Annotated in this window: 51 protein-coding genes and 2 pseudogenes; 29 read left to right on the top strand and 24 right to left on the bottom strand. The window is 62.0% G+C overall.

Annotated elements, in window-relative coordinates; translation table 11 throughout:
- Positions 1-123 precede the first annotated feature (123 nt).
- From P3T22_RS14410 to P3T22_RS14400, 3 genes are all read left to right on the top strand, one after another.
- Positions 124-618, top strand: coding sequence for a hypothetical protein (locus tag P3T22_RS14410; protein WP_063497229.1), 495 nt, complete (start codon positions 124-126; stop codon positions 616-618).
- Between the two features lie 163 nt (positions 619-781).
- Positions 782-1,174: a DUF427 domain-containing protein gene (locus tag P3T22_RS14405; RefSeq protein ID WP_063497228.1), complete on the top strand. Its 393-nt coding sequence runs from the start codon at positions 782-784 to the stop codon at positions 1,172-1,174.
- Positions 1,175-1,206: 32 nt separating this feature from the next.
- Complete coding sequence (locus P3T22_RS14400) at positions 1,207-1,968, top strand: CoxG family protein (protein ID WP_063497227.1); 762 nt, start codon at positions 1,207-1,209, stop codon at positions 1,966-1,968.
- Positions 1,969-2,145: 177 nt separating this feature from the next.
- Here P3T22_RS14400 and P3T22_RS14395 read toward each other — a convergent pair whose 3' ends face one another.
- Positions 2,146-2,793, bottom strand: coding sequence for a TetR family transcriptional regulator (locus tag P3T22_RS14395; protein WP_063497226.1), 648 nt, complete (start codon positions 2,791-2,793; stop codon positions 2,146-2,148).
- A gap of 414 nt (positions 2,794-3,207) precedes the next feature.
- Here P3T22_RS14395 and P3T22_RS14390 point away from each other — a divergent pair, with 414 nt between their 5' ends.
- The 3 genes from P3T22_RS14390 to P3T22_RS14380 are packed head-to-tail and all read left to right on the top strand — an operon-like array spanning position 3,208 to position 9,187.
- Positions 3,208-4,440, top strand: coding sequence for an efflux RND transporter periplasmic adaptor subunit (locus P3T22_RS14390; RefSeq protein ID WP_063497225.1), 1,233 nt, complete (start codon positions 3,208-3,210; stop codon positions 4,438-4,440).
- A gap of 18 nt (positions 4,441-4,458) precedes the next feature.
- A complete protein-coding gene (locus tag P3T22_RS14385; protein ID WP_063497224.1) occupies positions 4,459-7,668 on the top strand; it encodes an efflux RND transporter permease subunit in 3,210 nt (1,069 codons plus the stop codon).
- A 1-nt stretch (position 7,669) separates the two neighbouring features.
- Complete coding sequence (locus tag P3T22_RS14380; RefSeq protein ID WP_063497223.1) at positions 7,670-9,187, top strand: efflux transporter outer membrane subunit; 1,518 nt, start codon at positions 7,670-7,672, stop codon at positions 9,185-9,187.
- A 229-nt stretch (positions 9,188-9,416) separates the two neighbouring features.
- On the opposite strand, the gene P3T22_RS14375 is transcribed toward P3T22_RS14380, so the two are convergent.
- On the bottom strand, positions 9,417-10,829 hold the full coding sequence (locus P3T22_RS14375; RefSeq protein WP_063497222.1) for a nucleobase:cation symporter-2 family protein: 1,413 nt from the start codon (positions 10,827-10,829) through the stop codon (positions 9,417-9,419).
- Between the two features lie 436 nt (positions 10,830-11,265).
- On the opposite strand from P3T22_RS14375, the gene P3T22_RS14370 reads away from it, so the two are divergent.
- From P3T22_RS14370 to fghA, 3 genes and pseudogenes are all read left to right on the top strand, one after another.
- Positions 11,266-12,909, top strand: coding sequence for a xylulokinase (locus P3T22_RS14370; protein WP_429325296.1), 1,644 nt, complete (start codon positions 11,266-11,268; stop codon positions 12,907-12,909).
- 249 nt (positions 12,910-13,158) lie between these two features.
- Entirely contained in the window at positions 13,159-14,265 is a 1,107-nt protein-coding gene (locus P3T22_RS14365; protein WP_063497220.1) for an S-(hydroxymethyl)glutathione dehydrogenase/class III alcohol dehydrogenase, read from the top strand.
- A 37-nt stretch (positions 14,266-14,302) separates the two neighbouring features.
- Positions 14,303-15,164 (top strand): annotated as a pseudogene (fghA, locus tag P3T22_RS14360) (S-formylglutathione hydrolase).
- Between the two features lie 130 nt (positions 15,165-15,294).
- Here the strand turns inward: fghA and P3T22_RS14355 are convergent.
- The 3 genes from P3T22_RS14355 to P3T22_RS14345 are packed head-to-tail and all read right to left on the bottom strand — an operon-like array spanning position 15,295 to position 18,018.
- The gene (locus tag P3T22_RS14355) at positions 15,295-16,077 is read right to left on the bottom strand and encodes a metal ABC transporter permease (protein ID WP_063497218.1); all 783 of its coding nucleotides are present in this window, start codon (positions 16,075-16,077) and stop codon (positions 15,295-15,297) included.
- Entirely contained in the window at positions 16,070-17,047 is a 978-nt protein-coding gene (locus P3T22_RS14350) for an ABC transporter ATP-binding protein (RefSeq protein ID WP_063497217.1), read from the bottom strand. The genes P3T22_RS14355 and P3T22_RS14350 overlap by 8 nt, the downstream gene beginning before the upstream one ends.
- Entirely contained in the window at positions 17,044-18,018 is a 975-nt protein-coding gene (locus P3T22_RS14345) for a metal ABC transporter solute-binding protein (protein WP_429325295.1), read from the bottom strand. The genes P3T22_RS14350 and P3T22_RS14345 overlap by 4 nt, the downstream gene beginning before the upstream one ends.
- Positions 18,019-18,429: 411 nt before the next feature.
- On the opposite strand from P3T22_RS14345, the gene P3T22_RS14340 reads away from it, so the two are divergent.
- The 6 genes from P3T22_RS14340 (at position 18,430) to P3T22_RS14315 (ending at position 24,666) form a co-directional block, all read left to right on the top strand.
- Positions 18,430-19,212: an L-iditol 2-dehydrogenase gene (locus P3T22_RS14340; protein ID WP_429325294.1), complete on the top strand. Its 783-nt coding sequence runs from the start codon at positions 18,430-18,432 to the stop codon at positions 19,210-19,212.
- A gap of 110 nt (positions 19,213-19,322) precedes the next feature.
- Positions 19,323-20,645 carry an ABC transporter substrate-binding protein gene (locus tag P3T22_RS14335; RefSeq protein WP_063497214.1) on the top strand — a complete coding sequence of 441 codons (1,323 nt, stop codon included), beginning with the start codon at positions 19,323-19,325 and terminating at the stop codon, positions 20,643-20,645.
- 221 nt (positions 20,646-20,866) lie between these two features.
- Positions 20,867-21,802: a carbohydrate ABC transporter permease gene (locus P3T22_RS14330; RefSeq protein ID WP_063497213.1), complete on the top strand. Its 936-nt coding sequence runs from the start codon at positions 20,867-20,869 to the stop codon at positions 21,800-21,802.
- Between the two features lie 38 nt (positions 21,803-21,840).
- Positions 21,841-22,674: a carbohydrate ABC transporter permease gene (locus P3T22_RS14325; protein ID WP_172161794.1), complete on the top strand. Its 834-nt coding sequence runs from the start codon at positions 21,841-21,843 to the stop codon at positions 22,672-22,674.
- Positions 22,671-23,372 carry an HAD family hydrolase gene (locus tag P3T22_RS14320; RefSeq protein ID WP_063497211.1) on the top strand — a complete coding sequence of 234 codons (702 nt, stop codon included), beginning with the start codon at positions 22,671-22,673 and terminating at the stop codon, positions 23,370-23,372. Before P3T22_RS14325 ends, P3T22_RS14320 begins: the two co-directional genes overlap by 4 nt.
- A 184-nt stretch (positions 23,373-23,556) precedes the next feature.
- A complete protein-coding gene (locus tag P3T22_RS14315; protein WP_063497210.1) occupies positions 23,557-24,666 on the top strand; it encodes an ABC transporter ATP-binding protein in 1,110 nt (369 codons plus the stop codon).
- 154 nt (positions 24,667-24,820) lie between these two features.
- On the opposite strand, the gene P3T22_RS14310 is transcribed toward P3T22_RS14315, so the two are convergent.
- From P3T22_RS14310 to P3T22_RS14295, 4 genes are all read right to left on the bottom strand, one after another.
- Complete coding sequence (locus P3T22_RS14310) at positions 24,821-25,768, bottom strand: sugar-binding transcriptional regulator (protein ID WP_063497209.1); 948 nt, start codon at positions 25,766-25,768, stop codon at positions 24,821-24,823.
- A 78-nt stretch (positions 25,769-25,846) separates the two neighbouring features.
- Positions 25,847-27,328 (bottom strand): xylulokinase, encoded by a 1,482-nt coding sequence (gene xylB, locus P3T22_RS14305; protein WP_063497208.1) that lies wholly within the window; start codon positions 27,326-27,328, stop codon positions 25,847-25,849.
- Between the two features lie 196 nt (positions 27,329-27,524).
- On the bottom strand, positions 27,525-28,937 hold the full coding sequence (gene dalD, locus P3T22_RS14300) for a D-arabinitol 4-dehydrogenase (protein ID WP_429325293.1): 1,413 nt from the start codon (positions 28,935-28,937) through the stop codon (positions 27,525-27,527).
- A 322-nt stretch (positions 28,938-29,259) separates the two neighbouring features.
- On the bottom strand, positions 29,260-29,925 hold the full coding sequence (locus tag P3T22_RS14295; RefSeq protein WP_429325292.1) for a response regulator: 666 nt from the start codon (positions 29,923-29,925) through the stop codon (positions 29,260-29,262).
- Positions 29,926-30,497: 572 nt separating this feature from the next.
- On the opposite strand from P3T22_RS14295, the gene P3T22_RS14290 reads away from it, so the two are divergent.
- Positions 30,498-31,202 carry a lytic polysaccharide monooxygenase gene (locus tag P3T22_RS14290; protein WP_429325291.1) on the top strand — a complete coding sequence of 235 codons (705 nt, stop codon included), beginning with the start codon at positions 30,498-30,500 and terminating at the stop codon, positions 31,200-31,202.
- 119 nt (positions 31,203-31,321) lie between these two features.
- Here the strand turns inward: P3T22_RS14290 and P3T22_RS14285 are convergent.
- Positions 31,322-31,433: pseudogene (locus tag P3T22_RS14285) on the bottom strand (IS481 family transposase); the annotation flags it as partial.
- Positions 31,434-31,906: 473 nt separating this feature from the next.
- On the opposite strand from P3T22_RS14285, the gene P3T22_RS14280 reads away from it, so the two are divergent.
- From P3T22_RS14280 to P3T22_RS14260, 5 genes are all read left to right on the top strand, one after another.
- Entirely contained in the window at positions 31,907-34,063 is a 2,157-nt protein-coding gene (locus P3T22_RS14280) for a DUF6531 domain-containing protein (protein WP_429325290.1), read from the top strand.
- Positions 34,064-34,072: 9 nt separating this feature from the next.
- Positions 34,073-34,318 carry a hypothetical protein gene (locus tag P3T22_RS14275; RefSeq protein WP_429325289.1) on the top strand — a complete coding sequence of 82 codons (246 nt, stop codon included), beginning with the start codon at positions 34,073-34,075 and terminating at the stop codon, positions 34,316-34,318.
- Between the two features lie 347 nt (positions 34,319-34,665).
- Entirely contained in the window at positions 34,666-34,914 is a 249-nt protein-coding gene (locus P3T22_RS14270; protein ID WP_063497204.1) for a hypothetical protein, read from the top strand.
- Between the two features lie 770 nt (positions 34,915-35,684).
- Positions 35,685-35,939, top strand: coding sequence for a hypothetical protein (locus P3T22_RS14265; RefSeq protein ID WP_148662192.1), 255 nt, complete (start codon positions 35,685-35,687; stop codon positions 35,937-35,939).
- 104 nt (positions 35,940-36,043) lie between these two features.
- Positions 36,044-36,298 carry a hypothetical protein gene (locus P3T22_RS14260; protein WP_063497201.1) on the top strand — a complete coding sequence of 85 codons (255 nt, stop codon included), beginning with the start codon at positions 36,044-36,046 and terminating at the stop codon, positions 36,296-36,298.
- Between the two features lie 122 nt (positions 36,299-36,420).
- Here P3T22_RS14260 and P3T22_RS14255 read toward each other — a convergent pair whose 3' ends face one another.
- The 4 genes from P3T22_RS14255 to kynB form a co-directional block, all read right to left on the bottom strand.
- The gene (locus tag P3T22_RS14255; RefSeq protein WP_063497200.1) at positions 36,421-36,900 is read right to left on the bottom strand and encodes a hypothetical protein; all 480 of its coding nucleotides are present in this window, start codon (positions 36,898-36,900) and stop codon (positions 36,421-36,423) included.
- 397 nt (positions 36,901-37,297) lie between these two features.
- Positions 37,298-38,254 carry a tryptophan 2,3-dioxygenase gene (kynA, locus tag P3T22_RS14250; RefSeq protein ID WP_063497199.1) on the bottom strand — a complete coding sequence of 319 codons (957 nt, stop codon included), beginning with the start codon at positions 38,252-38,254 and terminating at the stop codon, positions 37,298-37,300.
- 10 nt (positions 38,255-38,264) lie between these two features.
- Complete coding sequence (kynU, locus tag P3T22_RS14245) at positions 38,265-39,515, bottom strand: kynureninase (protein WP_429325288.1); 1,251 nt, start codon at positions 39,513-39,515, stop codon at positions 38,265-38,267.
- A 68-nt stretch (positions 39,516-39,583) separates the two neighbouring features.
- Positions 39,584-40,222 carry an arylformamidase gene (gene kynB / locus P3T22_RS14240; protein ID WP_429325287.1) on the bottom strand — a complete coding sequence of 213 codons (639 nt, stop codon included), beginning with the start codon at positions 40,220-40,222 and terminating at the stop codon, positions 39,584-39,586.
- 130 nt (positions 40,223-40,352) lie between these two features.
- On the opposite strand from kynB, the gene P3T22_RS14235 reads away from it, so the two are divergent.
- Positions 40,353-40,862: an Lrp/AsnC family transcriptional regulator gene (locus P3T22_RS14235; RefSeq protein ID WP_429325286.1), complete on the top strand. Its 510-nt coding sequence runs from the start codon at positions 40,353-40,355 to the stop codon at positions 40,860-40,862.
- Positions 40,863-40,936: 74 nt separating this feature from the next.
- Here the strand turns inward: P3T22_RS14235 and P3T22_RS14230 are convergent, their stop codons facing one another.
- The gene (locus tag P3T22_RS14230; RefSeq protein WP_063497195.1) at positions 40,937-41,446 is read right to left on the bottom strand and encodes a flavin reductase family protein; all 510 of its coding nucleotides are present in this window, start codon (positions 41,444-41,446) and stop codon (positions 40,937-40,939) included.
- Between the two features lie 256 nt (positions 41,447-41,702).
- Between P3T22_RS14230 and msrA the strand changes: the two genes are divergently transcribed.
- Positions 41,703-42,251 carry a peptide-methionine (S)-S-oxide reductase MsrA gene (msrA, locus tag P3T22_RS14225; protein WP_429325285.1) on the top strand — a complete coding sequence of 183 codons (549 nt, stop codon included), beginning with the start codon at positions 41,703-41,705 and terminating at the stop codon, positions 42,249-42,251.
- A gap of 50 nt (positions 42,252-42,301) precedes the next feature.
- Here msrA and P3T22_RS14220 read toward each other — a convergent pair whose 3' ends face one another.
- The 3 genes from P3T22_RS14220 to pdxH form a co-directional block, all read right to left on the bottom strand.
- A complete protein-coding gene (locus P3T22_RS14220) occupies positions 42,302-43,744 on the bottom strand; it encodes a DUF72 domain-containing protein (RefSeq protein WP_429325284.1) in 1,443 nt (480 codons plus the stop codon).
- 102 nt (positions 43,745-43,846) lie between these two features.
- Positions 43,847-45,061 (bottom strand): SAM-dependent methyltransferase, encoded by a 1,215-nt coding sequence (locus tag P3T22_RS14215; protein ID WP_063497192.1) that lies wholly within the window; start codon positions 45,059-45,061, stop codon positions 43,847-43,849.
- A gap of 141 nt (positions 45,062-45,202) precedes the next feature.
- A complete protein-coding gene (pdxH, locus tag P3T22_RS14210) occupies positions 45,203-45,844 on the bottom strand; it encodes a pyridoxamine 5'-phosphate oxidase (protein WP_429325283.1) in 642 nt (213 codons plus the stop codon).
- A 244-nt stretch (positions 45,845-46,088) separates the two neighbouring features.
- Between pdxH and tcdA the strand changes: the two genes are divergently transcribed.
- Positions 46,089-46,946 (top strand): tRNA cyclic N6-threonylcarbamoyladenosine(37) synthase TcdA, encoded by an 858-nt coding sequence (tcdA, locus tag P3T22_RS14205; protein ID WP_063497190.1) that lies wholly within the window; start codon positions 46,089-46,091, stop codon positions 46,944-46,946.
- Between the two features lie 181 nt (positions 46,947-47,127).
- On the opposite strand, the gene trxA is transcribed toward tcdA, so the two are convergent.
- Together trxA and P3T22_RS14195 are read right to left on the bottom strand one after the other, a co-directional pair.
- The gene (gene trxA, locus P3T22_RS14200) at positions 47,128-47,976 is read right to left on the bottom strand and encodes a thioredoxin (RefSeq protein WP_429325282.1); all 849 of its coding nucleotides are present in this window, start codon (positions 47,974-47,976) and stop codon (positions 47,128-47,130) included.
- A gap of 193 nt (positions 47,977-48,169) precedes the next feature.
- Complete coding sequence (locus P3T22_RS14195; RefSeq protein WP_429325281.1) at positions 48,170-49,045, bottom strand: pirin family protein; 876 nt, start codon at positions 49,043-49,045, stop codon at positions 48,170-48,172.
- A gap of 173 nt (positions 49,046-49,218) precedes the next feature.
- Here P3T22_RS14195 and vapB point away from each other — a divergent pair, with 173 nt between their 5' ends.
- Positions 49,219-49,452, top strand: coding sequence for a type II toxin-antitoxin system VapB family antitoxin (gene vapB, locus P3T22_RS14190; protein WP_172309389.1), 234 nt, complete (start codon positions 49,219-49,221; stop codon positions 49,450-49,452).
- Entirely contained in the window at positions 49,452-49,853 is a 402-nt protein-coding gene (locus tag P3T22_RS14185; protein ID WP_429325280.1) for a type II toxin-antitoxin system VapC family toxin, read from the top strand. Before vapB ends, P3T22_RS14185 begins: the two co-directional genes overlap by 1 nt.
- 95 nt (positions 49,854-49,948) lie before the next feature.
- On the opposite strand, the gene P3T22_RS14180 is transcribed toward P3T22_RS14185, so the two are convergent.
- Positions 49,949-51,541, bottom strand: a complete 1,593-nt coding sequence (locus P3T22_RS14180) for an N-acetylmuramoyl-L-alanine amidase (protein ID WP_429325279.1) — start codon at positions 51,539-51,541, stop codon at positions 49,949-49,951.
- Positions 51,523-52,131, bottom strand: a complete 609-nt coding sequence (tsaE, locus tag P3T22_RS14175; RefSeq protein ID WP_429325278.1) for a tRNA (adenosine(37)-N6)-threonylcarbamoyltransferase complex ATPase subunit type 1 TsaE — start codon at positions 52,129-52,131, stop codon at positions 51,523-51,525. Before tsaE ends, P3T22_RS14180 begins: the two co-directional genes overlap by 19 nt.
- 17 nt (positions 52,132-52,148) lie before the next feature.
- Here tsaE and queG point away from each other — a divergent pair, with 17 nt between their 5' ends.
- The 3 genes from queG to xerD all read left to right on the top strand — a co-directional run bounded on the left by queG (position 52,149) and on the right by xerD (position 54,943).
- Positions 52,149-53,390 (top strand): tRNA epoxyqueuosine(34) reductase QueG, encoded by a 1,242-nt coding sequence (gene queG / locus P3T22_RS14170; RefSeq protein ID WP_063497183.1) that lies wholly within the window; start codon positions 52,149-52,151, stop codon positions 53,388-53,390.
- Between the two features lie 150 nt (positions 53,391-53,540).
- The gene (locus P3T22_RS14165; protein ID WP_063498078.1) at positions 53,541-54,011 is read left to right on the top strand and encodes a methylated-DNA--[protein]-cysteine S-methyltransferase; all 471 of its coding nucleotides are present in this window, start codon (positions 53,541-53,543) and stop codon (positions 54,009-54,011) included.
- The gene (xerD, locus tag P3T22_RS14160; protein WP_063497182.1) at positions 54,008-54,943 is read left to right on the top strand and encodes a site-specific tyrosine recombinase XerD; all 936 of its coding nucleotides are present in this window, start codon (positions 54,008-54,010) and stop codon (positions 54,941-54,943) included. The genes P3T22_RS14165 and xerD overlap by 4 nt, the downstream gene beginning before the upstream one ends.
- A 6-nt stretch (positions 54,944-54,949) precedes the next feature.
- Here the strand turns inward: xerD and P3T22_RS14155 are convergent, their stop codons facing one another.
- Positions 54,950-55,192 (bottom strand): hypothetical protein, encoded by a 243-nt coding sequence (locus P3T22_RS14155; protein WP_429325277.1) that lies wholly within the window; start codon positions 55,190-55,192, stop codon positions 54,950-54,952.
- Between the two features lie 4 nt (positions 55,193-55,196).
- Positions 55,197-56,759, bottom strand: a complete 1,563-nt coding sequence (locus P3T22_RS14150; protein WP_063497180.1) for a class I adenylate-forming enzyme family protein — start codon at positions 56,757-56,759, stop codon at positions 55,197-55,199.
- Between the last annotated feature and the right edge of the window lie 158 nt (positions 56,760-56,917).

Raw genomic sequence — 56,917 nt, 5'->3', positions numbered from 1 at the left:
GCGTGGCGCAGCAGCGGTTTCCAGACGACGCAAACTGATGCTTGGCACGCGGGTTGCGTCAACCTTGGTCCGGGACCCATCAAGGGCTTCCGGACGGCAAGGACCTTGAGAAGGAGCGAACCGATGAAATCCCAACGCAATCAGCGAAGGATCGTAGCCGCCGCGGTATGCGCAGCGCTCACGCTCGGTCTGGCGGGCGGCGCGTATGCACAGGCGAGTGATGTTACGGGCGGCACGACCACGGACAGCAGCAGCGCAGGCAACGCCAATGGCGGCGGTCTGCCGCAAATCCAGCAGAAGGGCGACGTCTCGTTCGTGTCGGGTGGCGTCGGTGTCGATGAGTCCACGGCGCTGCAGCACGCGCAAAGCGAGTGGCCGCTGTCGCTGCGCTTCACGGGCCCCGGCTCCGATTTTCTCGCCGACGTCCACGTGCGCGTGGTCGACGCGCACGACGACGAGGTGCTGAGCGCCACGTCGCGTGGGCCGTATATGCTGGTCAAGCTGCGCCCCGGCCGCTACACCGTGCATGCGCAATACAAGGATCGCGACCAGGCCAGGTCGGTGACGGTCCCGGCCAAAGGCACTGCCAAGGCGGCGTTCTACTGGAATACGCAATAAGCGTCTTGCCTTTCCGAGCGGCGCTGGGCGAGACACCCAGGCGGCACTCAGGAAGGCCGCGCATTCGGCTCGCGTTTGGCCGATAATGAAGCCACGGGCGCCCCCCGTGGCTTTACTGTTTGCACGACCGCACACGAATTGCTCAACACAACGGAGCCGAGACATGAGCGATGCCTTGACACCCCACGGAAACCCTGGCGCGAGCACGGGCGGGCACACCATCGCGATCAGCGGCAACCACCACCGGGTGCGGGTGATTCATGGCGGCGTGACCATGGCCGACACCCAGTCGGGCCTGACGCTCAAGGAGACCGGTCTGGCGGATGTATTCTATTTCCCGCGTGGCGACGTGAACATGGCGCGCCTTGAACGCTCCACACATACTTCGCACTGCCCGTTCAAGGGCGAGGCTTCCTATTTCCATCTGCGCACCGAAGACGGTCTGATCGAAAACGCCGTGTGGAGCTATGAGACGCCGCTCGAGCCGGCTGCAAAAATAAAAGGGTATCTCGCGTTTTACGCATCGCGCGTCGACCGCATCGATCAGACATCCTGACCGGCGGTCGCGCGTTCATCGGGGAGGCTGCCATGGAACTGAACGACGCGTTACGGATTCCGCTTGCGCCGTCCGACGTTTGGGACGCGTTGCAGGACCTCGCCTTGTTGCGTGCCAGTCTCGACAATTGCGAGTCGTTCACGCGGCTTGGCCACGGCGAATTTGCGCTCGTCATGACCGTGCCGCTCGGGCCGTTGCGCGCGCGTTACGAAGCGCGGGCCCACGTCGCCGGTCAGGATTCCGGACCGGCGGACGCGCAGCGCCGCACCATTAATTTCAAGGCGCGAGCCGAGGGCATCGGCTCATTGCGCGGACAGATCGAAGTGAGGTTGCGCGCTGAGGATGGCTCGCATGGCATCGGCAGGGAGCGGGGCACGCGAATCGATTACACGATCTGGGCGACTTCGTCCGGGCCACTCGCCGAACTGCCCACGCGCCAGCTCGAAAACGCGCTGCATCAGCTGGCCGACGATTTTTTCGACGAATTCGGCGCGGTCGTTCGCGCCAAGCATGGGCAAGGGCCGAACCGTGCGCGTGGTTCGGCGACGCGGCGGCAGCACGTGTTTCTGCGGCCGATCGCGCTCAGCGGCATCGCGCGGCGGACCCGCACAGATCATGGAAATGCGCTGACCGGGCGGGCGGCGAGCGCGTCGCATGGGGCGTCCCATGGTGTGTCGCATGGGGTCTCGCATCGCGAGCCCGGTCCGCATGTGGTTCCGCATTGGGCATGGGCGGCGATGATTTTTCTGGTGGCGCTGCTGTTGTATGTGGCGCGTTGGATTAGCGAACACTGACGGCTTGGCTTGGCTTGGCTTGGCTTGGCTTGGCTTGGCTCGGCTCGGCGCTGTCGTGCCGGCGCGACTACGAAATCCTGGTGGGTTACTACGAAACGCCGTCGGCCACGCGGCGTTTGCGGCCACTGAACGTTCTATGCGCTCTTGCCGGTCTCACGCACGCTCACACGCAGACTGTCAGCCTGCCGTCTTTTCCTTGCGCAACGCCGGACTCAGCCGCAGCGCATCGAACATCCCTGCGACCATCCGCTCCGCATGCGTGCCGAAATCGGTCGCCTCCGGCAGAAACAGCATGTCGCGCAGCGAGCCGCTGACGAACGCATGCACCATCGCCGCCGCGATCCTGGTGTCGAGATCGGCTGGCAGTTGCCCTTTGGAGATCGCATTGCGCAGACCGCCTTCGATCTTCTTCAGCCCTTCGCGCATATTGGTCTGATAACGGACCATCACCGGCCCCATCTCTTCGACCAGCTCGCACTTCAGAAAGAGGATGTCGAACACCCGCCGGCGACGCGGTTCGTTGGCGGTGTCGCGCAGGCAGACCGTGCAGATTTCCCGCAGGCGCCCGAGCGGGTCGGGCTCATTGGGGTCTAGCGAGGCGGCCTTGAGTTCGTCCAGCGGCAGCAGCACGCGGTCGAACATTTCGGTAAACAGATCGCTTTTGTGCGCGAAATGCCAATAGATTGCGCCGCGCGTGACGCCGGCGGCCTGTGCGATGTCGGCGAGCGACGTGCGCGATACGCCCTTCTCGAAGAAAACCCTTTCGGCCGCGTCGAGAATGCTGTTGCGCGTCTCCTGCGCCTCTTCTTTGGTTCTTCGGACCATATAGGTGTGACCTGCCCTGATTGTGGGGTTTTCCCGGGCCTTGTTAAGCACGCCCGATGACAATCTGTCTGCCGTTAAGCCATTTGCGAAGCGATCTTGCAGGTCCCCTGCCCGCCAAGGCGTAAACGCACTTTTACATGCATTCGTGGATGTATATATAATAGCATCCCACGATCGGATAGCCCAAGCCGTGACGACCGGTTAATATCCGTCACTGTTGCCTTTCAAAATGCTCTTGCGCCGCGCCGTGTGGCATTTCCCCGGTATGGCGCATTTCGCTCAGGATGCCCCTGCAGGTGCGGTTTGCATCCCCGGGCTTCCGGTCACGCGTCGCAAGACGCATGTGTGCGCTGTCGTCCCCGGGGTAGGGATGCGCGCACTTTTTCATTCTCAGTCTTTGACAGAGGTCGCTCCATGCGCGTCGAACGGGTTCCATTCCGCTTAATCAGTGCCGCGACGGCTGCCGTATTGCTGGCAGCGTGCGGACCAAAACAATCTGCCCCGCCGCAACAAACGCCCGAAGTGGGCGTCGTCACCGTCCAGCCCACGGCTGTGCCCGTCGTCACCGAATTGCCCGGCCGCACCAGTGCCTTCCTCGTCGCGCAAGTGCGTGCACGGGTCGACGGCATCGTGCTCCGCCGCGAATTCACGGAAGGCGGTGAGGTCAAGGCCGGCCAGCGTCTGTACAAGATCGACCCGGCGCCCTACATCGCCGCGCTGAACAACGCAAAGGCAACCCTGGCGAAGGCCCAGGCCAATCTCGCGACAACCACCGCGCAAGCCAACCGCTACAAGGTGCTGGTTGCCGCCAACGCAGTCAGCAAGCAGGACTACGACAACGCGGTGGCCGCGGAAGGCCAGGCCGCGGCTGATGTGGCCGCCGGCAAGGCAGCGATCGACACGGCGCAGATCAACCTCGGCTACACCGACGTGACCTCGCCGGTGACCGGCCAGATCGGCGTATCGCAAGTCACGCCCGGCGCGTATGTGCAGGCGAGCGCCGCCACGCTGATGGCCACGGTCCAGCAACTCGATCCGGTCTACGTGGACTTGACGCAATCCAGCCTCGACGGTCTGAAGCTGCGCCGCGAAGTGCAGGAAGGGCGTCTGAAGACGAGCGGCCCGGACGCCGCCAAGGTCTCGCTGATTCTCGAAGACGGCCGCACCTATTCGGAAAAGGGCAAGCTGCAGTTCACCGACGTGACTGTCGACCAGAGCACTGGCTCGGTGACGGTTCGCGCGATCTTCAAGAACGCGGACAAGGTGCTGCTGCCGGGCATGTTCGTGCGCGCGAGGATCGAGGAAGGTGTCAACGACAACGCGCTCGTCGTGCCGCAAGTCGGCATCACGCATGACCAGAAGGGTCAGCCGACCGCGCTCGTGGTCGGCGATGACAACAAGGTCGCGTTGCGTCAGCTCGTCACCTCGGGCACGTACGGTTCGAACTGGGTGGTGGAAAGCGGCCTGAAGGCGGGCGACCGCGTGATTGTCCAGGGCACCGACAAGGTCCGCCCGGGCGCGCAGGTCAAGGCCGTTGCCGCGCAACTTCCCGCCACACCCGCTTCCGGCGTATCCGCTCAGGGTGCGCCGGCCGCCAGCGGTGCGACGCAGACGGGTCGACCCGCTTCTGCTGCATCGGGCGCGTAATAACAGGGAGCCCGCCTCATGGCAAAGTTCTTTATTGATCGCCCAATTTTTGCATGGGTGATCGCCATCATTCTGATGCTCGCGGGTATCGCGTCGGTCTTCACATTGCCGATCGCGCAATACCCGACCATCGCGCCGCCGGCCGTGCAGATCAGTGCAACGTACCCGGGCGCATCGGCGAAGACGGTGGAAAACACCGTCACGCAGGTGATCGAGCAGCAGATGAGTGGTCTCGACCACTTGCTGTACCTGTCGTCCACTTCGGACGACTCGGGTACGGCAACCATCACGCTGACGTTCGCAGCCGGCACCAATCCTGACATTGCGCAGGTGCAGGTGCAGAACAAGCTGCAGCTCGCCACGCCGCTGTTGCCGCAAGCCGTGCAGCAGTTGGGCACCAAGGTCACGAAGTCGAGCAGCAGCTTCTTGCTGGTGTTGGCGTTCGTGTCCGAAGACGGCAGCATGAGCAAGTACGACCTGGCGAACTACGTCGCGTCGAACGTCCAGGACCCGATCAGCCGGATCGACGGTGTGGGTACGGTGACGCTGTTCGGCTCGCAGTACGCGATGCGGATCTGGCTGGATGCGAACAAGTTGACCAACTTCGGCCTGACGCCGGTGGATGTGCAGACCGCGCTGCTCGCGCAGAACGTGCAGGTCGCGGGCGGTTCGCTCGGCGGCACGCCGTCGGTGCCGGGCCAGGTGCTGCAGGCCACCATCACGGAAGCCACGCTGCTCAATACGCCTGAACAGTTCGGCAACGTGCTGCTGAAGGTGAATACGGACGGTTCGCAAGTCCGTATCAAGGATGTGGGCCACATCGAGCTCGGCGGCGAAAACTACAACTTCGACACCAAGTACAACGGTGCGCCGACGGCAGGCTTCGGGATTCAGCTGGCCACCGGCGCGAACGCGCTGGCAACCGCCAAGGCGGTGCGCGCGAAGATCGACGAACTGTCGAAGTACTTCCCGCATGGCCTCGTTGTGCAGTATCCGTACGACACCACGCCGTTCGTGCGCGCGTCGATTGAAGAAGTGGTCAAGACGCTGCTCGAGGGTATCGTGCTGGTGTTCCTGGTCATGTACCTGTTCCTGCAGAACCTGCGCGCCACGCTGATCCCGACGATCGCCGTGCCGGTGGTGCTGCTGGGCACGTTCGCGATCATGGGTGTGGTGGGCTTCTCGATCAACACGCTGTCCATGTTCGGGCTCGTGCTGGCGATCGGCTTGCTGGTGGACGATGCGATCGTGGTGGTGGAAAACGTCGAGCGGGTGATGGCGGAGGAGGGCTTATCGCCTCGCGACGCCACCCGCAAGGCAATGGAGCAGATTACCGGCGCGCTGGTCGGCGTGGCGCTCGTGCTGTCGGCGGTGTTCGTGCCGGTGGCGTTCTCGGGCGGTTCGGTCGGGGCCATTTACCGGCAGTTCTCGCTGACGATCGTGGCGGCGATGGTGCTGTCCGTGCTGGTCGCGTTGATTCTGACGCCGGCGCTGTGCGCGACGATCCTCAAGCCGATTCCGAAGGGGCATCACGAAGTCAAGACGGGCTTCTTCGGCTGGTTCAACCGGACCTTCGAAACGAGCCGCGACAAGTATCACTCGGGCGTTCACCACGTGATCAAGCGCTCGGGCCGTTGGCTGATCATCTATATGGTGGTGATCTTCGCGGTCGGCCTGCTGTTCGTGAAACTGCCGAAGTCGTTCCTGCCTGATGAAGACCAGGGCACGATGTTCGTACTGGTGCAAACGCCGTCCGGCTCGACCCAGGAAACCACGGCGCGCGCGCTGAAGGACGTCTCCGACTACCTGCTCAACACCGAGAAGAGCATCGTCGAATCGACCTTTACGGTGAACGGCTTCAGCTTCGCCGGCCGCGGTCAGAACGCGGGTCTCGTGTTCGTGCGGATGAAGGACTACGCGGCGCGTCAGCACTCGGATCAGAAGGTGCAGGCGCTGGTTGGCCGCCTCTTCATGCATTTTTCGAGCTACAAGAACGCGCTGGTGTATCCGGTGAATCCGCCGTCGATTCCTGAGCTCGGCACGGCCGCCGGCTTCGACTTCGAATTGCAGGATCGCGCGGGTGTCGGCCACGAGAAGCTGATGCAAGCTCGCAACATGCTGCTGGGTATGGCCGCGAAAGATCCGACGCTGGCTCAGGTGCGTCCGAACGGCCTGAACGATACGCCGCAGTTCACCGTGAACATCGACCACGAGAAGGCTTCCGCGCTCGGCGTGTCGCTGTCCGTGATCGACCAGACGTTCTCGATCGCATGGGCGTCGCAATACGTGAACAACTTCCTCGATACCGACGGCCGGATCAAGAAGGTGTATCTGCAGGGCGACGCACCGTTCCGGATGAAACCGGAAGACCTGAACGCCTGGTACGTGCGCAATACGGCCGGCGGCATGGTGCCGTTCTCATCGTTCGCCAGCGGTACGTGGTCCTACGGTTCGCCGAAGCTCGAGCGCTACAACGGTATCTCGGCGGTGGAAATCCAGGGCGCGGCTGCCCCGGGCAAGTCGACCGGCCAGGCCATGACGGCCATGGAAGCACTCGTGGCGAAGCTGCCGGCGGGTATCGGCTACGAATGGACGGGCCTGTCGTTGCAGGAACGCCAGTCCGGTTCGCAGGCGCCGATTCTGTACGGCATTTCGATTCTGGTGGTGTTCCTCTGTCTCGCGGCGCTGTATGAAAGCTGGTCGATTCCGTTCTCGGTGATCATGGTGGTGCCGCTTGGCGTGATCGGCGCACTGCTGGCCGCTACGCTGCGCGGGCTTGAGAACGACGTGTTCTTCCAGGTGGGTCTGTTGACCACGGTGGGGCTGTCGGCGAAGAACGCGATTCTGATCGTGGAATTCGCCCGCGAGCTGCAGCAGGGTCAAGGGATGGGACCGGTCGAGGCCGCGCTGGAAGCCGCGCGTCTGCGGTTGCGGCCGATTCTGATGACCTCGCTCGCGTTCATTCTCGGCGTGATGCCGCTCGCGATCAGTAACGGCGCGGGCTCGGCCAGCCAGCACGCAATCGGTACCGGCGTGATCGGCGGGATGTTGACGGCGACCTTCCTCGCGATTTTCATGATCCCGATGTTCTTCGTCGTGATCCGCGCGAAATTCGGCGGCGAGCAGGAAGACCCGGATGAGGCGCTCGAACACTACAACCAGCACCATCCGCATGATCCGCAAGGTGGCGGGTCGGCCGGCAATGGCTCGGGCAAGGACGGACATTGAGATGCAAAAACACTCTTTGATTGCAGTGGCGGTTGCGCTGTTCGCCGCGGGTTGCACGATGGCGCCGAAGTACCATCGCCCGGCCGAACCCGTGGCGGCGACTTTCCCGACCGGCGGCGTGTACGACACGCAGCCGGGCGCGGCGAGTGCCGCGCGGACCGCGAACGGCCAGGCGGCGGCCGATATCGGCTGGCGTGATTTCTTCGCCGATGCGCGTTTGCAGCGGCTGATCGAAATCGCGCTGAAGAACAACCGCGATCTGCGCGTGTCGGTGCTGAATATCCAGGCATCGCAGGCGCAGTACCAGATCACTCGCGCGGCGCTGTTCCCGACGCTGAACGCCGCGGCGTCACAAAGCAAACAGCGCACGCCGAAAGATTTGACGGCCACCGGCTTGACGATCACCAACACGTACTCGGTGGGTCTGAACGCTTCCTGGGAAATCGATTTCTTCGGGCGGATTCAAAGCCTGAAGGATCAGGCGTTGGCTCAGTACCTGGCCACCGCGCAGGCGCGCAAGGCCGCGGAAATCGCGTTGGTCTCGCAGGTGGCTAGTCAGTACATGACGGTGCTCGAGGTGGACGATCTGCTGAAGGTCACGCAGAACACACTCAAGACTGCCCAGGAGTCGTACCGGATCACCAAGCTGCAGTTCGACAACGGCACGGGTTCGGAACTGGATCTGCGGCAGGCGGAAACGGTGGTCGAGCAGGCGCAGGCCAACCTGCAGTCGCAGGCGCGTCTGCGGGCGCAGGCGGATAACGCGCTCGTGCTGCTGGTCGGCGAGCCGTTGCCGGACGATCTGCCATCAGGCATGTCGTTGGACAATCAGAACCTTCTGACGGATATCCCGGCGGGGTTGCCGTCCGATCTGCTGACGCGCCGTCCGGACATCATGGAGGCCGAAGAGAACCTGCTTGCTGCCAATGCGAACATCGGCGCGGCGCGCGCAGCGTTTTTCCCGAAGGTCTCGCTGACCGGCAGTTTCGGCACGCTCAGCCCGTCGCTCGGCGGTCTGTTCAAGCCGGGTTCGGCGGCGTGGAGCTTCGCACCGTCGATCACATTGCCGATCTTCGAAGGCGGCCAGAACAAGGCCAATCTCGATCTCGCCACCGTGCAGAAAAACATCCAGATCGCGACGTATGAAAAGGCGATCCAGACGGCCTTCCGCGAAGTGGCGGACGGACTGGCTGCACGCGGCACGTACGATCAGCAGATCGAGGCGCTGGAGCGCAATACTTTTGCCGAACAGCGCCGGCTGGATCTGTCGAACCTGCGTTATACGAACGGCGTCGACAGCTATCTGTCGGTGCTGACCGCGCAGAACGATCTGTACGTATCGCAGCAGTTGCTGGTTACCGCGCGCATGCAGCGTCTGCAGAACCTGGTCACGCTGTATCAGGCGCTCGGCGGCGGCTGGATCGAACGGGCCGGCGAGCAGCCGCGCCCGGCCGACGCGCCGGTCGATTACGGTGCGGCGAGCGCGCCGGTGGCGGCTTCGGCAGCAACGGCGGGTTGAGTCTCTTTTAGTCTCGTAGTAGCAGGCGCGCAGGCCGGTTTTCGGTTTCAGGGAAGCCGCCCTTCGCAGCCGGTAATAACAAAAACGCCACGGCATGCCGTGGCGTTTTTGTTGATGCTCAGATCTGATCAGATCAACCCATCGCAACTCAACTCAGATCAGATCAGCCCGACTCAGCGCTTGCGCTCAGCGCGATCTCTGGCGCGCGGCGCGGGTTCCAGTCAGATGCTCAGTGCACATCCGCGGCACGCAGCATCTCGTCGCCGCCCTTCGGCTCATTACCGCCGCGTCCGTCGAAATCATGTCCGGCCTTGCGAATTTCGCACTGTGCCTTCTTCTCGCTCTTCACACCGTTGAAGACCAGGTTCAGCACCACCGCCGACACCGACGCCAGCAAAATCCCGCTATGCAACAGCGGTGACAGCGCCGGCGGCAGCTTCGAGAAAAATTGCGGCGACACCACCGGCACCAGACCCATGCCGATACTCACCGCGACGATGAACAGGTTATGGTGGTTCTTCACGAAGTCGACTTTGGCCAGCACCTTGATGCCATTCGCCGCGACCATGCCGAACATCACGATGCCCGCACCGCCCAGCACGAAGGCCGGCACCGACGCAACCACTTGCGCCATCTTCGGGAACAGGCCCAGCAGCACCAGGATCACGCCGCCCATCGCGCAGACAAAGCGGCTCTTCACGCCCGTCACGCCGATCAGGCCAACGTTCTGCGAGAACGAGGTATGCGGAAACGAGTTGAAGATGCCGCCGATCAGCGTGCCCAGACCATCGACGCGCAGACCGCGCACCAGCGTCTTCTGATCCACCGGACGATCGACCATGTCGCCGACAGCGAGGAACATGCCGGTCGATTCGATGAAGGTGACGAACATCACGGTGACCATCGTCGCGATCGCAAGCGGATCGAAATGCGGCAGGCCGAAGTGGAACGGCATCACGATGCCGACCCACGGTGCGTGCGTGACACCGTCCATGTTGACGCGGCCGAGCGCCAGCGCGATCACGAAACCCGCGACGATCCCGAGCAGCACCGAGATATTGGCGAGGAAGCCCTTGGCGAACTTGTTGATGAGCAGAATCAGCATCAGCACGAGGAGCGACAGGCCGAGATAGACCGGATTACCGTAGTCAGGGTTGCCGACACCACCGGCTGCCCAGTTGATGCCCACTTCCATCAGCGACAAACCGATCACCGAGATCACCACGCCGATCACCACCGGCGGGAAAAAGCGCAGCAGCTTGCCGACCGCCGGCGCGAGAAGGATGCCGATAACGCCGGCCGCGATCGTCGAGCCGAAGATGTCGAGAATACCGAGCGATGGATTCGTGCCGATCGCGACCATCGGACCGACAGCTGCAAATGTGCAGCCCATGATGACCGGCAGACGAATGCCGAAGATCCACAGACCGAGCGTCTGAATCAGCGTAGCGATGCCACAGGAAAACAGATCGGCGCTGATCAGGAATGCGATCTGGTCTTTCGGCAATTTCAGCGCCGCACCGATGATCAGCGGCACCGCAACTGCGCCTGCGTACATCACCAAAACGTGCTGAATGCCGAGCGTCAGCAACTGGCCCGCGGGCAGTCGCTCGTCGCACGGGTGAACCGTGTTCGATTGCATTTTGTCTCTCTCCACCATCTCGTTTTGGGATGGCTCCAAGGTATGCGGAACGATAAAGTGCAACAAGACCACTGGGGCCTATTCCGGCATTCCCGGTGACGATATGCATGATGCCCATTTGAAAGCCAAAAGAAATGCGCGCCCCGCACAAATCGGCTGTAAGCCCCATGCAGCGGCGAGGCGCGTCCGTGCGCGGCGCGGCGTCGCTTCAGGTCATATGTGTTAAAGACAATGAGGTGTATCTCGCTCGGCGCATAGTGCTGTTTTCGCCTCGCGTCCCGTTTGAAGGGGTTAACCCGTAAATTGAGGGTTTTCACTTAGACTCCCGCGTGGTTGCCGGCGCGCCACGAAAGCCTGTCTTCGATGATGGAAAATACAGCGCTAGCCGCACTTTCCGAGTGCGTTTTCCCATGCCTCACTAGATGTTCTATCGCTCATGACTTTTCTTGGCATCGATCTCGGCACCGGCTCCCTCAAAGTCGTTATCGTCGACGAAAACGGCCGCGAGCAGGCGGCCGCGAGCGTCGCTTATGCGCTCGAAACGCCGCACGCAGGTTGGGCGGAAATGTCGGTGCAGACCTGGTGGCGTGCGCTCTGCGAGGCTGCGGCGCGACTGCCCGCCGACGCGCGGCGGGACGTCGAGGCGATCGGCTTTTCCGGGCAGATGCACGGGGTGGTCATGGTGGCTGCCAATGGCGAAGCGGTGCGGCCGGCGATGCTCTGGCCCGACACGCGCGCATTGGGTTTGCTCAATCAGTGGCCCGAGTCGCAGCCGAATCCCGTTGCGCCCGGCATGGCTGGTCCTTTGCTGCGTTGGATCGTGCAGAACGAACCGCAAACCGCGCGCAAGACGCGTTGGGCGCTGCAACCGAAAGACTGGCTGCGTGTGGCGCTGGGTGGCGCGGTGGCAACCGACCCCTCCGATGCCTGTGCGACGGCGCTTGCCGATCCGGCCGGCGTGTGGGATCGCGCGCTGCTCGACCGCCTCGAACTGCCGCACGAATGGTTTGCACCGTTGGCGCCATCCTATGCGGCGGGCGGAGTGTTGTCGGAGAAAGCCGCGCAAGCGCTGGGTCTGCGCGCCGGTATCGTGCTCGCGATTGGCGCCGCCGATACGCCATGCGCGGCACTTGGCAGCGGTCTCGCTCACGACGGCGACGCGTTGCTCACCACCGGCACCGGTGGGCAGATCGTCGTGCTCGCGGAACACGCACCGCAAGCCGCGAAAGGCCTGCATCGCTACCGCGCTGCGAGTGATCACTGGTACCGGATGGCGGCGATGCAAAACGTCGGCGTCGCGCTCGAACGCGTGCGGGGCTGGCTGTCGTATGAATGGGCCGATGCCTATCGTGAAGCGTTCGGTGATGCGTCCGGCGGTGTGTCCGGCGGTGCGTCGAGCATTGCGTTCGGCAATGCATCCGGCAATGCATCCAGCAGTGCATCCGGCAGTGCATCGGGCAGTGCATCCAGCACTGCATCCGGCAATGCCGCAGGCAACGTATCAGGTGGCGCTCTTGGCGATGTAACAGGCGCTGCCCCAAGCGCCGCAGCGGGCCTGACTTTTCTGCCCTATCTCACAGGCGAGCGCACGCCATGGCTCAACCCGGCCGCGCGCGGCGGCTGGCTCGGCCTTGCGCTCGATCACACGCGCGGCACGATGATGCGGGCCGCCTTCGAAGGCGTGGCGTTCTCGCTGCGCGCCGGGCTCGACGCGATTCGCGCGAGCGGCGCGAACGTGAACACCTTGAAGCTCGCTGGCGGCGGTTCCGTGGATGCGCGCTGGCGGCAGTTGCTCGCCGATGCGCTCAACGTCGAGTTGTATGCGGTCGATTGTCCGAACGCGGCGCCGCGCGGAGCGGCCATCCTCGGCGCACTGGCAAGCGGGCACTGGCACGCGAGCGATCTCGCGGCGCTTGCGCCAGGCGCGACGCGCGTTGCCAGTCCGCAAAACGATGCGGCGCTCGCGCAACGGTACGCGCGTTTTCTCGATCTGTATGGCCGGGTCGAGACATGGTTCGGTGAGGATGAAGGCGAACGCGAACGCGAACGCGAACGCGAACGCGAACGCGAACGCTCGTAGCCGAGCCGATGTCACCTACAGACAATGCCCAATGTCACGTACAGACAATGCCGCGACGCACTTTGCAATACCATTACACCTTTCGCGCGCTAAGCTACCTGCCGGCACATCAGGCTGTGCGGCAGTGGCAACTTCTATCCGCCGCCCGGACCATCACGCAATCACAGCCGTCGAAGTGCAACACTGGCGCGCCGCGCGGTATCCCACTGCGACGCGCCAGGCGTTCACAGACTCACAGGAGCATTCACGATGAAGACCAAAGCAGCAATCGCATGGAAAGCTGGCGCCCCGTTGACGATCGAAGAAGTGGATCTGGAAGGGCCACGCGCCGGTGAAGTCCTGATCGAAGTGAAGGCGACGGGCATCTGCCACACCGACTACTACACGCTGTCCGGCGCCGATCCCGAAGGCATCTTCCCGGCGATTCTCGGCCACGAAGGCGCGGGCGTGATCGTCGATGTCGGCCCGGGCGTGGGTACGCTTAAGAAAGGCGATCACGTCATTCCGCTCTACACGCCGGAATGCCGTCAGTGCAAATTCTGTCTGTCGCGCAAGACCAATCTTTGCCAGGCGATCCGTTCGACGCAAGGCCGCGGCCTGATGCCGGACGCCACGTCGCGTTTCTCATTGGATGGCAAGCCGCTGTTTCACTACATGGGCACGTCCACGTTCTCGAACTACATTGTCGTGCCGGAAATCGCGGTTGCGAAGGTGCGTGAAGACGCGCCGTTCGACAAGATCTGCTACATCGGCTGCGGCGTGACAACCGGTGTCGGCGCCGTCGTGTATTCGGCGAAGGTCGAGGCGGGCGCGAACGTGGTGGTGTTCGGTCTCGGCGGCATCGGCCTGAATGTGATTCAGGGCGCGAAGATGGTGGGCGCGGACAAGATCATCGGCGTCGACATCAACCCGGGCCGCATCGAGCTGGCGAAGAAGTTCGGCATGACTCACTTCATCAACCCGAACGAAGTCGAGAACGTAGTCGATCACATCGTGCAGCTCACCGATGGCGGTGCGGACTACTCATTCGAGTGCATCGGCAACACCAAGGTGATGCGTCAGGCGCTGGAGTGCACGCACAAGGGCTGGGGTCAGTCGTTCATCATCGGCGTGGCGGCGGCGGGCGAAGAGATCAGCACGCGTCCGTTCCAGCTGGTGACGGGCCGCGAGTGGAAGGGCTCGGCGTTCGGCGGCGCGCGCGGGCGCACCGACGTGCCGAAGATCGTCGACTGGTACATGGAAGGCAAGATCAATATCGACGACCTGATCACGCACCGTCTGCCGCTCGAGCGCATCAACGAAGGCTTCGACCTGATGAAGAAGGGCGAGTCGATCCGCTCGGTCGTGCTGTACTAACGCCGCACGGTTTCGCGAAACAGAAAGGAGCATGTCGATGCTTGAACTATTGTCGTCGCATGCCTGCCATGGCGGCGAGCAGCGGATCTACCGGCACGACTCGCAGACCGTCGGTCTGCCGATGCGCTTCTCGGTGTTTCTGCCGCCGCAGGCCTTGCAGGCCAACGCGAATGTGCCCGCGCTGTTCTATCTCGCGGGTTTGACCTGCACGGAAGAAACCTTTCCGGTCAAGGCCGGCGCGCAGCGCTTCGCGGCACAGCACGGCATCGCGCTGATCGCGCCGGACACCAGTCCGCGCGGCGCGGGCGTGCCGGGCGAAAGCGCCGCGTGGGACTTCGGCGTAGGCGCGGGCTTTTACGTTAACGCGACGCAGCAGCCGTGGGCGAAGCACTATCGGATGTACTCGTATGTGCGCGATGAACTGCGCGAAACGGTGCTCGCGAATCTGCCGGTGGACGGTGCGCGCCTGGGCATCTTCGGGCATTCGATGGGGGGGCATGGCGCGCTGATGCTGGCGCTGCGCAACCCGACGATCTATCGGTCGGTGTCGGCGTTCGCGCCGATCGCCGCGCCTTCACGGTGCCCGTGGGGCGTAAAGGCGTTCAGCGGGTATCTGGGCGAAGACCGCGAAGCGTGGCGGCAGTATGACGCGAGCGAACTGGTCGGCCACGTATCGCGCAAGTTCGCGCAAGTTCGCGCAAGGGATTCTGGTCGATCAGGGGCTGGCGGATCAGTTCCTCGCCGAGCAACTGAATCCGGACGTGTTCGAAGCCGCCTGCAAGGCCGCGGGACAGCCGCTGACGTTGCGTCGTCACGCTGGCTATGACCATGGGTACTACTTCATCTCGACTTTCATCGAGGATCATCTCGCGCATCACGCGAAGGTGCTGCTCGCTTGACGTTCATAGGGCGATGGCGGCGGTATGCAGGTGATGCCGCCGCTATCTCCAGATATTCGCCAATGCGGTTGACGGGCCATCGCTGCGAATGCCGCGATGCGATTTGCAGCCAGCGCGCTCAGTCAGCCGCTCAACGCCGCCTCAACAAACTCCCGCCATACACCACCGCCGACAGCACGGTGATCCAGAAGCTCGTCGGCCAGTCGGTATAGAACGCGAGCGTCAGACCCAGCCACGCCTGCACCAGCGCAAACACGGCGGCGAGCACGAGACCGGTCGAGAGCCGCGTCGTCACGTTTTGCGCAGCGGCGGCCGGCCCGACCATCAGCGTGAACACCAGCAGCACGCCGACAATCTGCGTGCATGCCGCCACCGCCAGCGCGGCAATCGACAGAAACAGCACCGACACCAGACGCAACGACACGCCCTTGGCCTCGGCCAGTTCCGGTTGCAGCGAAGCAAACAGCAACGGCCGCATAATTGCCGCGAGCGCCATCAAACTGACGACGCCCAACGCCGCCAACACACCGAGCGTCGACGCGTTCACGCCGAGCACATTGCCGAACAGCAGCGCGGTGACCTGGGTCGCGTACGCGGTGAAGAAGTGCAGGAACAGCAAGCCGAAACCGAGCGACAGCGACAGGATCACGCCGATCGCGACATCGCGTCCGGCGAGCCGCTCGCCGAGCGCACCCATGCCGACGCCCGCGGCGAGCGTGAAGCCGATCATTCCCCAGATCGGCGAGATGCCGATCAGGACCGCGCCGGTCGCGCCGGTGAAGCCGACGTGCGAGAGCGCGTGGCCCGCGAAGGTCTGTCCGCGCATCACCAGAAAATAGCCCACCACACCCGCCAGCACCGCGACGATCCCCGACGCCGCGAACGCGTTCACCATGAAATCGTATTCAAACATCGTGCTTATGTCCGTCGCGTGAGTCGTGCTGGTGTGAGTGGCCGTGCGCGCCACCGTGGTCGTGCGAGTGTGAATGCCCGTGCGAGTGGCTGTGGCCGCCGTTCTCGTCGTGTTCGTGCTCGTGATCGTGTTTTTCGACTTCGACGTCGCCCGACATCACGAAGATGCGGCCGTTCACGCGCATCACGTCGATCGGCGAGCCATAGAGACGCGACAGCACCGGCCGCGTAATGACTTCATCGACGGTGCCAAGCGCGGCGACACCGTTGCCGAGATACAGCACGCGATCGAGCGCGTGCAGAAGCGGATTCAGTTCATGCGCCGAGAACAGCACGGCAATGCCGAGTTCCTGCTGCACGCGGCGGACCAGTTCAACCACGCTTTTCTGATGATGCGGATCGAGGCTGATCAGCGGTTCATCGAGTAGCAGCAGTTTGGGGTTGCCGAGCAGGCACTGCGCAAGCAGCAGGCGCTGACGTTCGCCACCCGACAGTTCCGATAAAGGCCGCTCGGCCAGCTGGCGGCCGCCCACCAGATCCAGCACCCGCTCGACATCCGCGCGGGTTTTGCTGTCCGCGTGGGGCAGGCCCCAGCGGTGTCCATCGGCGGCCATGGCGATGAAATCGCGGCCGCGCACGCGGCGTCCAGCCAGCGCACTGCGCGTCTGCGGCATATAGCCGATCGACGCATTGCCGCGCTCGACCGGCTGCCCCAGCACGCGGATCGCGCCGCTTGCAGCCGGCACGAGACCGAGCACGGCGCGCATCAGCGTGGTTTTGCCCGCGCCGTTCGGCCCGAGCACGCCGATGAATTCACCCTGGTTCACCACGAAACCGGTGTCGCGCAGAATCGTGCGGCCGCCGAGTTCGAGCGTCACGTGGTCGAGTTCGAGCACGGGCGCATTGGCGCGTCCGCTGTTTGACGCGCTCGTTGATGCATTAGCTGGCGTGCTGCGGCCAGTTTCGTTCATTGGGTTTTTCCTTTAGCGGTGCTTGCCGCCGCATTCGCTGCGCCCGCATCGCCCGCGGCCAGCGCCGCGCCCAGCGCGTCGAGCTGCGTCAGCATCCACGTCTGATAGGTCTTGCCGGCCGGTTCGGTTTCGGTGACGCTCATGGTCGGCACCTTCGATTGCTGCGCGAGCTTCAACATGCGTTTGGTCAGGGCCTCGGTTGCCTGGCTGTTATAGATCAGAACGCGCACACGCCTTTCGCGCAGATCGCGTTCGAACGCGGCGATATCGGCCGCGCTTGCTTCCGTGTCGTTCATCGTCGCGAGCTGGAAGCGCAGATTGCGCATCGAGAGGCCTACCGCGTCCGACATATAGCCGAACACCGGCTCGGTCGCCGTCACCGGCACGCCGGCGTAGCGGCCATGCAGATCGGCGACTTTGGCGTCGATGGGTTTTAGCGAGTCGAGAAACTTCGCGAGGTTCGCATCGTACGCCGACTTGTGCGCCGGGTCAGCCGCAACGAGCGCCTCGCTCACCGCGCGCGCTACTTTCGGCATGGTCGCCGGGTCGTACCAGAGGTGCGGATTATCGCCGCCCTTCTTGCCGACGAGATCCGCGGCGACGATCGTAGTGCGCTTCGCGCTCTTCGAGGCGGCCAGCAGTTTCGCCATCCACGGATCGTAGTCGGCGCCGTTGTAGACCACAAGGCTCGCATGCTGCAAGGCGCGCGCCGTCTTCGGGCTCGCTTCGAACAGATGCGGATCCTGATCCGGATTGCTGAGGATGCTCGTTACGTCGACGCGGTCGCCGCCCAGCTGCTGCACGACGTCACCGTAAAAATTTTCCGCTGCCACCACCGGGATTTTCGCATCCGCCGCAAACGCGCCATGGCTGAGCGTGACAGCAGCAGCGGCCGTCGCGGCTATCGCCACGGTCTTCGACAGCGTCAGCGCACAGCGCGCCCCGTTCAACATCGAGCCGAATGTCTTCATCGTCGTTTCCTGCCCCGTGAGAGTTGAATGAAACACAAACCTTAGGCGCGGCGCGCTTCGGTGTTCTCGCAGTCGCACCTGCGCACACGCCGCCGGGCCACGCCACGTGGGGCTGCGCCTATGCCGCCGGCCCAGAGCCGTGCGAGGTCGAAATGATATAACGTATCTCGAATTCTTGTCAGCGACTTATGCGGAAAGCGGATTGGCCGTCTTCGATTTCTCGTATTAGTGCCGGTCGGAACGGGGAGCGGCGGTGTGGCGATCCTGCCGCGCTGCACCATCGAAATCTGGTCGAGCGCCTTGACATGACCCGGTCCGTATCCGATCATTCGATCACAAACAGAGCAATTGTTCGCGTAACGAGCGTTCGCTCACCGCGCCTCAAGAAGCGAAACGAACCGGAGACAAGCAGTGGCGGCACGATTGCAAGACAAGGTGGCCATTCTGACGGGTGCGGCTAGCGGAATCGGTGAAGCCGTGGCCCGGCGCTATCTGGACGAAGGCGCGCGTTGCGTGCTGGTCGATGTGAAGCCGGCGGACAGTTTCGGCGACGCGCTCTTCGCCGCATACGGCGACCGCGTGCTGACCGTCAGCGCCGACGTGACGCGCCGCGAGGATATCGAACGCATCCTCGCGAGTACGCTGGAGCGCTTCGACCAGGTCGATATCCTGTTCAACAACGCGGCGCTCTTCGATATGCGCCCGCTCCTCGATGAATCCTGGGACGTGTTCGACCGCCTCTTCGCGGTCAACGTGAAGGGCATGTTCTTCCTGATGCAAACCGTTGCCCGGAAAATGGTCGAGCAGGGCCGCGGCGGCAAGATCATCAATATGTCGTCGCAAGCCGGGCGGCGCGGCGAGGCGCTGGTGTCGCACTACTGCGCAACCAAAGCCGCCGTACTCAGCTATACGCAATCGGCCGCCTTGGCCCTTGCGCCGCACAAGATCAATGTGAACGGTATCGCGCCGGGCGTCGTCGATACCCCGATGTGGAATGAGGTCGACGCGCTCTTCGCGCGTTATGAAAACCGGCCGCCAGGCGAGAAGAAGCGCCTGGTCGGTGAGGCGGTGCCGCTCGGCCGTATGGGTGTGCCGGACGATCTGACCGGCGCCGCCCTGTTCCTTGCGTCGGCGGATGCCGATTACATCACCGCGCAAACCCTGAACGTCGACGGCGGGAACTGGATGAGCTGAGCGGATCACCATGTGGATAAGCCGAACTCGCTTTACCAATCCGCCTCACCCTTTGTCATTTTCGTAGAACAAACGCAACACTACATAACGTACGAGAAAGGAGACAGCACATGAAACCAGCTACTCAATCCGCGCTGAAGGCGGTCAGTGCCGGCGCTCTGGCATGCTTTGCGTTGAGCGCTCAGGCGGCCACGGTGACCATCGCCACGTTGAACAATCCGGACATGATCGAGCTGAAGAAGCTCTCGCCCGCCTTCGAGCAGGCGAATCCGGATATCAAGCTCAACTGGGTGATTCTCGAAGAAAACGTGCTGCGTCAGCGCGCCACCACCGATATCACGACCGGCAGCGGCCAGTTCGACGTGATGACGATCGGCGCGTACGAAACGCCGCAATGGGGCAAGCGCGGCTGGCTCACGCCGCTCACCGGCCTGCCCGCTGATTACGATCTGAACGACGTTGTGAAGACGGCCCGCGACGGCCTCTCGAGCGGCGGTCAGTTGTACGCGCTGCCGTTCTACGTCGAAAGCTCGATGACGTATTACCGCAAGGATCTGTTCGCGGCCAAGGGCCTGAAGATGCCCGATCAACCGACCTACGACCAGATCGCGCAATTCGCCGACAAGCTCACGGACAAGGCCAACGGCATGTATGGCATCTGCCTGCGCGGCAAAGCCGGCTGGGGCGAAAACATGGCGTACGCGACGACGGTGGTGAACACCTTCGGCGGCCGCTGGTTCGACGACAAGTGGCAAGCGCAACTGACCTCGCCGGAATGGAAGAAGGCCATCACCTTCTACGTCGATCTGTTGAAGAAAGACGGCCCTCCGGGGGCGAGCTCGAACGGCTTCAACGAAAACCTCACGCTGATGTCCTCGGGCAAGTGCGCGATGTGGATCGACGCCACGGTGGCCGCCGGCATGCTCTACAACAAGCAGCAGTCGCAGATAGCCGACAAGGTGGGTTTTGCGGCGGCGCCGATCGAAGTCACGCCGAAGGGCTCGCATTGGCTGTGGGCGTGGGCGCTGGCCATTCCGAAGTCGTCGAAGCAGCCTGACGCGGCGAAGAAGTTCATCGCGTGGGCCACCTCGAAGCAGTACATCGAACTGGCCGCGAAGGATGAAGGCTGGGCCTCGGTGCCGCCGGGAACGCGTCATTCGACCTACGCGCGCCCTGAATACAAGCAGGCTGCACCGTTCGGCGACTTCGTGCTGAAGGCAATCGAAACGGCGGATCCGGATCACCCGACGTTGAAGCCGGTGCCGTACACCGGTGTGCAGTTCGTCGGCATCCCTGAATTCCAGTCGTTCGGCACGGTGGTCGGTCAGAGCATCTCCGGCGCGGTTGCCGGTCAGATGACGATCGATCAGGCGCTGGCAGCCGGGCAGGCAACGGCAAACCGCGCCGTGCAACAGGCCGGTTATCAGAAATAAGCCGCAGTGGTAAGCCGCACTGCAAGCACTGCAACGTAACGTGAAACGCGCCGGCTGACACCCGTCAGCCGGCCCACGCAGCACAGCGGGCCGTCCTCGCCACTTACTTGCCACTCATTTGCCACTCAAGCGCCGCGACATCGCGAGCGTCGCGGCGAGTGATGCGGCCAAGGCAGTGTCTTCGCCGGACAGCCCGCGCATTACCGAACAGGTGGTCAATCATGCGTCCTCTGCGCCTACCTCTCATGCATGCCCATCCCCAGACAGAAAAAGAACGCGAAGTCCGCAAAGCTAATTCCGCCCGCTGGCTGGTGTCGCCCTCGGTCGCGGTACTCGTACTGTGGATGGCCATTCCGCTGGCGATGACGATCTGGTTTTCGTTCTCCCGCTACAACCTGCTGAATCCGGATCTCAAAGGCTTCGCAGGATTCGACAACTACAAATATCTGGCCACCGATCCGTCGTTCGGACCGTCGATCGGGCACACGCTCGAACTGATCATCTCGGTGCTGGTGATCACGGTGGTCGGCGGCGTGCTGATGGCGATCCTGTTCGACCGTAAGTTCTACGGCCAGGGTGTCGCGCGGCTCTTGGCGATCGCGCCGTTCTTCGTGATGCCGACCGTCAGTGCGCTGATCTGGAAGAACATGATCCTGCATCCGGTGTATGGCCTGATCGCGCAGGGCATGCGCGCGATCGGCATGCAGCCGATCGACTGGTTTGCCGACTATCCGCTGACGGCGGTGATCATGATCGTCGCCTGGCAGTGGCTGCCGTTCGCGTTCCTGATTCTGTTCACCGCGATCCAGTCGCTCGATCAGGAGCAGAAGGAAGCGGCGCGCATCGACGGCGCGGGTCCGTTTTCGATGTTCTTCTACATCACGCTGCCTCACCTGAAACGGGCGATCGCTGTGGTGGTGATGATGGAGACGATTTTCCTGCTGTCGATCTTCGCCGAAATCTATACGACCACGGGCGGCGGTCCGGGCACCGCGACCACCAATCTGTCGTACCTGATCTATTCGCTGGGCCTGCAACAGTTCGACGTCGGTCTCGCTTCGGCGGGCGGCATTCTGGCTGTCGTGCTGGCTAACATCGTGTCGTTCTTCCTTGTGCGGATGCTCGCGAAGAACCTGAAAGGGGAGTACGAAAAATGAGCCACGTTGCCTCTACACCGGCGTCCACCACGACGCCAATGAGCGTGCCGGCCAAGTCGCCGTTCGACGCGATTCGCCGCGGCATTCCCGGCGTGATCGCCTGGCTGGTCGCGCTGCTGCTGTTCTTCCCGATCTTCTGGATGACAATCACCGCGTTCAAGACGGAGCAGCAGGCGTATTCGTCGTCGCTGTTTTTTATCCCGACGCTCGATAGCTTCCGCGAGGTGTTCGCGCGCAGCAACTACTTCTCGTTCGCTTGGAATTCAATCCTGATCTCGGCGGGCGTCACGGTGCTGTGCCTGATTCTCGCCGTGCCGGCCGCATACGCGATGGCCTTCTTTCCGACGCGCCGCACGCAGAAAGTGCTGCTGTGGATGCTGTCGACCAAGATGATGCCGTCGGTCGGCGTGCTGGTGCCGATCTATCTGCTGTGGAAAAACAGCGGCCTGCTCGATACGGTGTCCGGTCTGGTGATCGTCTACACGCTGATCAATCTGCCGATTGCGGTGTGGATGTCGTTCACGTACTTCGCTGAAATTCCACGCGACATTCTCGAAGCAGGACGGATTGACGGCGCGGCCACGTGGCAGGAAATCGTCTACCTGCTGATGCCGATGTCGCTGCCGGGACTCGCCTCCACTGCGCTGCTGCTGGTGATCCTGTCGTGGAACGAAGCATTCTGGAGCATCAACCTGTCGAGTTCGCACGCCGCGCCGCTGACCGTGTTCATCGCGTCATATTCGAGTCCTGAAGGCTTGTTCTGGGCGAAGCTCTCCGCAGCGTCGCTGCTCGCGGTCGCACCGATCCTGATCGTCGGCTGGCTGTCGCAGAAGCAACTGGTGCGCGGCCTTACGTTCGGGGCGGTCAAATGACGGCAGGCACGAATGGAAGTCAGTTCGCGCTGATCTGCGATTGCGACGGCGTGCTGATCGACAGCGAAGCCGTGGCGGTGCGCATGCTGGTGCACGAACTCGAAGCGCGCTGGCCCGATGCCGATGTCGAACCCGTGGTGCTGCCGCTGCTCGGCTTGCGCATCGAAAAGGTACTGCAAGGCACGGCGGTGCAACTTGGCAAGAACCTCAGCGCCGACGATATCGAGGCGATCCGCGGAGCGGTGGAAGCGGCGGCGCTGCAGGCACCGGTAGTCGTTGGAATCGAGGCCGCGCTCGCGCAGGTGCCGCTGACCAAAGGATGTGCGAGCAACAGTTTCCGGCCGTATGTGGAGAGCGTGCTGGCGCGCACGGGCCTCGTGAGGTTCTTCGGCAATCGGCTCTTTTGCGCTGATGCGGTGCCGAATCCGAAGCCCGCACCTGACGTCTATCTTGCGGCCGCGCGAGGTCTCGGCCTCGCGCCATCCGCCTGCCTCGTGGTGGAAGACAGCGTGACGGGCGTGACGGCGGCGACCGCGGCGGGCATGACGGTGCTGGGCTTTATCGGCGGCGGTCATGCGAGTGACGCGCAGATCGACGCACTGCATGCCGCGGGCGCGCGTCACGTGTTCGACGACATGCTGCAGTTACCGGAACTGGTCGCGCAATGGACGTTGAGCGCGACGGCAGCGGCGCCGTAAGCGCGGCCGGTCGAAGCACACGAGCGGCGAATCAACAGGATCTGAGCCGCTCATAGAGAATCGAATTAACGCAGCTGCTGAGGAAATGGAAGCAACGCAAGCAACATAAGCGACGTAAGCGACGTAAGCAACCGACGCAACCGAAGCACCGTTAGCAACACACAGCAATACACGGAGACACATCATGGCAAGCGTAACTCTGCGCAACATCAGAAAAGCCTACGACGACAACGAAGTGATGCGCGACATCAACCTCGACATTCTGGACGGCGAATTCGTCGTGTTCGTGGGCCCGAGCGGTTGCGGTAAATCGACGCTGATGCGGATGATCGCCGGCCTCGAAGACATCAGCGGCGGCGATCTGACCATCGACGGCACGCGCGTGAACGACGTGCCGCCCGCCAAGCGCGGCATCGCGATGGTGTTCCAGTCGTACGCGCTATATCCGCACATGACGCTATACGACAACATGGCGTTCGGCCTGAAACTCGCCGGCACCAAGAAGCCGGAAATCGACGCCGCCGTGCGCAACGCGGCAAAGATTCTGCACATCGATCATCTGCTCGATCGCAAGCCGAAGCAGCTTTCGGGTGGTCAGCGCCAGCGTGTTGCAATCGGCCGCGCGATTACGCGCAAGCCGAAAGTGTTCCTGTTCGACGAACCGTTGTCGAATCTCGACGCCGCGCTGCGCGTGAAGATGCGCCTCGAATTCGCGCGTCTGCACGACGAACTGAAGACCACGATGATCTACGTGACGCACGACCAGGTCGAAGCCATGACGCTGGCCGACAAGATCGTCGTGCTGTCGGCGGGCAATGTGGAGCAGGTCGGCAGCCCGACCATGCTGTATCACGCACCGGCCAATCGCTTCGTCGCCGGCTTCATCGGCTCGCCGAAAATGAACTTCATGGAAGGCGTTGTGCAGTCGGTGACGCACGACGGCGTCACGGTGCGCTACGAAACCGGCGAGACACAGCGTGTCGCGGTGGAGCCGGGCACGGTGAAGCAGGGCGACAAGGTCACCGTCGGCATTCGTCCGGAGCATCTGCACTTCGGAATGGCCGAGGACGGCGTATCGGCAAAAACCATGGCGGTCGAATCGCTCGGCGATGCGGCGTATCTGTACGCGGAATCGAGTGTCGCGCCGGATGGCCTGATCGCGCGGATTCCGCCGCTCGAACGCCACAGCAAGGGCGACACGCAAAGGGTCGGCGCCACCCCTGAGCATTGCCATTTGTTCGACAGCGAAGGGAAAGCCTTCCAGCGGAAGATCGTCGAAGTGCTGGCTGCGTGAGTCAGTGAATGGGAAAGCGGCGGGTGCGCCGCTTTCCTTTTATCACGCTGGGGATAAGCCGCTGTGGCAAGCGCCGCTCACGGGGTTCGAGCGAGGCCGTGTGGGCAATGCGTCACACGCGTCCTGGCGGGCGGGCCGTATTGGTTCGCAGCGCTCAGGCTTCGAGCGCCGCTCGCGCACACAGCTCGTCGGTCACCAGTCCCGAGAGCCAGCCGCCTTTGAGCACCGCGATCAGCGCCTCGCGCTTGCGCTCGCCGCCGGCAAACCCGATGGTGGGGCGCCGCGGCGGCGAGTCGAGCGCGATGCTGGTAACGCGCCGGCCGGTCGGCGATTCGACGTGTACACCGGCCGCATCGATGGGCAGGCCGAGCATTTCGGCCACCGCACCGTTCTGCATCAACTCCTTCACTTCTGCGGACGTGATAAAGCCGTCTTCGTGCAACGGGCATTGCGGCCCGATATTGCCGATGCCGACGAACGCGACATCCGCCTTGGCCGACAGCGATTCGACGATCCGGTAGAGCCGGTGATTGCACCACTGCGCGCGTTCGGCCTCGCTATCGGCGAGCAACGGCGCGGGCAGCAGAAAATGCTTGCCGCCGGTCTTCTCCGAAATATGCAGCGCGACGTCGTAGCGGTTCGAGGAGCCGTCCGAGGCGATCGCCCCGACCATCGATACCAGCCGGTGCTGCGGACGCTCCAGCTGCGCGATCTGATCGACCGCGGCCTTTAGCGTACGGCCGCTGCTCACGGCGACCACCATCGGCTTTTCTTCGCTGAGATAGCGCTCCATGACCTGCGCGCCGGCCACCGCGAGCTTGCGGTCGACTTCCTCCGAGGTATCGCTGTCGATCGGTACGACTTCGCACATGCTCAGGCCGTAGCGCTTCGAGAGTTGATCGGCGAGCGCAAGACAATCGGCCAGTTTGTGATCGACGCGCACGCGAATCAGATTCTTCTCGACAGCGAAGGCGACCAGCCGCTGCGCCACCGGGCGTGACACCTGCAGTTTCTCGGCGATCTCGTTCTGGGTGTTGCCTGCGACGTAGTACAGCCACGCGGCGCGGGTAGCAAGATCTAATTTTTCTGTGGACTTGGGCACGGTGACGGTTCGCTTGAAGTGCGCCGATGATAGGAGCCGGTCCTCGCCTCTCAACGGGAGCCGGCTGTGGTTTGCCGGTTAGGCGAGCGGTTGCCGCGCAGGGTCGAACAGCGGCCGCACGTGGCGGTAGAGCGCGCGATACGCCTCGAGCCGGTTGCGCAGTTCGGCGTGCCGTCGCGGGTTCGGCGTGAATTCCTTTTCGATCGGCGGTTTGGTCAGCACCTTGGCCGGGTCGCCGCCGGCGGCTAACCAGCCGAGGCGGGCCGCGCCGAGCGCCGCGCCGGTTTCGCCGCCGCCGTGCTTGCGGGTGGCGGTGTCGAGCGCATCGGCGAGCAGTTGTGCCCAGTAGTCGCTGCGCGCGCCGCCGCCGAGCAGGGACAGCGCCTTCGCTTCGGTGCCGGCCGCGCGCAACGCGTCGAGGCCGTCGGCGAGCGCGAGCGTCACGCCTTCGAGCACCGCGTAGCCGAGCAACGCGCGATCGGTGGCGTGATTCATGCCGAAGAACACGCCTTGCGCGTACGGGTCGTTGTGCGGTGTGCGTTCACCGGACAGATAGGGCAGAAAGAGCGGTGCGGTCGTCAACGCCTCCGCGGGCAGCGCCTCGATTTCGGCGAGCAGGGTCGGCTCGTCGGTTGAGGTGAGCTTGCAGACCCAGCGCAAACAACTTGCCGCCGACAGCACCACGCTCATCTGATGCCAGCGATCCGGAATCGCATGACAGAACGCGTGCACCGCGGAAGCGGGGTTCGGCCGGAAACTGTCGCCGACCACGCACAACACCCCCGAGGTGCCGAGCGAGACGAAGCCGTCGCCCGGTTGCGTCGCGCCGATGCCGATTGCACTCGTGGCGTTGTCGCCGCCGCCGGCCGCGACGATCACGCCGTCGCTCAAACCGAACTCGCGCGCCACGTTGGGCAGCAGGGTGCCGGACGGCGCGCTGCCTTCGCATAGGCTTGGCATCTGCGCGCGCGTCATGTTGCAGGCGGCGAGCAGCGAATCGGACCAGTCGCGTTTGGCGACGTCGAGCCACAACGTGCCCGCTGCGTCCGATGGATCGGACACCTTGCCGCCAGTCAGTTGCAGGCGCAGGTAGTCCTTCGGCAGCAGCACACAGGCGGTCTGCGCGAAGATGTCCGGTTCGTGGCGCGCAACCCATAGCAGCTTCGGCGCGGTGAAACCGGGCATCGCGAGATTGCCGGCTACGGTGTGCAACTCCGGCGCTCGCTCGGTGAACTCTGCGCACTCCTTGTCGCTGCGCATGTCGTTCCACAGGATCGCGGGCCGTAAAACGCGGTCCTGCGCATCCAGCAGCACGGCCCCGTGCATCTGCCCGGAGAGACCGATGCCGCGAATCTGCGCGAACTCGTCGGGATGTTTGGCGCGTAAAGCGGCCAACGCCGTGCGCGTGCCAGCCCACCAGTCTTCGGGATTCTGTTCGGCCCAGCGCTGATGCTGACGCGAGACGGTAAAGGGTGAGCCTGCGGTGCCGATCACGCGTCCATTGGAGGCGAGCAGCAGGACTTTCACTTCGGACGTGCCGAGGTCGATGCCGAGATACATGGGCGCGAAACCTTCGTCGTTAGGGATGCGCTACTTTAGCCGCACATGGCGCCCGCTGCTATGCGAATTACGCCTGGCATCGGTGTGGTTCGATGCCGCGCGCTGAGCGGCGCTGAGCGGCACCGAGTGGTGCGATGTCCGTTGCTGCCGGCGCACATGAGTCACACTGGGACGACGCCGGTTGCCGGCACGCGGGTCAAGCCGCGCCGCGTTTGGCCAGCCACACGTCGACACGCGCCAACGCGCCTGCCAACGCCGATTCCAATTCCGGTGTCTGCGCCATGCTGCCCCATAGCAGCCGGTCAGCGGCGAACGCCTTTAGCGGATCGGGCGCGCTAAAGAAACCGCGGGCGACGCGCTCGTCCATCACGCCATCCTGATACGCATACGGCAGCTTGCCGGCGTTCCAGCGTTCGAGGAAGCGGAAGAACAGCGCCGACAACATCGCCGTCGCCGCAGGTGTGACGCCACGCTCGAAGCATTCGGCGAGCGTCGGCGCGATAAAGCCGGGCAGCTTCGAAAAGCCGTCGGCCGCAACGCGCTGGTTGGTGTCCTGGATGTAGGGATTGCCGAAGCGTTCGAGCACCACGTCGCGATAGCGTTCGAGATCGAGCGGGCTCGGCGTGAGGCACGGAATCACGTCTTCGGTCACGTAGTCGAAGGCGAATTGGTTGATGTCCGGGTCGAGCGTGCCTTCGTGGATGAAGTTCAGTCCGACCAGCGTACCCGCCCACGCAATGCAACTATGCGTCGCGTTGAGAATGCGGATCTTCGCTTCCTCGTACGGCAGTACCGAGTCGACCAGTTCCGCGCCGACCTTTTCCCACGCGGGGCGTCCGGCGATGAAGCGGTCTTCGATCACCCATTGGATGAAGGATTCGCCCATCACCGGGCAGGCATCGTCGACGCCGGTGGCGGCTTTGACGCGTTCGCGCACGTCGGGCGTCGGGCGCGGCGTGATGCGATCGACCATCGAACTCGGGCACGCGGTGTGGTCGTCGAACCATTGCGCCAGTTCGATCGCGCCGCGCCGTTCGAGAAACTCGCTCATGCCCGCATGAAAGCGCTCGCCGTTGCTGCGCAGGTTATCGCAGGTCTGCAGCGTGACCGGGCCGGCGCCGCGCTTCATGCGTGCGTCGAGAATTGCCGCGAGCGCGCCGTAAATGGTGGTGTGGCCGCCTTTCAGGTCAGCCGCGAGATCGGCGTTGGCCGTGTCGAGCGCGTCCTGCTCGTCGAGGTAATAGCCGCCTTCGGTGACGGTGAACGCAATGATCTTGCAGGCCGGATCGGCGCCTGCCGCAATCAGCGCATCGAGACTCTCGGTCCATGGCACCACGCGCTCGATCGAGCGAATCGTCTCGTACGCGCGCTGGCCCTGTGGCGTCACGGTCTCGAGCGTGTAGACGCCGTTTTGCGCGGCGAGCGCTTCGAGCACCGCGTTCATGTCGCCGCGGATATTGCACACCGTCAGCGACCAATGCGGCTCGCCCGCCACCTTCGCCTCGTTCAACCGATGCAGATACCACGCCTGATGCGCGCGATGAAACGATCCCGCGCCGATGTGCAGGATCACGTGTGCGGCCGCGCCGCTGCCTTGCCCGCTGTTCATGTGCGTCTCCTGAATGTCTTCGTTCGCACGGCTCGGAGCGTGCGTTTTTTCTTTGGGTGGAGCATTTGCTCTGTCTGTGAGCGAATGATCGTACCGGGCGAAACGAATGTCAAGGCGACGTAAGCGGCTTTTCGTGGCGCAGCGCGGCGTGGCGGGACTTGCGGGGGCGAGTCGCGAGGTGTCAGTACGTTATGGGACGTGTCGCGCAGTGCGTATTGCGTTGCATCAAATTTGACTTTCACCGCGTCAGGACTTGCTGTCGGTCGAGAGCGAGTTTCGCGATCGGGTAAGCAGAACGGACCTTGCGGTCGTGCCGGCGGTATCAGGTCAGACCGCGCCGCCTCGCTGTCTGACTGGCGTCGTATGCGCTCATGTACTGAAACAACGCGCTGTCCGTCGTAATGCCGAGGCGCGCCATGCCCGAGCGCTTGTGGCGGCTGATCGTCTTTCGGCTGCGCTGCAGGCGATCGGCTACTTCCGCCGCCGACAATCCCGATGCAAATAATCTCAACACCTCAGATTCGCGTGGTGACAGTCGCACGGCCGATCCGTCTGCCGTCGTGTCGCCTGCGATCAGACTCGCCCGCATCATCGGCGACAGGTAGCGGCGACCACCCGCGACCGCTTGAATCGCAATAGGGAGCGCTTCCGTCAGGTCCGCCTTGCTCACCAGTCCCGCTACCCCAGTTCGCCAGATCGAACCGCGCACGCCGATGTTGTGGACCGTCGTCAGCACGATCACCCGCAATTCGGGAAAAGTCCGGCGCACATAACCGAGCAAACGCATCCCGTCTCCGTACCTCAGACCCGGCATCACATACTCGGTCACCAACAGATCGCACGGTATCGTGCCAAGCATATCGATCAAGGCATCAGAATCCGATGCCACCTGAATCGCGGCGCCAATGCGCCGCTGGGCAATCAGCCCTTTGACGCCGAGTACGAATAACGGATGATCATCGGCTAGCACAATTCGTAGCTTGTCCAACTGCACATCATTCCCCACTTAAATCCGTTTCGTTGCTCCCTTGTTCATTTTGCGGTCGGTATTCGCGAACGGCTGCCTCCGAATGTCGCGTGCGACCATTCGTCGAATCCCATCGCGGTCGCGGCATCGACGGTCATGTTTTTCGCGCTCGAGGCGGGGACGTGACGAGCGGTCACGTGTGATGCGGGCCATCGAGGCCGCTACAAAGCTGCACATGGGCCACAGCAGCGAGTTTCGCTTGCATGCGCAGTTGACCGTCTGCGAGGTGTGAGTCAGATCGTGCCGCCGATGCCGGCGCCAAATTTTGAGATGTTTCTCAGACGCACATTTTGCCGGCTGCGTTAGCTTTGACCTTGAGGTCGGCAGAAGGGCGAACAATTTAGCACTTTGCGATTGGCGCACCCATGTCGGACCTCGCATCACCGTCGGATCTTCAGAAGGATCACTGGTTCGTTCACCTTTGCGCAGGGGCTTCGTTGCAGATCCTGTTCGATAGTAGTCCAACGCTTTTCCTTGCCGCGCTTCGCAGATCGCATTGCGTGATAGGCGAGGGATGTTATGGAGAATCAATAATGTACAAAAGCACGCATCGCTCATTCACCAAACGCCATCTGGCTTTCGCGCTAGTTGCGCTATTCGGCGCCACCCTCGTTCACGCTCATGGGCGTCTGACCGAACCTGCCTCCCGTATCGTGTTGTGTGCGGCGAAAAAGAATTCAAATTGCAATGTCGAAGCGTGGCAGGCAAACGCCATGGAGAATGGCAAATTCTTTCCCGCTACGCAGGCGGGCCTGCCGGATTCTTTCGCGCCCCAGGACGTTCGGAACGCACTGCCGCCGAAGGATGGCGAGATCGCCGGCTCGAGCGTCAATGGGAACGTTCCGGTGCTGAATGAACAGTCTGCAGACCGATGGACCAAGATTCCGATGCGGGCCAATTCGCTGCAGACCTTCAGGTGGGACTATGCAGCGTTGCACGCGACGCGGCGCTGGAACTACTTCATCACGCGTTCCGACTGGAATCCCGCCAAACCTCTCACGCGAGCGCAGTTCGAAGAAAAGCCGTTCTGCATGTACCAGAACAACGGACAACCCTATTGGCAGGCCAACCTTCAGCCCCCTCAGCCGACGATTCATCAATGTCAGTTGCCGGATCGCAGCGGCTATCAGGTAATTCTCGCCGTATGGGAAGTTGCCGATTCGCAGATGGGCTTCTACCAGGTCGTCGATACCTATTTCACTTCGGCGAAGGGTAGCCCCGTGATGAGACCGTTTTAATTCTCGCGTACGCGAGGCAATGTTCTCAACTTGAGCCCCCATTCCATCAAGCGAGCTTGTACGCGGGATGAAAATGGGGCCTGGATTTTCCGGCTGGTTTTGATCAATATCGCCGCACAGTGGAGTCGCAGTTCATTCTGGATTCTGCGCGCCCCCTTTGTTCTCGTTACGTAGGCGCAAGATCGTCGCATTGCCAGCCTCAGATACCTTGCGGTTCGGACTGTCAAGAGGCGATGTCGCGCACGGCACGTTGCCGCCATCTTAGGCAGTCATTTTGGTGCTTGTCACCTTCCTTGAATGGTCCCCATGCGGGCGTTGTTGGGGCGCCCGCTTAGCGCCACTCCTGTATTGATGCTCCTGATTTCAGCCCATTTGTGAAGATTTGTCGCGCAACCGGCATTTTCAGAGTGTTCCTATTCTGGCTTCAGCCCTCTTTGATGCAACGTCGAATTACTACGCATTTCTAACGACGTATTGCGGAAGGGAGATGTATGAGAATAAAAATCCCATCTTGCGGGCTTGGAGACAAGTTAGCCCGTCTAGTGGACGCGGGTGCTTTGCTACTAATGGCTTCAACCGCGCGTGCAGACGACTGCTGGACGCTTTATTCGAAGTCAGGTGCGACGCCGGGTACAGCGAGCTGCCGACTGGACGTCGCAAGCAATACCCCAAGCGGTATGGGTAGTTTCGGATGTAGAAACGACATGGCAGCGATTGACGAGTGGTGCGCCACGCCGACGGACCCTGACGAATCTTGTCCGGTTGCCGATCCGGTCTATCCGGCCAACGGCAAGGTGACGCTCTCCGAAAACGACTTCCGTAGCGGCGATGGAGTGCCGCTGACATTCACTCGAAGCTACTTATCCTCACCGTTTCTCAAATCGGCGACCGCCATGGGACCGGTATGGATGAGTAACTGGCAGCGACAACTCAACGTGGCCGGGACCAGCGGTAGTTCACCCAAAGTCATTGCCTATCGTGCAAACGGCCAACCGCTCACTTTCCTGTTTACCAACGGACAGTGGAAAACATCCAGCTTCAGTGGTCTCGCTCTCGCCCAGAATGGCTCTGGATGGGCTTTGACAGACCTAACGACAGACACCGTTGAGTCGTATTCAGCACAGGGCGTCCTGCTGTCCGAAACACCGCATACCGGTTTCACCCGAACGCTCACCTATGACGGCGCGGGGCGGCTCACGGCCATCAACCAGCGCGCGGCAGGTGCGGTTCCGAAGTATGAGTTATTGTCGATCAAGCTTGAGTACGACACGTCAGGCCGTATTTACCGCATGACAGACCCAAGCGGCGGTCTTACGCAATACGGTTATGACGGGAGCAGCAACCTCGTGTCGGTCACATGGCCCGATGGTTACGTGCGGCGTTACGTCTACGACGACTCGCGCTTCAAGAACGCACTAACGGGTGTGATTGACGAATCCGGCTCACGGATTGCGACGTGGACCTATGATGCGAGAGGACGTGCTACCTCGGCAACGCATCCGGATACGACGCAGAACGTCCGATTCGCCTACGGCAACGGTTCAACGACCATGTCCTGGGCGGACGGTTCGGGCACGGTTAACTTTGCGTCAGTCGCGGGCATGTTACGCATGACCGGTGGCAGTACTGCTGATGGCGTCGAGAGTCGGACGTTGGACACGAGCGGGAATTTGCTGCAAAAAACCGCACCGGACGGAAGCGCGGCATATTCGTACGACGCTGCGGGCCGACCGGTTCGCGCTGCGGTGACTAGCCCTAGTGGCACGGTGATAACGTCAGTGCGCTATGCCGATGCGACGAGCCTGCATCCGTCACTTGTTGCAACCCCCGGCAAGATGCGTGCGTTCGTGTATGACGCAGGTGGCAACGTCACTGGATACAGCGAATTCGACACGTCTGACACAACAGGCGCTAGCGGCTTCGACGCTGCTAGCACAGGCAACAAGTTGACTGTCGGCGCGCGCTACGATGCCAATAACCGCTTGGCGCAGGCAACCGTCTATGTGAATGGTGTCAAAACCGAAGATTGGGTGTATTTCCCAGACGAAACTGGGAACCTGCAGACCGCTCAGGAATTGATCTCACGGTGGCTACTTGGTGCAGTCGATCGCGACGCGTCGAACCGTGTAACGAGAGCTACCGGGAACTATCGTGAAGCACGCTTCACGTATGACAAACGTGGACGCGTCAGCCGGTTCACCTACAACGAAGATGCGACTGCACTGACGGCGGGTCTGAAGCGCTTCCTGGCTGTGGACTACACCTATACCCCTGATGGTCGTGTGGCGGGTCGGACGGGCACGGTAGCCAGGAATGGCGGGACGGCACAACCGATCACTGGCGATGAGATAGACCAGTGGATTAGCAACTACGAGATCGGTGCTGATCCGGTCGGCCCCCCCGCCAATCTCTCTGGCTCGCGTAGATATCTAAAGGCGGACGCCCCAGCGACAATCACACCGGTATGCGCGGAGTGTTATGTTTTCACGAAGGCCAAGCTGGCATGGAAGCTCTTTTATCGCGGACTTACCATCACCCAGACAGGTCAGCCTGTTCGGGGTGACGTGCCCGAATTGCAAATAGCGGCGCAGGAGCAGGTGCCGTTTCCTATTCTTATACCCGAGCAGAATGGCCAGTCGAAACGCGCGATCCTATACGCTCAACTGTTCCAGAACACCGGCGACGCCGATGCGGGTTTCGTTAAGTGCCGTTATGGCAGACCCGCGACGAAACGTTGTCGAGAGGTGCGTGAAAGGTGTATCGACAAATGCACGATGCAGACGCTGCCGACCCCAGCGACAAACGACGGGCGAAACTTCCACAAATGTTTCACCATGTGCTTGGCTGATAACGGCTGCTAAGGAAACACAATGAATAAAGAAATTGCCACGGAACTTGACAGACTACTGCGCGATGCCTTTCGGTCGGTTGAGGATTCAATCAGGCTCGTTCAGGAGCGCTGCTCGGTGGAGGAATTTGAGTTCTTTCGCACTGAAGCCGGAAGAGTGGCGGGTGGCATAAGTCTGCTCTTGCTGCCTCTCTGGGAGGACTATCCGGACTTGGCGCCCGCAGGGGTTATCGTAAATCCACCTAAGAAGAGAAAGGGCAAGCGGTAACACATAAAGAAGGCGCGAGTAATTCGCGCCTTCTTTAGCGCAAATTAGAGCAGACATTATTTTGGCCAATAAAATGAAAATGCTAGCGGCGTTCGTCATGTTCGCTATTGTCGAGGCAATTGCCGGCACCGTTGCCGCCTGCATCGTGCTTGCCTTCTCGCCTGTGTGCGGAGCAAGTGCGCGACTATTGGTAAGTCCATAACCAGGCGATGCTGAGAAGTACATGAAAGATATCAAATTAAATGTACTGATCAAAAACTCCCCACTCCAATCTGAAACAATGGCTTGAACTATTTCAATTGCCTAGATCAGTGTAAAGCTGATCAAGACTGTTAAGGAGAGTATCTGTGGACAAAGACAAGGCTGTGGCGTCGGAGGTTAGCAAGCAACTATTTGCCGCGTTTTGCTCGGTGGAGAACGCGATCCGGTTAGTTCAAGAGCAATGCTCTGATGAGGAATTTGTAGCATTTCGCGCTGAAGCGGGAAAGGTGGCAGGAAGCTTGTACCTGCTTCTTGGACCGTTATGGAAAGCATACCCAGACCTCGCACCTCCGAAACCTGATCAAGCCACCTTGCCATCGAAGGAAGGGTCGTAAGATATTGGAAAAGCGCTAGTAATCAGGGGCGCTTCTTTCCTGTTCCGTCGATTCAGAGGCAGCATCAATTCGATGGAGACTGCGAGGGGGACGGGAGTGCGGAACAGGGCGAGAAGTGAACAACGGTGAGTCGAAAGCTGGTTTCGTCAACTGTAGTTATGGCCAGCCAGCCACGAAGCACCATCGAGAAGTGCGTGATAGGTGAAAAAACAAGTGAAAGGTCGATCAATCCTGCTAAGGATAGGAAAGTGGATAAGGAAATAGACAAGGACGTGACTTCGGAAGTATGCGAGCAGTTATTAGACGCGTATTTGTCTGTCGAAAAAGCGACAAAAATAATTCAAGAAAAGTGCTCAAGGAAGGAATTTGAGTGCTTTCGCTCTGAGGCCGGCAGAGTCGCGGGCGGTCTGTACCTGCTGCTTGAACCCCTGTGGAGAGCATATCCAGATCTTGCTCCCGCTGGTCTCGAAATGACCAGGCGGAAGAAAAAGGCTAGGCGGTAGCAATAAAGAAGACACCAGCAACAGGTGCCGTTCCCTACCTGATGCTCGATCAGAGCGGCCAATCGAAACGTGCGAGGGTACCTGTCCAACTATTTCGGAAAACGGCCGTTTTGATCCGAGCTTACTCAAGTGCGCGTGCGGCTAATCGATAACGAAGCGCTGTGCCGCAATTCATGAGCGATCTATCGCCAAATGCCGACTATTGAGTTGCATTCTTCACATGCAAGAATGCGAACATGGCAGACAAGGATGCTAAGGAACAACATCTTGATTGAGGAAAAGAAACTTGCGACAGAGGTCAACGAGAAATTGCTGTCAGCACATTACTCGATTGTTAATGCCCTGAGACTTGCTGAGGAGCGGGGCTCCAAGCGAGAAATTCAAGCATTTCGTGCTGGAGCCGCGAATGCTGCAGGGCATCTATATGGTTTTCTCCTAAGGCCGCTGTGGCAAGCGCGTCCCGAACTCGCGCTGGAGGGGCTGGATATGAGCCCCCCGCCGACGAAGAAAGCTAAGCGATAAGACGCACACAAGGCGCAAGCAATCGCGCCTTTCTATTGTTTTAGCCTAGGTGGGCGCAGGTTTGAAACGTGCAAAGTGGACAACGACTCTTAAGGGAGAATGTGGTGATTGGTGACAATGATGTGGCCGCAGAGGTCAGCGACCGTCTTCTGGCGGCAACGCGTCTGATGGACGAATCTATCGCGCTGGTTCAACAACGCTGTTCCGATGATGAATTCAAAGCCTTCCGTGCTGGAACCGGTAAGGCTATGGGGTACCTATTTGCGTATGTACTTCGGGAACTGTGGTTGGAACACCCTTGTCTGGCTCCGGAAGGCTTGGACATGAACCCTCCGTCAAAGAAGAAAGGTAATCGATAACAGATAACAAAAAAGCGCGAGCAGCAAACTGCACCTCGAATGCATGGACATGTTTCCGACTTAGAGGCTAGTTCGCTACCGCGCCTTTTTCTTTACAGCGGCGTGGTGGCCGCTACTTCACCCTAGTGCTTCATTGCCGCCTGCTTCGCATCTGCGCGCGCACACGCAGCAGTCCTCACACGCTCCTGCTTGCGCGTCACAGCTTTGTCCGGCGCAGCTTCAGCTTCGGTTTCGGCTGCTTCTCGTCCTGCCTGCGCAGCATCTGAAAGAAGTTGCGCCGCAAGTTTGGCCGTGATGCGACTGTGGGGAACCCCCTTCGCGTCGAGCGCGATCACCTGGTACAGATCGCGGTCGCATTCAGCTTCCTGCTGGTATTGCTCGACGGTATAGAGCAGGTGTTCCAGCAGGTTGCGCTCACGGCGTCTTTCCTCAACCGTCGTAGCCGGGCTTCGGGCGATGCTCGCCGCGAGATTAATTAGTGTTTCAAGCTGCCGGATTTGCCGGTCGCATGCTCCAAACGCCGACAGTGCAAGTTTTTCGTACTGGAGCGCATCAACAGGCGGGCGTGTTGCAGTTTGATTCTCTTTAGCGGGTTTGCTCATGGTGAGATTTCCGGTGGATTCCTGAATTACCCGATACTCGCCGACTAACAGCTGGGGTGAGCGGGCACGTAGCGAGTTTGAGAGACCGGGCGTAAAACCAAAACCGGCGAGCCTCGCGGCTCCCTCACCACAGCCCGCCCATAGAAACAGACGTGCATGGTTGTGCACTACCCACTTTCGCAGGTAGTGCGGTTTTACGCTTCGGGCTCTCACACCCGGCCGCTTTATCCAGCGGCAAATAGAAATCTAACCCAACCGTTTTTTAAGACGGGCAACCACACAAGCTAAACGCGCGAATTATAACCAATCTTTACATTTGAGCCGATGCGTCTTCAAGTCACCATGCAGCGCGCGAACGAAGTCAATGCCTCTCCCAGAGTAAAAGGCAAAGAGCCGCTTAAAGCATCGTCCGCACATGCCAAAGCTCAGGAAACAAAACCACATCCAGCATCTTCCGCAAATAAGGCGCACCACTCGTGCCGCCGGTGCCTTGCTTGAATCCAATAATCCGCTCGACTGTCGTTACATGCCTGAACCGCCACTGTCGAAATGCATCCTCGAGATCGACAAGCTCTTCCGCCATCTCGTACAGCTCCCAATGCTGCGAAGGATTCCGATAGACCTCCAGCCAGGCTGCTTCGACGGAAGCATCATGCGTGGTCGGCTGCGACCAATCCCGCTCCAGCCTGGAAGGTGAAATCGCAAACCCTCGCCGCGACAGCAAGCGCACGACTTCGTCATAGAAAGACGGCGATTCTAGCGAAGCCTTCACCTCTGCATACACATCCGCCCGATGCGCATGCGGCTTCAGCATCTGCTCGTTCTTATTGCCGAGCAAAAACTCGATCTGCCGATACTGATAGGACTGGAACCCGGAGGAGCTACCCAGATAAGGCCGCATTGCCGTGTACTCGGACGGCGTCATCGTCGCGAGAACACTCCATGCCTGCACGAGTTGCTCCATGATCCGCGACACGCGAGCGAGCATCTTGAACGCCGGCGGCAACTCATCGCGATGCACCGCCTTCAACGCCGCGCGCAACTCATACAGCGCGAGCTTCATCCACAACTCGCTCGTCTGATGCTGAATGATGAACAGCATCTCGTTGTGATCCGGCGACAACGGATGCTGTGCATCCAGCACCGTCCCCAGCGACAGATAGTCGCCGTAACTCATCGACTCCGAAAAATCGAGCTGCGCGTCATGCCAGCCATCGCCGGAATCGGACGCCAAAGCCGAGGGAGCCGCGGAAGCAGGGGCCGCGGGTTGGGCAGCCACACTGCCATGCCCAAACGGACATCCTTGCGCCGGTTTTTCTTCCGGCAATCCCGGCGTTTGCATGTGATCGGTCATCGCGCGCTCCTCAGGTCACTGCGCCGCGGGCGGCAAATTCAGGGGCTCGCCAGGTCTTTTGCACAAGCACATCGCGCAGCGTCTCCACCGCATCCCATACATCGACAAAGCGCGTGTACAGCGGCGTAAAGCCGAACCGCAACACATGAGGCTCGCGATAGTCGCCGATCACGCCACGCGCGATCAATGCCTGCATTACTTCGTAGCCGTGCGGATGCTCGAAGCTCGCATGCGAACCTCGCTGCGCATGTTCACGCGGCGTCACGAGCTGCAAAGGAAACTCGCTGCAACGCGCTTCGACCAGTTTGATGAACAGATCGGTCAGCGCGAGCGACTTCGCGCGGATCGTCTGCATGTCCGTCTGCAGGAACACATCGAGACCGCATTCGACCAGCGACATCGACACCATTGGCTGCGTGCCGCACAAGAAGCGGCCAATACCGTCATCGGGTTGATAGGCCGGGTCCATTTTGAACGGCGCGCGATGACCCCACCAGCCGGACAGCGGCTGCGCGAAATCGTTTTGATGCCGCTTCGGCACCCATACGAACGCCGGCGAACCCGGGCCGCCATTCAGATACTTGTACGTGCACCCCACTGCGCAGTCGGCGCCAACGCCATTCAGGTCGACCGGCACCGCGCCCGCCGAGTGCGCGAGGTCCCACAGCGCGAGCGCGCCCTTGTCGTGGATGAGTTGGGTCAGCGCGGCCATGTCGTGCATGTAGCCGGTGCGGTAGTTCACGTGCGTGATCATCGCGATTGCGGTGTCGTCGCCGATCGCGGCGGGCAGCTCGGACGGATCGTCGACGAGGCGCAATTCATAACCGCGGTCGAGCTGTTCGATCAGCCCCTGCGCGATGTACAGATCGGTCGGGAAATTCGAGCGCTCGGAGACGATCACGCGTCGCTTCGGATCGCGCGCATTCGCCAACCGCACGGCAGCCGACAAAAGCTTGAACAGGTTGATCGAGATCGTATCCGTGACGACTACTTCGTTGTCGGCCGCACCGATCAGCGGCGCAAGCTTGTTGCCGAGGCGGCGCGGCAATTCGAACCATCCGGCGGTGTTCCAGCTGCGGATCAGGCCTTCGCCCCATTCGGCGCCGATCACGGTCTGCGCCCGTTGTGCGGCGGCGGCTGGCGGCACACCGAGGGAGTTGCCGTCGAGATAGATGGTGCCCGGCGAAAGCGCGAACTGGTCGCGCAGCGGCGCGAGTGGGTCGGCGCCATCAAGCGCCAGTGCTTCGTCACGGTGGTTCATGATGGTCCAGTGAGTGAGATCAAGGAGTTCGGTGAATGCGGTGATTCAGTTTTGCAGAGCGTCGGTGATCAGTGCGATCCGGGTAGCGCCCGCAACACCGCGCGCACGGGGCTCGCATCGAGCGTGGTCAGCTTGAGCGGCAGCGCGATCAATTCGTAGTCGCCGGGTGCGACGGCGTCCAGCACGATGCCTTCGAGGATCGCCATGCGGTGCGCGCGAATCCGGTGGTGCGCGTCCATCGTCTTCGATTCCTGCGGATCGAGCGAGGGCGTATCGATGCCAATCAGCTGGACGCCGCGAGCAGCGAGCAGATCGATCGTCTTCGGCGCAACGGCGCAGAACGCGCTGTCCCAGACCGCCGTCGGCGCGTTCCTGTAAGTACGTAGTAAGACTCGCGGTGGCAGGTCGTCGAGCGAGCCGGTCAGGTGTTGTGGCGTCACAACAGGCGAGGCACCGATGCAATGAATCACGCGGCAGCGTCCCAGGTACGCATCGAGCGCGACCTGGCCGATCGCCGCGCCTTCGGCGTCGTAGTGAAGCGGGGCATCGGTGTGAGCGCCGGTGTGCGGCGACAGCGTCAACCGCGCGACGTTGACGGGCGAGCCCGCTTCCATGCGCCACACGCGTTCGATTCCGACCGGCGTGTCGCCAGGCCAGACCGGCGTCGTGGTATCGACAGCGGGGGTGATGTCCCAGAGTGTTTCCATGTCTCCATCGGCAAATTGTCTCTATCCAGGAATGATAGGTGGCTTGACGCGAAATGTGATTGCGAAAAAATCTCCTTCGGAGCCGTGTCTTGGAACATAATTTGAGTCAAATGGGAAAGGGAGACCGAATATGAACGCGATCTCGCTCGACGCCACCGATTGCCGTATCTTGACGGTGCTTCAGCAAGAAGGAAGGATCAGCAATCTCGATTTGGCGGAGCGCATTTCGCTTTCGCCATCGGCCTGTTTACGACGCCTGCGCCTGCTGGAAGAGCAGGGCGTCATCGAACATTACCGCGCGTGTCTGAACCGCGAAGTGCTGGGTTTCGAACTGGAAGCGTTCGTGCAGGTGTCGATGCGCAACGACCAGGAGAACTGGCACGAGCGTTTTGCGGAGGCGGTGCGGGATTGGCCGGAAGTGGTCGGCGCGTTTGTCGTGACCGGCGAAACCCACTATCTGCTGCGGGTGCTCGCCCACAATCTCAAACACTATTCGGATTTCGTGCTGCAACGCCTCTATAAGGCGCCGGGCGTGATGGATATTCGCTCGAATATCGTGCTGCAGACGCTGAAGGAAGATTCGGGCGTACCGGTGTGGCTAGTGAAGAAAGCCAGCGGCCACAGCACGCCGCATAGCTGAGTGCGGGCGGCGGGGCAGCTTGCGTCGGCTTGAACCCGCTTGCGGCCGCTGTTGATACACAGCGGCGCCCGCATTCAGAGTGACTTGAGTCCGTGGAACTGCCCGTTCTGGAAGACCAGCGGCGCAATCTCCGCGGCATTCTCGTGGACGCCGCAGCGCTCCACTTCGCCGACGAAAATCACGTGGTCGCCTTCTTCGTAGCGGCTGCGGTTATGGCATTCGAACCAGGCGAGCGCGCCGTCGAGCACCGGCATGCCGGTGTCGCCTTCGGCGTGCGACACCCCTTCGAAACGATCGCCCTTCACCGTGGCAAAGCGCTTGCATAGATCGAGCTGCGACGCGGCCAGCACGTTGACCACATAGTGACTGTTGGCCCGGAACACCGGCATCGACGCCGAGCGCGTGGCGAGGCTCCACAGCACCAGCGGCGGATTGAGCGAAACCGAATTGAACGAGCTGGCCGTGATGCCGATCAATTGGCCGGACGCTGCGCGCGTTGTAATGACAGTGACCCCGGTGGCGAATTGGCCGAGCGCCTGTTTAAAGGCGACCTGGTCGAAGTTGGGCGGGCTGGCGCGCTTCATCGGGCGGAAGCCTTGGTGCCAAGCCGGGTGAACCCCGGGCTGAACCCATCGCGCATGCGGCCGGAAACAAATGATTCAAAAGTCATAGTGAAAATCGTCGATTTGCCCCAATTTTAACTGCAATCGCGGTGGACTGGCCGCGACCCCTGCCGGTTTGTGGAAAAACCGCTAAGCTGGAAAGTCTTGGGGGTGGCATGAGCGTTGCGGTTAACTGGGACCGGCATCGGCCGACTATGAGTATCAAGGAGCAAGCAGCATGAGTCAGATAGGCGAAGTCGCCACCCTCGGTGGCGGGTGTTTCTGGTGTCTTGAAGCGGTGTATCTGGGCGTCGAAGGTGTGAACTCGGTGGAGTCGGGCTATGCGGGCGGCCAGACCCAACGCCCGACCTATGAACAGGTGTGCGACGGCGTGACGGGCCACGCGGAAGTCGTGAACCTCGACTTCGATCCGGCGAAGATCAGCTATCGCGAGATTCTCGATATTTTCTTCGCGATTCACGATCCGACCCAGCTGAACCGGCAGGGCAACGACGTTGGCACGCAATACCGCTCAGTGATTTTTACCCACTCCGACGCACAGCGTGAAGCGGCACTGCAGGCGATCCGCGAGATCGGCGAACAGGGCATCTACGACGGTCAGATCGTCACCCAGGTGCTGCCGCTCGACGGCAACTACTGGCCGGCCGAGGCGTATCACCAGAACTACTTTGCGCAGCATCCGAATCAGGGGTACTGCTCGTTCGTGGTGGCGCCGAAGGTCGCGAAGTTCCGTCAGAAGTTCGCGCATCGGATCAAGGCGAGCTGAGCGTTTGGCGGTGGCGTGATGACGGCTTTGTCTGACCCGCCTGGTAGTAGTCAGATCCGGCCACCGGGTTCGCCGCCATCATGCCGCTCGCCGTGGTCTGGCTGCAGCTCCGCTTCCGCTTCCGCGTCCGACGCCGGTTGCGTAGGGTCCTGCTCGTGCTCATGAGCAAGGTGCGCATACGCTTCAATAATCGCCCGCGCCAATTCCACGCAGCTTAACGGCGCCGAACCTTCGGCCTTGTTGTTGATCGCGATCACCACCGGCTGGCCGGCCAGCGCGTAACGCGCAGCCAGTTCGGCGAGCGCGGCGCGGGTCGCCGGGTCCTGATCGACCAGCTGGTTGAACGGTTCATACTTGGCCTTCGCCTGTTCGTATTTGAAGCCGCCGTGCAAACTCCAGCGCACGATCAGAGGGCCGGCCGGCTCGCCGTCCAGCAGCGCGAGCGCCGCCGCCTGGCGCAGCGGGTCCGGCATCCGTGCATGAATGCCCACGCAATACCGCACGCCCGCCGCTTTCAACGAGCGGATAAAGCGCGGCGTGAGCAAACTCGCGTCGCGGATTTCGATCGCATAGCAGGTGCCTTCAGGCAGCTTGGGCAGCGCTGTGAGGAACTCGGCGAGGCGCTCGATGAACACCGCCGGTTGCGCGAGCATCTGGTCGGGCAGCGGTGAGAGCTGGAACACCAGCGCACCGGCTTTCGCACCGAGGCCTTCGAGGCATGGCGTGACGAATTCGTCGGTTGCCATTTGCGCGTTCAGAAAGCACGGGTTTAGCGAGACCGGCTCGCCGCGTTCGGCGCGCACGGTGGCATCGGTAATCGTCATCGGCGCTTTGACGATGAAGCGGAAGTGCTCCGGCACCTGCTGTGCGTAGCGCAAGTATTCGGTGACGGTGAGCGCCTGATAAAACGACCGGTCGATGCTGACGGTCTTTAACAGCGGATGTGCGCCATAGGCCGTCAAGCCTTCGCGCGAGAGTTTGCTGTTGCTGTAGTCGTCGCCGTAGACGATGCCATTCCAGCCTGGAAACGACCATGTCGACGTACCGAGATGGACCTGCGGCGGCAGTTCGGCGGCGAGCGCCAGGACTTCAGAAGAGGGGGGGGCGGCGAGAACGTCGCGTGAGCGGCGTTTCCTCGGCGTTTCGGCGGTTGCAGGCGCTGCATTGGCTCTGGCCGCGGTCTCGGCTTCGGATGGCGCCGGTGCGTCGTCTTCCTGCCAGAGCGGGGCAGCGCTGCTTGCTTTTGCGCGCGGCTGGCGCCGCCGTTCAACTTGCGCCGCGGTCGCGGGTGTTGGTGCTGCAGCCGAGCTTGCTAGCGTCACGTCGGCTTCGGCAATCGCGCGCGGTGGTTTCGCGCCCACATCAGGCTTCGATGCCGGCGCCGGTGTCTGCTCTACCGGCATCCCGAACAGATCGAACTGCACGGCGTCGGCTGGTGCGTCTTGCCCGCCGCTTACCGACTGTTCAACTTCGTTTGTCCCGCTCTGGTCCATCGATGTTCGACCTGCTGTTTAAGGTTTGCGCCACGTCGGCCCGCCCATGCGATGCACGAGCCATGGCGCGCAGCGAAGGCAAATCGCCGCGGCGCAACCGTATCACAACGTTTTGTCGTACATATAGTGGCGCGACCACGGCAAGGTTCTCGCGCTGCGGCCGGCTCTGCGGCACACCACCTGGTAGATCGAGACGTCGTCGTTCTCGAACGCGTACGCGCAGCCGGCGAGGTACACGCGCCAAATGCGGAATTTTTCGTCATCGACCAGCTTGCGGGCTTCCTCCGCATGCGCCTCGAAGTTTTCCGCCCAGATGGTCAGCGTGTGCGCATAGTGACGGCGCAGGCTTTCGACGTCAACCGCTTCAAGCCCGCCGCGCTGCATCGCTTCGAGCGCAAGGCTGATGTGCGGCAGTTCGCCGTCAGGGAATACATAACGGTCGATGAATTCGCCGCCGCCGAGCGCGGTTTCGCCGCTGTCCGAATCGCTCGACGTGATGCCGTGATTCATGGCGACGCCGTCGTCGACGAGCAGATCGTGGATCTTCTCAAAGTAGCCCGGCAGATTCTTGCGGCCGACATGCTCGAACATGCCGACGCTGGTGATGCGGTCGAACTGCCCGTCGATGTCGCGATAATCCTGCAGACGAATCTCGATCTGATTTTCCAGGCCCGCGGCTTTCACGCGTGCGGTAGCGAGATCGAACTGGTTCTGCGACAGCGTCACGCCGACGCACTTCGCGCCGAACTTCTGCGCTGCACGCAGGACGAGCGCGCCCCAGCCGCAGCCGATATCGAGCAGGCGCTGCCCCGGTTGCAACTGGATCTTGGTGAGGATGTGGTCGATCTTCTTGATCTGCGCGGTGGCGAGATCTTCAGTGCCATTCTCGAAGTACGCACACGAGTACACCATGTTCTCGTCGAGCCACAGTTTGTAGAATTCGTTCGAGACGTCGTAGTGGTACTGAATGGCCTTCTTGTCCGACGACTTCGAGTGCTGGAAGTAGCGCCGCACGCGCGCCAGCTTGCTTGCGCTGGTGACGGTGTTGCGCGCCAGCTGATAGCTGACGTTGATAATGTCCGACAGCTTGCCTTCGATGTCGATCTTGCCCTTCACATATGCCTCGCCCAGATTGTCGAGGCTCGGTTCGAGCAGATAAGGCAGCGCCGTAGCGCTTTTGACATGTAGCGTGACCCGAGGCGCGGCGAACTGCCCGAAGTCATGTTGCTGACCGTCCCACAGCACAAGGCGTGCTGGCAGGTTAGCCTTGGTTTTTACGTCCTCCACCCACTGCGCCAGCTTTTTCTCCCAGAACATGTGATCTCTCCGTGTCCGTTGAATTAAAGCAAAGCCTGTGTGGATTGCGGCTCGGTGCGGCGCAACTCCCATGCCGCGAGACGCACTCCGACCGGCGCGCGCTACTGCGTTGGCAACGCGCGTACGGTCTTGTATTTCGATTCAAGGCGAAAGGCGGGAGATTTGCCAGTTGCTGTGTTCGCTTGAACGCGTGTAGAGCAAACGATCGTGCAAACGCGACGGCCGGCCCTGCCAGAATTCGATTGCTTCGGGTACCAAACGATAGCCGCCCCAGTGCGGTGGGCGCGGCGGTTGGTCGCCGTATTGCAGGATGATTTCGCGTTCGCGTGTTTCGAGCTGCGAACGGCTTTCAATTACCTGACTTTGATTGGATGCCCACGCGCCGATGCGTGAACCGAGCGGACGCGACGCGAAATACGTATCGCTTTCTTCCGCGCTGGTTTTGGCGATGCGGCCTTCAACGCGCACCTGGCGTTCAAGTTCGATCCAGTAGAACAGCAGGCTCGCATAGGGATTGGCGGCCAGTTCGCGGCCCTTGCGGCTTTCGTAGTTGGTGAAGAACACAAAGCCGCGCTCGTCGACGCCTTTGATCAGCACAATGCGCGCCGACGGCCGGCCGCGCGAGTCGACCGTGGCCAGCGTCATCGTATTCGGTTCGGGCAATTGGGCGTCTACCGCTTGCTGAAACCACGTGTCGAATTGACGAAACGGGTTGCGGTTGATATCGGCAACGTCCAAAGAACCCAGCGAATAGTTTTTTCGAAGTTCGGCGAGTGAGGTCATATTCTTATGCGAACGCTACAGTACAACCAGTATAGCCAAGGCGTGAACTCTTTGCGCGCGACCAGATCAAGGCCCGCCGCACTGTGTGGACATCGACGCCCCTACGTTCTGCGGCCATTCGTGCATAAGTGGGTGCGGCCGTGTGGATCGTCGCGATCAGGCAAAATACGGGCTGCGAACGCCTGAGCGTTTGTACCAGTTTGTACCACTTTGTGTTTTGCCTGCTTTGAACGAGCCTTCCACCATGTCCAGCACCACCGCGCATTCCGATCTTACTACCAGCCTCGACGGGAGTGAAACCGCCGACCGCGCGCGGCGCTTCGGCGGCATTGCCCGCCTGTACGGCGCACCGGCGCTCGCTGCGTTCGAAGGGGCACACGTCGCCGTGATCGGCATCGGCGGGGTCGGTTCCTGGGTGGCGGAGGCGTTGGCGCGCAGCGCGGTGGGCACGCTGACCTTGATCGATCTGGACAATGTCGCCGAGAGCAACACTAACCGCCAGATCCATGCGCTGGACGGTAATTATGGAAAACCGAAGGTCGAGGCGATGGCCGAACGCATCGCGGCAATCAATCCGTTCTGCGACGTGCGGCTGGTGGAAGACTTTGTGGAGCCGGACAATTTCGCGGCGACGCTCGGCGGCGGTTTCGACTACGTGATCGACGCGATCGACAGCGTGCGCACCAAGACCGCGTTGATCGCGTGGTGCGTCGAGAAGAAGCAGCCGTTGATTACGGTGGGCGGCGCGGGTGGCCAACTGGATCCGACGCGCATTCGGATCGACGATCTCGCGTTGACCACCCAGGACCCGTTGTTATCGAAAGTGCGCGGGCAGTTGCGTAAGCAGCATGGCTTTCCGCGCGGCCCGAAGGCGAAGTTCAAGGTGAGCGCGGTGTATTCCGATGAGCCGCTGATCTATCCGGAGGCCGCCGTGTGCGATATCGACGAGGAAGCGGAGCACGTCACGACGTCGCCGGGGCATACGGGACCGGTGGGTTTGAACTGTGCGGGATTTGGATCGAGCGTGTGCGTGACCGCGAGCTTCGGTTTTGCCGCGGCCGCGCATGTGTTGCGGGCGTTGGCCAGGCAGGCTGCGGGTTGAAGTGGTGGGGTGTTTGAAGCCGGGAGCCGGGCAGGTGTGCGGTGAGGCGGTAAAGCTGGAAGGCAATAAAGACACGAGCGGGCCGCAAGGCATTAAGCGACTGCGAGGGAGCGAGTCGTTGCAGCGTATGCCGCAGCGCATTCAGGCGCGGCTCCCTCGCCGCACCTGAACACAGTACCGATTAGAACAACAACGCGCTCAGCTTGCGCCGCCATTGCGACACCAGTTCCGGCTGATGCGCGGCGAGATCGAACACCGACAGCATCGTTTTACGGCCGATGTCGTCGCGGAACGTGCGGTCGCGTTGCACGATCGCCAACAAGTGTTCGAGCGCGCCTTCGTATTTGCGCCGGGCGATAAGTGCGCTAGCCAGATCGAAGCGTGCTTCGAGATCGTCCGGATTCGCTGCGACTTTGGCTTCGAGTGCATCCGTGGGCGGCAGATCAGCCGCGGCGTCCACCGCATCGAGCCGCGTCTTGATCGCGTTGAAGCGGGCGTCGATCCCCTGCGTGGTTTTCGGCGACAGCAGGTCGACTTCATTGCGCGCTTCGTCGATGCGATGATCTTCGAGCAGCATCTCGATGAGGTCCATGCGTGCTTCGTCGAAGCCTGGGTCGTAGGCGAGTGCGGCTTGCAGCGCGTTGTAGGCATCCTCGCGGCGGCCGTCAGCCAACGCGGCTTGCGCGTCAAGACGTGCCGCGTCCGCGCCTTGCGGCACGAGGCGCTCGATAAACTCGCGCAACTGACCTTCCGGTAGCACGCCGACGAATTGATCGACCGGCTGGCCGTCGGCAAACGCCATGACGTGCGGAATGCTGCGTACCTGGAAGTGTCCGGCCAGTTCCTGGTTCTCGTCCACGTTTACCTTTACCAGCTTCCATTTGCCGGCGGCTTCGGCTTCGAGCTTCTCCAGCATTGGGCCGAGCGTCTTGCAGGGGCCGCACCACGGCGCCCAGAAATCGACCAGCACAGGGGCCAGTGTCGACGCCGTGATGACGTCCTGTTCGAAAGTGGCCAGAGTGGTGTCCATTGCGTCCTCGTCGATAAAACGGTTTGTTGGCTAGTTGGGGCCGAGTGCCGCGAATTCAATGATTCAACGCGGCGGATGCAGGCCGCCGGGGCCGCACATGCCCGCACAGACGGCGAGCTTGCCGGTGGCGAGCGCACGGGGTGCCGCCACGTTCACACAGGTGGCGAGCGCACGGGGTGCCCCCCACGTTCACTTATTTTCTTGTCGGCAGCGGAATCCATTCGGTTTCGCCCGGCACCTGGCCCATCTCCTGATTGGTCCAAGCCAGCTTCGCGGCTTCGATCTTCTCGCGCGAACTGGCGACGAAGTTCCATTCGATAAAGCGCTCGCCATCCAGCTTCTCGCCACCCAGCAGCATTGCGCGTGCGCCGCGGCTGCTGGCAAGCGTGACGGTTTCGTCGAGCGCGAGCACGGCCATCTGCCCCACTTCGAGCGGCGTGCCGTCGATCTCCAGATCGCCGTCCACCAGGTAGACACCGCGTTCCTCGTGCTCCGGTTCGAGCGCGAAGGCGCCGCCCGGGGCGAATTCCGCGGCCACATACAGCGTGCCGGAAAAGGTCGCGACCGGCGAGGTTTCGCCGAACGCCGTGCCGGCGATCACGCGCAGCGTGACGCCGTTGCGCTCGACCACCGGCAGTGTGTTTGCCGCGTGATGCGAGAAGGACGGTGCGATGTCTTCGTCCTCGAGCGGCAGCGCGACCCAGGTCTGGATGCCGTGCACGGTTTGGCCGCTCGCGCGGTCTTCAGGCGGCGTGCGTTCGGAATGGACGATGCCGCGGCCCGCCGTCATCCAGTTGACGTCGCCCGGGACGATCTTCTGCTCGGAGCCGAGGCTGTCGCGATGCATGATCGAGCCCTCGAACAGATACGTGACGGTGGCGAGGCCGATATGCGGGTGCGGACGCACATCGAGCCCGACACCGGGTTCGAGCGCGGCGGGACCCATATGATCGAAGAAGATGAACGGGCCGATCAGGCGTGCCGCCATGGCCGGCAGCACACGGCGCACGCTGAGGTTGCCGACGTCGCGCAGATGGGGTTTGAGAACTGCTTTGATCGAGGAAGACATGGGCAGGCTCGGCTGGAAGGGTGGGTTGGATTTTGTTTAATGGATGATTCTACTGCGGTTAAGGCTACGCCCGCATTCCGCATGCCATGTACACACATGTATTTACATTGACGGTGCGGATGGCTATAGTATTAGCTCGTACATCCGGCGTACATCCGCAGCAGGAGTTCAGCATGCTCACCAAAGTCTTTCGCAACGGCAATTCGCAAGCGGTGCGTATTCCAGCCGAATTGGCATTCGACCGCGCCGACGTCGAGGTTGAAATCGAACGAGTTGGCGAAGAATTGCGGATCCGTCCAACCCGGCGTCCACTGACCGGCGTGCTCAAAAAATTCGGCAAATTCGGGCCAGACTTCATGTCCGAAGGACGTGGAGATCACGAGCAGGCCGAGCGCGAGGATTTGTAATGCCGCGCTACATGCTCGACACGAATATCTGCATCTACCTGATGAAGAACCAGCCGGAACAGGTTGCGAAGCGCTTTGCGGAATGTTTCGTCGGCGATGTGGTGATGTCTGCCATTACTTTTGCAGAACTCGAATACGGCGTGGCGGTATCGGCGAACCGTGCACGCGAGCGCCGCAATCTGGCGGCACTCGCCGAAGATATTCTGGTCATGCCGTTCGACAGCGCTGCAGCAAGCGCGTACGGTCCGATTCGCGAGGCGACGCGCGAGCGTAAGAAGGATCAGTTCGACGAGCTAATCGCGGCACATGCCGTGGCGCTCGGCGTGGTGCTGGTGACCAACAACGAACGTGACTTCGCCGCGTATCCGGGGCTGCGCGTGGAAAACTGGCTGAACGGCTAGCTACGCTTTAACGCACTTTCGCGTGAGGCGACGTCCGCTCAACTGACGCCAACGCGGCATGACCCGGCGTGATGCGATGTCATGCCGCGTTGGCGTCAGGTCATGCGGTTCTTCGCCAACGGCGGGTTCGCCGCGAAATAGCGCTTGATGCCGTTCATGATCGCGTCGGCCATCTTGTCGCGATACGCGTCGTCGTTCAGGCGGCGCTCTTCGTCCGGATTGCTGATGAAGGCGGTCTCCACGAGGATCGACGGAATGTCCGGCGCCTTCAGCACGGCAAACCCGGCCTGTTCGACCGAACCCTTGTGAAGCTTGTTGATGCCGCCGATTTCATTCAGCACGAAATTGCCGTAGCGCATCGAATCGCGGATCTGCGCCGTGGTCGACATATCGAATAGCGCGCGGTTGACGGAGGCGTCGGCGGACTTGATGTTGATACCGCCGATCTGATCCGACGAGTTCTCCTTGTTCGCCATCCAGCGGGCCGCGGCGCTCGACGCGCCATGCTCCGACAACGCGAACACCGACGAGCCTTTCGCTTCGGGTGTGGTGAACGCGTCCGCATGGATCGACACGAACAGGTCCGCACCCACGCGCCGTGCCTTCTGCACCCGCACGTTAAGCGGCACGAAGAAGTCGGCGTCGCGCGTCATCATGGCGCGCATGTTCGGCTGTGCGTCGATCTTCGCGCGCAGCTTCTTCGCGATGTCGAGTGCGACGTGCTTCTCGTAAGTGCCCGAGCCGCCGATCGCGCCCGGGTCCTCGCCGCCGTGACCCGGATCGATCGCGACGGTGAGCAGACGCACCGTGTTGCTCTTGCCGGTTTTCGGGTTGGTGAAGGCGTAGCTATCGTCGCCGTTGCTGTCATCACCGAGGTTGCCGGCGCTGCTGCCACTGCCACTGCTATTGCTGCCTTTGTTGCGGGCAAGCGCCGTGGGCGGCGCGCTGGGCGCCGTCGGCGTCGAAGGCTTGCCGAGCATAGGGGGAGCAGGCGCCGGCGTAATATGCACCGGCGGACGCGGCACGCTCGGCGCCGTTCCGCCGCTGCCGTTCTGCGCATAACGCTCGAAGAAGGCTTCGCTGTTATCGGCGGTGGGCGGCGTGGTGCCCGGGCCGCTTAACGTGGCGGGCGGCGCGTTGTTTTCATCCAGCGTTTGCTGCTTGCGCTCGGTCTGCGCGAGCAGATCCATCAGCGGATCGGGCGCGACGGCGGGGTACAGGTCGAACACCAGCCGGTATTTGTACGCGCCGACCGGCGGCAGCGTGAACACTTGGGGCTTCACCGAGCCCTTCAGATCGAACACCATACGCACGACGTGCGGCTGATATTGCCCGACACGTACCGACTGGATCTGCGGATCGTTCGGCGTGATCTTCGATACCAGATCCTTCAGCGCCTGATCCAGATCGAGGCCGCTCAGATCGACCACCAGCCGGTCCGGCCCCTGCAGCAACTGCTGCGTGTTCTGCAAAGGCTGATCCGACTCGATCGTCACGCGCGTGTAATCGCGTGCCGGCCAAACCCGCACGCCCAGCACCGAGCTCGCCCACGCGAGACGCGGAGCGACCAGGCCGAGCACCAGCGTGGACGCGCCCGCGCGCAGAATCTGCCGGCGCCGCCAGTTATGCGTTGCGGTAGCCGCCGATTCGATCGAGCGGAACGGTTTGATCAACATCTTTCGAGACATGCCTTTCCTGATTCGCTGTATGCCCGCGCGACGAGTACCCGGCCGTCGCCCTCGTGGTCCAGGTCGAGCGCGAAGACGAGATCCGGCACGCCGAGGAGACGCCCGGCGCGCTCTGGCCATTCGACGAGGCAGATGGCGCCGCTATCGAAGTACTCGCGAAAGCCCGCGTCAGCCCATTCGGCCGGGTCGGTGAATCTGTACAGATCGAAGTGATAGAGCGCGAGTTCCCCAGCGGACCGCTCAAGCACGTAGGGTTCGACGAGTGTGTAGGTGGGACTGCGCACGCGGCCGGTGTGGCCGAGGCCGCGCAAGGTCGCGCGCACGAGTGTGGTTTTGCCGGCGCCGAGGTCGCCGACTAGTTGGACTTGCAGTCCGTGGAATGCCTGATGACCTGCGGCGCCTGGCGTGTGTTGTTGCGCTGCTTGCTGCGGGTTTTGCTGCGGGGTTTGCTGAAACCCGCGCGCGCTTTCGATTGCCCGTGCAAAGCGCTCGCCGAATGCGTTGGTGGCGGCCTCGTCCGCGAGCGCGAAGGAGCGTTCGAGCAGGACATCGGCGGGCGGTTGGATCGCGAGATCGGAATTGACGGGCATTCTCGTAAAATGGCGTGATGAACCGAAGTCCGGAGTCCCCAGTTTCCTGCACGCCTGCGTCTAACGACGATGCGCGTGCCGAACGTCATTTCGATGAAGCGGCGCTGAATGCGCTCGCGCTGAACATCAAAACGTGGGGCCGTGAACTGGGTTTCGGGGCGATCGGTATCAGCGACACCGATCTCTCCGCTGCCGAGGCGCCGCTCGCAGCATGGCTGGACGCGGGTTGCCACGGCGAGATGGATTATATGGCGAAACACGGCATGAAACGCGCGCGCCCCGCCGAGCTTGTGGCCGGCACGCGACGTGTGATTACCGCGCGCATCGCCTATTTGCCCGCTCAGACGTTGAGTGGAAAGGCGCACGAAAGCGCATTGCAGGACACGCCGCTGGCACCGCCAGACTGGCGCGCAGCCGAGCATGCGCGGATTGCGGACCCGTCGGCTGCGGTGGTGTCGATCTATGCGCGGGGCCGCGATTATCACAAGGTAATGCGTAACCGTCTGCAACATCTGGCCGAGAAAATCGAGGCGGAGATCGGCGCGTTCGGCTACCGCGTATTTACCGATTCGGCGCCGGTGCTCGAAGTAGAACTTGCCCAGAAGGCCGGAATCGGCTGGCGCGGCAAACACACGCTGTTGCTGCAGCGCGATGCCGGTTCGCTGTTTTTTCTCGGCGAAATCTACGTCGACGTGCCGCTGCCCACCGATGCCGAGACCTCGCCCGACAATGCGCCCGAAACGCCGGGTTCGCATTGCGGCAGTTGCACGCGCTGCATCGGCGCATGCCCGACGGGTGCGATTGTGGCGCCCTACAAGGTCGACGCACGCCGCTGTATTTCGTATCTGACGATCGAATTGAAGGGCAAGATTCCCCTGGAAATGCGGCCGCTGATCGGTAATCGTGTGTATGGCTGCGACGATTGCCAGCTCGTCTGTCCCTGGAACAAGTTTGCGCAGGCCGCGCCGGTCGCGGATTTCGATGTGCGGCATGGGCTCGATCGCGCGACGCTGGTCGAGTTGTTTGCATGGAGCGCGGAGGAGTTCGATACGCGCATGCAGGGCAGTGCGATTCGCCGCATCGGCTATGAGAGCTGGCTGCGCAATCTGGCGGTGGGGATGGGTAATGCGCTGCGGGCCTCGTCGGAAAGTTTGAGTGCGGATGCGCGTGAGGCGATTGTTAGCGCGCTGAAGTTACGCGTCGATGACCCCTCCGTCGTGGTGCGCGAGCATGTGGAATGGGCGTTGGAAGCGGCGTAAAGTAGCGGCAATCGGGCGGGGGCCGGGGGCTGTGCCAGAAATAAGCGGCGAGTCATGGCGCGTAGCGCGTTTGCAAACTACCCGCGCGCTCATTCAAATGCGCCGCCGTGCGATCTGAAAGATGCCCCGCCAATCACGGAGCAAGCAACCATGTTCAACGCAGTGATCGATGCACCGTTCGGCAAGGTCGGCATCCGCCTCGAAGGCGAGGCCGTGCGCGAAATCGTCTATCTGCCGGAGTCGACGCCGAGTGTCGCGCCGGACACGCTTCTGGCAAAGCAGGTCGTAGAGCAGCTCGAGCGATATTTCGAACGTGCGTCCGCGAAGTTCGAATTGCCGCTGGCAGCGGTTGGCACCGCGTTTCAGCGGCGCGTATGGCAAGCGATCAGCGACATTCCGCCGGGCGTCGTACTGACCTATGGGCAACTGGCAAGGCAGCTCGGTAGCGCTCCTCGCGCGGTCGGTCAGGCGTGCGGGGCAAATTACTTCCCGATCGTGATTCCGTGTCATCGGGTGGTCAGTTCGAGCGGCATCGGCGGATTCGCGCATCACGCCGGAGATGGTTTCTTTCGCAACGTCAAGCGCTGGCTTCTGGCGCATGAAGGCATTCCCTACGCATGAGCGACACCGTGACTGAAGACGCGCCGGCCGCGTCACCTTTGTTTGTGGCGAGCTCGGCCTCGATCGATGCGTTCTGCGACGCGTTGTGGCTCGAGCACGGCTTGTCGCGCAACACGCTCGACGCGTACCGCCGCGATCTGCGGCTGTTCTGCGAATGGCTTGTGCAAACCCGCGACAAGTCGCTCGACACCGCCAGCGAGGTCGACCTCGACGCCTATAGCGCGGCGCGCCAGAAAGACAAATCCACCTCGGCGAACCGGCGGCTCTCGGTGTTTCGCCGCTACTACGGCTGGGCGGTGCGCGAGCATCGCACGAAGATCGATCCGACGGTACGCATCCGTTCAGCCAGGCAACCTCCGCGTTTTCCGTCGACGCTCACTGAAGCGCAAGTCGAAGCGCTGCTCGGTGCTCCGGATATCGACACGCCCTTGGGCCTGCGCGACCGCACCATGCTGGAGTTGATGTACGCGAGCGGTTTGCGTGTCACCGAACTCGTCACGCTGAAGACGGTGGAAGTGGGCCTGAACGAAGGCGTCGTGCGCGTAATGGGCAAGGGTTCGAAAGAGCGCCTGATTCCGTTCGGCGAAGAGGCGCACGGCTGGATCGAACGCTATCTGCGCGAAGCGCGTCCTGCTTTGCTGGGAGCGCGGGCGACGGATGCGCTGTTCGTCACCAGCCGCGCGGAGGGCATGACCCGCCAGCAGTTCTGGAACATCATCAAGCGTCACGCGGCAGCGGCCGACGTGCACGCGCCGCTCTCGCCGCATACGCTGCGGCATGCGTTCGCGACGCACCTGCTGAACCATGGTGCCGATTTGCGCGTCGTGCAATTGCTGCTCGGCCATACGGATATCTCGACCACGCAGATCTATACGCACGTGGCCCGCGAACGGCTGAAGTCGTTGCATGCGCAGCATCACCCGCGGGGGTGAGGCTCGTTAGCGGCTGCGCGGGGCGATGCGCTTGCCGTTGCTGCGGCTGGTAGCGGCTAAGGCGGCCGCTACCAAAGCCACAGCCACCACCGCAGCCACAGCCACAGCCGCAGCCACAGCCACAGCCACAGCCACAGCCACAGCCACAGCCACAGCCACAGCCACAGCCACAGCCACAGCCACAGCCACAGCCACAGCCACAGCCACCACCGCAGTCGCTGTCTTTGCCACCGCCGCGGCCATCACCATGGCGTCAGACGAAATCGCGCAGTCGGTGCTTGAGAATCTTGCCCGTCGACGCAGCCGGCAGCGCAGCCAGCACCTTCACTTCGGCGGGGCGCTTATATGGCGCGAGACGCTCGCCGCACCACGCGATCAGTTCAGCCGGCGACACCTTCGCGCCTGCGATCAATTCGACGAACGCGACCACTTCCTCGTTACCCTCTACCGCGCGCCCGATCACCGCCGACTGCACCACCTGCGGATGCGCGTTCAACACATGCTCGACCTCCGCGGGATACACGTTGAAGCCTGAGCGGATGATCAGCTCCTTGCTGCGCCCGACGATATGCAACGCACCGTCCGTGTCCTGCCGCGCGAGATCGCCGGTCTTGAGCCAGCCGTCTTCGGTGACTGCAGCGCGGGTCTGCTCCGGGCTGCGGTAGTAGCCGAGCATCACGTTCGGGCCACGCACCCATAGTTCGCCGATTTCGCCCGGCGCGGCATCCACACCATCGAGCCCGACGAATCGCACCTCAACGCCAGGGATGACCTCGCCGACCGAGCAATCGCTGCGTGGCGCATCGAGCATGGTGTGGGAGACGGTCGGGCTGCTCTCGGTCATGCCGTAGCCGTTGTGGAGCGGCAGGCCGTAGACGCTTTCGACGTGCGCTTTCAACGCGGCGTCGAGCGGCGAGCCGCCCGAATAGGCAAAGCGCAGGTGCGGCGCGGACCACGTGTGGCCATGTGTTTGCAGATGTTCGAGCAGTTTGGCGTGCATGGCCGGAACGCCCTGGAAGATCGAAACGCGTTCTTCGGCGAGCGCGCGACGCACCGCTTCCGGTGCGAAACGTGGCGCGAGGCGCAAGGTGGCGCCGGCGTGCAGGCTGCCGAGACAAACCGAGGCAAAGCCATACACGTGCGAGATCGGCAGAACGGCGTACGCGATATCGTCCGGGCCGATTTTGCGCAAGCGGCTCGACACGGCCGCGATGAAGAGCAGATTGCGATGCGACAGCATCACGCCTTTCGGCGCGCCCGTGGTTCCCGTGGTGTAGATCAGTGCGGCGCATTGGCGGTGATTGGCGGCTTCGACCGGTTCGGCTTTCGCGATGGTGTCGATCGTGTACGACCAGGCACCGATATCCGGTGTGATAGCGGGCGCTGTGATGGCTTGAAGCCGCTGCGCATGCTGTTGGGCATCCGCGGAGCTTTCGACCGCATACGCGACCACGCGAGGCTGCGCATGCGCACGGATCGCGTCGAGTTCGGCTGCTGACAGGCGTGCATTCGACACCAGCGCCCACGCGTCGAGTTTCGCGGTCGCGAACAGCAGCACGATCTGCACGATGCTGTTCTCGGCCACGATCATCACGCGATCGCCGCCACGCACGCCCCAATTGCGCAGTAGCGCGGCGGCGGCATCGACGGCTTCCAGAAGTTGCGCATTGGTGAGGCGGCGCGCATCCTCGATCAAGGCGACGTGCTGCGGATCGCGCGCGGCGGCGAGCGCTGGAATGTCGGCGATACGCGCGGGCAGGGCTGCCAGCAGCGCGGGAATATCGATCGTGGAACGGGTGGATGAATCGAGTCTCAACACTGTCTCCTGTGTCGACCAGAGTTGACGCTTTAGCGTCTTACTCTGGTCCCATGCAAAGCGGTCGACCAGAGTTGACGCTTTAGCGTCTTACTCTGGTCCCATGCAAAGCGGTCGACCAGAGTTGACGCTTTAGCGTCTTACTCTGGTCCCATGCA

Origin of the sequence: Paraburkholderia sp. GAS348 (assembly GCF_050434205.1) — a bacterium.
GTDB lineage: Bacteria > Pseudomonadota > Gammaproteobacteria > Burkholderiales > Burkholderiaceae > Paraburkholderia.
This window is presented reverse-complemented; position numbering and strand designations above follow the sequence as displayed.

Excerpts from the sequence above, each read along its gene's own strand:
- P3T22_RS14410 (WP_063497229.1), top strand. The coding sequence starts at position 124 with ATGAAATCCCAACGCAATCAGCGAAGGATCGTAGCCGCCGCGGTATGC.
- P3T22_RS14405 (WP_063497228.1), top strand. The coding sequence starts at position 782 with ATGAGCGATGCCTTGACACCCCACGGAAACCCTGGCGCGAGCACGGGC.
- P3T22_RS14400 (WP_063497227.1), top strand. The coding sequence starts at position 1,207 with ATGGAACTGAACGACGCGTTACGGATTCCGCTTGCGCCGTCCGACGTT.
- P3T22_RS14395 (WP_063497226.1), bottom strand. The coding sequence starts at position 2,793 with ATGGTCCGAAGAACCAAAGAAGAGGCGCAGGAGACGCGCAACAGCATT.
- P3T22_RS14390 (WP_063497225.1), top strand. The coding sequence starts at position 3,208 with ATGCGCGTCGAACGGGTTCCATTCCGCTTAATCAGTGCCGCGACGGCT.
- P3T22_RS14385 (WP_063497224.1), top strand. The coding sequence starts at position 4,459 with ATGGCAAAGTTCTTTATTGATCGCCCAATTTTTGCATGGGTGATCGCC.
- P3T22_RS14380 (WP_063497223.1), top strand. The coding sequence starts at position 7,670 with ATGCAAAAACACTCTTTGATTGCAGTGGCGGTTGCGCTGTTCGCCGCG.
- P3T22_RS14375 (WP_063497222.1), bottom strand. The coding sequence starts at position 10,829 with ATGCAATCGAACACGGTTCACCCGTGCGACGAGCGACTGCCCGCGGGC.
- P3T22_RS14370 (WP_429325296.1), top strand. The coding sequence starts at position 11,266 with ATGACTTTTCTTGGCATCGATCTCGGCACCGGCTCCCTCAAAGTCGTT.
- P3T22_RS14365 (WP_063497220.1), top strand. The coding sequence starts at position 13,159 with ATGAAGACCAAAGCAGCAATCGCATGGAAAGCTGGCGCCCCGTTGACG.
- P3T22_RS14355 (WP_063497218.1), bottom strand. The coding sequence starts at position 16,077 with ATGTTTGAATACGATTTCATGGTGAACGCGTTCGCGGCGTCGGGGATC.
- P3T22_RS14350 (WP_063497217.1), bottom strand. The coding sequence starts at position 17,047 with ATGAACGAAACTGGCCGCAGCACGCCAGCTAATGCATCAACGAGCGCG.
- P3T22_RS14345 (WP_429325295.1), bottom strand. The coding sequence starts at position 18,018 with ATGAAGACATTCGGCTCGATGTTGAACGGGGCGCGCTGTGCGCTGACG.
- P3T22_RS14335 (WP_063497214.1), top strand. The coding sequence starts at position 19,323 with ATGAAACCAGCTACTCAATCCGCGCTGAAGGCGGTCAGTGCCGGCGCT.
- P3T22_RS14330 (WP_063497213.1), top strand. The coding sequence starts at position 20,867 with ATGCGTCCTCTGCGCCTACCTCTCATGCATGCCCATCCCCAGACAGAA.
- P3T22_RS14325 (WP_172161794.1), top strand. The coding sequence starts at position 21,841 with ATGAGCGTGCCGGCCAAGTCGCCGTTCGACGCGATTCGCCGCGGCATT.
- P3T22_RS14320 (WP_063497211.1), top strand. The coding sequence starts at position 22,671 with ATGACGGCAGGCACGAATGGAAGTCAGTTCGCGCTGATCTGCGATTGC.
- P3T22_RS14315 (WP_063497210.1), top strand. The coding sequence starts at position 23,557 with ATGGCAAGCGTAACTCTGCGCAACATCAGAAAAGCCTACGACGACAAC.
- xylB (WP_063497208.1), bottom strand. The coding sequence starts at position 27,328 with ATGTATCTCGGCATCGACCTCGGCACGTCCGAAGTGAAAGTCCTGCTG.
- dalD (WP_429325293.1), bottom strand. The coding sequence starts at position 28,937 with ATGAACAGCGGGCAAGGCAGCGGCGCGGCCGCACACGTGATCCTGCAC.
- P3T22_RS14290 (WP_429325291.1), top strand. The coding sequence starts at position 30,498 with ATGTACAAAAGCACGCATCGCTCATTCACCAAACGCCATCTGGCTTTC.
- P3T22_RS14280 (WP_429325290.1), top strand. The coding sequence starts at position 31,907 with ATGGCAGCGATTGACGAGTGGTGCGCCACGCCGACGGACCCTGACGAA.
- P3T22_RS14275 (WP_429325289.1), top strand. The coding sequence starts at position 34,073 with ATGAATAAAGAAATTGCCACGGAACTTGACAGACTACTGCGCGATGCC.
- P3T22_RS14255 (WP_063497200.1), bottom strand. The coding sequence starts at position 36,900 with ATGAGCAAACCCGCTAAAGAGAATCAAACTGCAACACGCCCGCCTGTT.
- kynA (WP_063497199.1), bottom strand. The coding sequence starts at position 38,254 with ATGACCGATCACATGCAAACGCCGGGATTGCCGGAAGAAAAACCGGCG.
- kynU (WP_429325288.1), bottom strand. The coding sequence starts at position 39,515 with ATGAACCACCGTGACGAAGCACTGGCGCTTGATGGCGCCGACCCACTC.
- kynB (WP_429325287.1), bottom strand. The coding sequence starts at position 40,222 with ATGGAAACACTCTGGGACATCACCCCCGCTGTCGATACCACGACGCCG.
- P3T22_RS14235 (WP_429325286.1), top strand. The coding sequence starts at position 40,353 with ATGAACGCGATCTCGCTCGACGCCACCGATTGCCGTATCTTGACGGTG.
- P3T22_RS14230 (WP_063497195.1), bottom strand. The coding sequence starts at position 41,446 with ATGAAGCGCGCCAGCCCGCCCAACTTCGACCAGGTCGCCTTTAAACAG.
- msrA (WP_429325285.1), top strand. The coding sequence starts at position 41,703 with ATGAGTCAGATAGGCGAAGTCGCCACCCTCGGTGGCGGGTGTTTCTGG.
- P3T22_RS14220 (WP_429325284.1), bottom strand. The coding sequence starts at position 43,744 with ATGGACCAGAGCGGGACAAACGAAGTTGAACAGTCGGTAAGCGGCGGG.
- P3T22_RS14215 (WP_063497192.1), bottom strand. The coding sequence starts at position 45,061 with ATGTTCTGGGAGAAAAAGCTGGCGCAGTGGGTGGAGGACGTAAAAACC.
- pdxH (WP_429325283.1), bottom strand. The coding sequence starts at position 45,844 with ATGACCTCACTCGCCGAACTTCGAAAAAACTATTCGCTGGGTTCTTTG.
- tcdA (WP_063497190.1), top strand. The coding sequence starts at position 46,089 with ATGTCCAGCACCACCGCGCATTCCGATCTTACTACCAGCCTCGACGGG.
- trxA (WP_429325282.1), bottom strand. The coding sequence starts at position 47,976 with ATGGACACCACTCTGGCCACTTTCGAACAGGACGTCATCACGGCGTCG.
- P3T22_RS14195 (WP_429325281.1), bottom strand. The coding sequence starts at position 49,045 with ATGTCTTCCTCGATCAAAGCAGTTCTCAAACCCCATCTGCGCGACGTC.
- vapB (WP_172309389.1), top strand. The coding sequence starts at position 49,219 with ATGCTCACCAAAGTCTTTCGCAACGGCAATTCGCAAGCGGTGCGTATT.
- P3T22_RS14185 (WP_429325280.1), top strand. The coding sequence starts at position 49,452 with ATGCCGCGCTACATGCTCGACACGAATATCTGCATCTACCTGATGAAG.
- P3T22_RS14180 (WP_429325279.1), bottom strand. The coding sequence starts at position 51,541 with ATGTCTCGAAAGATGTTGATCAAACCGTTCCGCTCGATCGAATCGGCG.
- tsaE (WP_429325278.1), bottom strand. The coding sequence starts at position 52,131 with ATGCCCGTCAATTCCGATCTCGCGATCCAACCGCCCGCCGATGTCCTG.
- queG (WP_063497183.1), top strand. The coding sequence starts at position 52,149 with ATGAACCGAAGTCCGGAGTCCCCAGTTTCCTGCACGCCTGCGTCTAAC.
- P3T22_RS14165 (WP_063498078.1), top strand. The coding sequence starts at position 53,541 with ATGTTCAACGCAGTGATCGATGCACCGTTCGGCAAGGTCGGCATCCGC.
- xerD (WP_063497182.1), top strand. The coding sequence starts at position 54,008 with ATGAGCGACACCGTGACTGAAGACGCGCCGGCCGCGTCACCTTTGTTT.
- P3T22_RS14155 (WP_429325277.1), bottom strand. The coding sequence starts at position 55,192 with ATGGTGATGGCCGCGGCGGTGGCAAAGACAGCGACTGCGGTGGTGGCT.